The sequence below is a fragment of the Psychrobacter sp. 1Y1 genome (genome assembly GCF_051847395.2).
Taxonomy (GTDB): domain Bacteria; phylum Pseudomonadota; class Gammaproteobacteria; order Pseudomonadales; family Moraxellaceae; genus Psychrobacter.
Map to the genome: position 1 here is coordinate 1 of NZ_JBPYDF020000001.1, position 57,671 is coordinate 57,671.

Annotated in this window: 56 protein-coding genes (1 of these 56 running past the window's edge); 25 read left to right on the forward strand and 31 right to left on the reverse strand. The window is 43.2% G+C overall.

The features are described from left to right. Positions 1-267 (forward strand): hypothetical protein (locus ACS8FA_RS13970; protein WP_522901980.1); only part of this gene is annotated, 267 nt, incomplete at its 5' end. A gap of 246 nt (positions 268-513) precedes the next feature. Here the strand turns inward: ACS8FA_RS13970 and ACS8FA_RS13975 are convergent. The 5 genes from ACS8FA_RS13975 to rpmI all read right to left on the reverse strand — a co-directional run bounded on the left by ACS8FA_RS13975 (position 514) and on the right by rpmI (position 5,685). Next, a complete protein-coding gene (locus ACS8FA_RS13975) occupies positions 514-813 on the reverse strand; it encodes an integration host factor subunit alpha (RefSeq protein WP_057761935.1) in 300 nt (99 codons plus the stop codon). A 215-nt stretch (positions 814-1,028) separates the two neighbouring features. Beyond that, the gene (pheT, locus tag ACS8FA_RS13980; protein WP_439264466.1) at positions 1,029-3,440 is read right to left on the reverse strand and encodes a phenylalanine--tRNA ligase subunit beta; all 2,412 of its coding nucleotides are present in this window, start codon (positions 3,438-3,440) and stop codon (positions 1,029-1,031) included. A 188-nt stretch (positions 3,441-3,628) separates the two neighbouring features. Continuing rightward, the gene (gene pheS, locus ACS8FA_RS13985) at positions 3,629-4,684 is read right to left on the reverse strand and encodes a phenylalanine--tRNA ligase subunit alpha (RefSeq protein WP_057761938.1); all 1,056 of its coding nucleotides are present in this window, start codon (positions 4,682-4,684) and stop codon (positions 3,629-3,631) included. Positions 4,685-5,011: 327 nt separating this feature from the next. Further along, a complete protein-coding gene (gene rplT, locus ACS8FA_RS13990) occupies positions 5,012-5,368 on the reverse strand; it encodes a 50S ribosomal protein L20 (RefSeq protein ID WP_011281252.1) in 357 nt (118 codons plus the stop codon). 119 nt (positions 5,369-5,487) lie between these two features. Further along, a complete protein-coding gene (gene rpmI, locus ACS8FA_RS13995; RefSeq protein WP_057761939.1) occupies positions 5,488-5,685 on the reverse strand; it encodes a 50S ribosomal protein L35 in 198 nt (65 codons plus the stop codon). A gap of 443 nt (positions 5,686-6,128) precedes the next feature. Between rpmI and ACS8FA_RS14000 the strand changes: the two genes are divergently transcribed. From ACS8FA_RS14000 to ACS8FA_RS14030, 7 genes are all read left to right on the forward strand, one after another. Beyond that, a complete protein-coding gene (locus ACS8FA_RS14000) occupies positions 6,129-6,572 on the forward strand; it encodes an acyl-CoA thioesterase (RefSeq protein ID WP_102093896.1) in 444 nt (147 codons plus the stop codon). Between the two features lie 195 nt (positions 6,573-6,767). Then, positions 6,768-7,625, forward strand: a complete 858-nt coding sequence (gene hisI / locus ACS8FA_RS14005) for a phosphoribosyl-AMP cyclohydrolase (protein ID WP_439264463.1) — start codon at positions 6,768-6,770, stop codon at positions 7,623-7,625. A gap of 205 nt (positions 7,626-7,830) precedes the next feature. Next, complete coding sequence (tatA, locus tag ACS8FA_RS14010) at positions 7,831-8,070, forward strand: Sec-independent protein translocase subunit TatA (RefSeq protein WP_439264461.1); 240 nt, start codon at positions 7,831-7,833, stop codon at positions 8,068-8,070. A gap of 26 nt (positions 8,071-8,096) precedes the next feature. Next, positions 8,097-8,792 (forward strand): Sec-independent protein translocase protein TatB, encoded by a 696-nt coding sequence (tatB, locus tag ACS8FA_RS14015; protein WP_439264459.1) that lies wholly within the window; start codon positions 8,097-8,099, stop codon positions 8,790-8,792. Between the two features lie 170 nt (positions 8,793-8,962). After that, the gene (gene tatC / locus ACS8FA_RS14020) at positions 8,963-9,700 is read left to right on the forward strand and encodes a twin-arginine translocase subunit TatC (RefSeq protein ID WP_439264517.1); all 738 of its coding nucleotides are present in this window, start codon (positions 8,963-8,965) and stop codon (positions 9,698-9,700) included. A 216-nt stretch (positions 9,701-9,916) separates the two neighbouring features. Continuing rightward, the gene (locus ACS8FA_RS14025; RefSeq protein ID WP_057761950.1) at positions 9,917-11,416 is read left to right on the forward strand and encodes a UvrD-helicase domain-containing protein; all 1,500 of its coding nucleotides are present in this window, start codon (positions 9,917-9,919) and stop codon (positions 11,414-11,416) included. Positions 11,417-11,489: 73 nt separating this feature from the next. Continuing rightward, positions 11,490-12,524, forward strand: a complete 1,035-nt coding sequence (locus ACS8FA_RS14030; protein WP_439264457.1) for a tRNA dihydrouridine synthase — start codon at positions 11,490-11,492, stop codon at positions 12,522-12,524. Positions 12,525-12,741: 217 nt separating this feature from the next. On the opposite strand, the gene ACS8FA_RS14035 is transcribed toward ACS8FA_RS14030, so the two are convergent. After that, positions 12,742-13,170 (reverse strand): MAPEG family protein, encoded by a 429-nt coding sequence (locus ACS8FA_RS14035; RefSeq protein ID WP_406947838.1) that lies wholly within the window; start codon positions 13,168-13,170, stop codon positions 12,742-12,744. A gap of 11 nt (positions 13,171-13,181) precedes the next feature. Next, positions 13,182-13,595 carry an OsmC family protein gene (locus ACS8FA_RS14040; RefSeq protein WP_114701777.1) on the reverse strand — a complete coding sequence of 138 codons (414 nt, stop codon included), beginning with the start codon at positions 13,593-13,595 and terminating at the stop codon, positions 13,182-13,184. 476 nt (positions 13,596-14,071) lie between these two features. Here ACS8FA_RS14040 and ACS8FA_RS14045 point away from each other — a divergent pair, with 476 nt between their 5' ends. Further along, positions 14,072-14,590 carry an RNA pyrophosphohydrolase gene (locus ACS8FA_RS14045; RefSeq protein WP_057761956.1) on the forward strand — a complete coding sequence of 173 codons (519 nt, stop codon included), beginning with the start codon at positions 14,072-14,074 and terminating at the stop codon, positions 14,588-14,590. Positions 14,591-14,687: 97 nt separating this feature from the next. On the opposite strand, the gene ACS8FA_RS14050 is transcribed toward ACS8FA_RS14045, so the two are convergent. From ACS8FA_RS14050 to ACS8FA_RS14060, 3 genes are all read right to left on the reverse strand, one after another. After that, on the reverse strand, positions 14,688-15,509 hold the full coding sequence (locus ACS8FA_RS14050; RefSeq protein WP_439264454.1) for an NRDE family protein: 822 nt from the start codon (positions 15,507-15,509) through the stop codon (positions 14,688-14,690). Between the two features lie 108 nt (positions 15,510-15,617). Beyond that, positions 15,618-17,081, reverse strand: coding sequence for a DUF4139 domain-containing protein (locus ACS8FA_RS14055; RefSeq protein ID WP_439264452.1), 1,464 nt, complete (start codon positions 17,079-17,081; stop codon positions 15,618-15,620). 12 nt (positions 17,082-17,093) lie between these two features. Beyond that, positions 17,094-17,270 (reverse strand): hypothetical protein, encoded by a 177-nt coding sequence (locus tag ACS8FA_RS14060; RefSeq protein ID WP_439264450.1) that lies wholly within the window; start codon positions 17,268-17,270, stop codon positions 17,094-17,096. Between the two features lie 412 nt (positions 17,271-17,682). On the opposite strand from ACS8FA_RS14060, the gene urtA reads away from it, so the two are divergent. From urtA to ACS8FA_RS14100, 8 genes are all read left to right on the forward strand, one after another. After that, entirely contained in the window at positions 17,683-19,035 is a 1,353-nt protein-coding gene (urtA, locus tag ACS8FA_RS14065) for an urea ABC transporter substrate-binding protein (protein ID WP_439264448.1), read from the forward strand. Between the two features lie 228 nt (positions 19,036-19,263). Then, entirely contained in the window at positions 19,264-21,084 is a 1,821-nt protein-coding gene (gene urtB, locus ACS8FA_RS14070; protein WP_439264446.1) for an urea ABC transporter permease subunit UrtB, read from the forward strand. A 10-nt stretch (positions 21,085-21,094) separates the two neighbouring features. Further along, on the forward strand, positions 21,095-22,165 hold the full coding sequence (gene urtC, locus ACS8FA_RS14075; RefSeq protein ID WP_439264444.1) for an urea ABC transporter permease subunit UrtC: 1,071 nt from the start codon (positions 21,095-21,097) through the stop codon (positions 22,163-22,165). Between the two features lie 44 nt (positions 22,166-22,209). Continuing rightward, positions 22,210-23,019 carry an urea ABC transporter ATP-binding protein UrtD gene (gene urtD / locus ACS8FA_RS14080; protein ID WP_339343442.1) on the forward strand — a complete coding sequence of 270 codons (810 nt, stop codon included), beginning with the start codon at positions 22,210-22,212 and terminating at the stop codon, positions 23,017-23,019. A gap of 78 nt (positions 23,020-23,097) precedes the next feature. Beyond that, entirely contained in the window at positions 23,098-23,796 is a 699-nt protein-coding gene (urtE, locus tag ACS8FA_RS14085) for an urea ABC transporter ATP-binding subunit UrtE (RefSeq protein ID WP_057761967.1), read from the forward strand. Positions 23,797-24,100: 304 nt separating this feature from the next. After that, positions 24,101-24,985 (forward strand): prolipoprotein diacylglyceryl transferase, encoded by an 885-nt coding sequence (lgt, locus tag ACS8FA_RS14090; RefSeq protein WP_439264442.1) that lies wholly within the window; start codon positions 24,101-24,103, stop codon positions 24,983-24,985. Positions 24,986-25,133: 148 nt separating this feature from the next. Further along, positions 25,134-26,003 (forward strand): thymidylate synthase, encoded by an 870-nt coding sequence (locus ACS8FA_RS14095; protein WP_057761971.1) that lies wholly within the window; start codon positions 25,134-25,136, stop codon positions 26,001-26,003. Between the two features lie 64 nt (positions 26,004-26,067). Then, the gene (locus tag ACS8FA_RS14100; RefSeq protein ID WP_439264439.1) at positions 26,068-26,640 is read left to right on the forward strand and encodes a dihydrofolate reductase; all 573 of its coding nucleotides are present in this window, start codon (positions 26,068-26,070) and stop codon (positions 26,638-26,640) included. Between the two features lie 128 nt (positions 26,641-26,768). Here the strand turns inward: ACS8FA_RS14100 and uvrC are convergent, their stop codons facing one another. Beyond that, positions 26,769-28,613 (reverse strand): excinuclease ABC subunit UvrC, encoded by a 1,845-nt coding sequence (gene uvrC / locus ACS8FA_RS14105; protein WP_439264437.1) that lies wholly within the window; start codon positions 28,611-28,613, stop codon positions 26,769-26,771. 154 nt (positions 28,614-28,767) lie between these two features. Beyond that, positions 28,768-30,291, reverse strand: a complete 1,524-nt coding sequence (locus ACS8FA_RS14110) for a DUF3360 family protein (RefSeq protein ID WP_165598203.1) — start codon at positions 30,289-30,291, stop codon at positions 28,768-28,770. 512 nt (positions 30,292-30,803) lie between these two features. Between ACS8FA_RS14110 and ACS8FA_RS14115 the strand changes: the two genes are divergently transcribed. Next, complete coding sequence (locus ACS8FA_RS14115; RefSeq protein ID WP_439264435.1) at positions 30,804-31,364, forward strand: DUF4442 domain-containing protein; 561 nt, start codon at positions 30,804-30,806, stop codon at positions 31,362-31,364. A gap of 224 nt (positions 31,365-31,588) precedes the next feature. On the opposite strand, the gene rplS is transcribed toward ACS8FA_RS14115, so the two are convergent. The 4 genes from rplS to rpsP form a co-directional block, all read right to left on the reverse strand. Beyond that, positions 31,589-32,008: a 50S ribosomal protein L19 gene (rplS, locus tag ACS8FA_RS14120; protein ID WP_101205948.1), complete on the reverse strand. Its 420-nt coding sequence runs from the start codon at positions 32,006-32,008 to the stop codon at positions 31,589-31,591. A gap of 205 nt (positions 32,009-32,213) precedes the next feature. Then, positions 32,214-32,978 carry a tRNA (guanosine(37)-N1)-methyltransferase TrmD gene (trmD, locus tag ACS8FA_RS14125; protein WP_102092093.1) on the reverse strand — a complete coding sequence of 255 codons (765 nt, stop codon included), beginning with the start codon at positions 32,976-32,978 and terminating at the stop codon, positions 32,214-32,216. 77 nt (positions 32,979-33,055) lie between these two features. After that, positions 33,056-33,589: a ribosome maturation factor RimM gene (gene rimM, locus ACS8FA_RS14130; protein WP_101205950.1), complete on the reverse strand. Its 534-nt coding sequence runs from the start codon at positions 33,587-33,589 to the stop codon at positions 33,056-33,058. A 164-nt stretch (positions 33,590-33,753) separates the two neighbouring features. After that, the gene (gene rpsP / locus ACS8FA_RS14135; RefSeq protein WP_021812802.1) at positions 33,754-34,023 is read right to left on the reverse strand and encodes a 30S ribosomal protein S16; all 270 of its coding nucleotides are present in this window, start codon (positions 34,021-34,023) and stop codon (positions 33,754-33,756) included. A gap of 426 nt (positions 34,024-34,449) precedes the next feature. Between rpsP and ACS8FA_RS14140 the strand changes: the two genes are divergently transcribed. After that, positions 34,450-35,925, forward strand: coding sequence for an ATP-binding protein (locus ACS8FA_RS14140; protein ID WP_439264431.1), 1,476 nt, complete (start codon positions 34,450-34,452; stop codon positions 35,923-35,925). A gap of 38 nt (positions 35,926-35,963) precedes the next feature. On the opposite strand, the gene ACS8FA_RS14145 is transcribed toward ACS8FA_RS14140, so the two are convergent. The 13 genes from ACS8FA_RS14145 to ACS8FA_RS14205 form a co-directional block, all read right to left on the reverse strand. Continuing rightward, positions 35,964-36,143, reverse strand: coding sequence for a hypothetical protein (locus tag ACS8FA_RS14145; protein WP_439264429.1), 180 nt, complete (start codon positions 36,141-36,143; stop codon positions 35,964-35,966). A gap of 191 nt (positions 36,144-36,334) precedes the next feature. After that, complete coding sequence (locus ACS8FA_RS14150; protein WP_102092095.1) at positions 36,335-38,032, reverse strand: ATP-binding protein; 1,698 nt, start codon at positions 38,030-38,032, stop codon at positions 36,335-36,337. A gap of 329 nt (positions 38,033-38,361) precedes the next feature. Then, positions 38,362-39,078, reverse strand: coding sequence for a response regulator (locus tag ACS8FA_RS14155; protein ID WP_057761994.1), 717 nt, complete (start codon positions 39,076-39,078; stop codon positions 38,362-38,364). Positions 39,079-39,678: 600 nt separating this feature from the next. Further along, on the reverse strand, positions 39,679-40,095 hold the full coding sequence (locus ACS8FA_RS14160) for a F0F1 ATP synthase subunit epsilon (protein WP_057761996.1): 417 nt from the start codon (positions 40,093-40,095) through the stop codon (positions 39,679-39,681). Between the two features lie 114 nt (positions 40,096-40,209). Further along, entirely contained in the window at positions 40,210-41,643 is a 1,434-nt protein-coding gene (gene atpD / locus ACS8FA_RS14165; RefSeq protein ID WP_057761998.1) for a F0F1 ATP synthase subunit beta, read from the reverse strand. Between the two features lie 38 nt (positions 41,644-41,681). Further along, positions 41,682-42,563: a F0F1 ATP synthase subunit gamma gene (atpG, locus tag ACS8FA_RS14170; RefSeq protein ID WP_058023506.1), complete on the reverse strand. Its 882-nt coding sequence runs from the start codon at positions 42,561-42,563 to the stop codon at positions 41,682-41,684. A 209-nt stretch (positions 42,564-42,772) separates the two neighbouring features. Then, positions 42,773-44,317 carry a F0F1 ATP synthase subunit alpha gene (gene atpA / locus ACS8FA_RS14175; protein ID WP_058023505.1) on the reverse strand — a complete coding sequence of 515 codons (1,545 nt, stop codon included), beginning with the start codon at positions 44,315-44,317 and terminating at the stop codon, positions 42,773-42,775. A gap of 93 nt (positions 44,318-44,410) precedes the next feature. Beyond that, positions 44,411-45,034: a F0F1 ATP synthase subunit delta gene (locus ACS8FA_RS14180; RefSeq protein WP_439264426.1), complete on the reverse strand. Its 624-nt coding sequence runs from the start codon at positions 45,032-45,034 to the stop codon at positions 44,411-44,413. 13 nt (positions 45,035-45,047) lie between these two features. Next, positions 45,048-45,518 carry a F0F1 ATP synthase subunit B gene (locus ACS8FA_RS14185; protein WP_101205956.1) on the reverse strand — a complete coding sequence of 157 codons (471 nt, stop codon included), beginning with the start codon at positions 45,516-45,518 and terminating at the stop codon, positions 45,048-45,050. Between the two features lie 117 nt (positions 45,519-45,635). Further along, entirely contained in the window at positions 45,636-45,884 is a 249-nt protein-coding gene (gene atpE, locus ACS8FA_RS14190; protein WP_010197960.1) for a F0F1 ATP synthase subunit C, read from the reverse strand. A gap of 33 nt (positions 45,885-45,917) precedes the next feature. Next, entirely contained in the window at positions 45,918-46,784 is an 867-nt protein-coding gene (gene atpB / locus ACS8FA_RS14195) for a F0F1 ATP synthase subunit A (protein WP_101205957.1), read from the reverse strand. A 676-nt stretch (positions 46,785-47,460) separates the two neighbouring features. Continuing rightward, complete coding sequence (locus ACS8FA_RS14200) at positions 47,461-47,859, reverse strand: ATP synthase subunit I (protein WP_439264424.1); 399 nt, start codon at positions 47,857-47,859, stop codon at positions 47,461-47,463. A gap of 289 nt (positions 47,860-48,148) precedes the next feature. After that, on the reverse strand, positions 48,149-49,042 hold the full coding sequence (locus ACS8FA_RS14205) for a metal ABC transporter solute-binding protein, Zn/Mn family (protein WP_439264422.1): 894 nt from the start codon (positions 49,040-49,042) through the stop codon (positions 48,149-48,151). Positions 49,043-49,252: 210 nt separating this feature from the next. Here ACS8FA_RS14205 and ACS8FA_RS14210 point away from each other — a divergent pair, with 210 nt between their 5' ends. From ACS8FA_RS14210 to gluQRS, 6 genes are all read left to right on the forward strand, one after another. After that, positions 49,253-49,831, forward strand: coding sequence for a Fur family transcriptional regulator (locus tag ACS8FA_RS14210; protein ID WP_160022083.1), 579 nt, complete (start codon positions 49,253-49,255; stop codon positions 49,829-49,831). 78 nt (positions 49,832-49,909) lie between these two features. Further along, positions 49,910-50,707: a metal ABC transporter ATP-binding protein gene (locus ACS8FA_RS14215; protein ID WP_439264419.1), complete on the forward strand. Its 798-nt coding sequence runs from the start codon at positions 49,910-49,912 to the stop codon at positions 50,705-50,707. A gap of 113 nt (positions 50,708-50,820) precedes the next feature. Next, positions 50,821-51,624, forward strand: a complete 804-nt coding sequence (locus ACS8FA_RS14220; RefSeq protein ID WP_101205961.1) for a metal ABC transporter permease — start codon at positions 50,821-50,823, stop codon at positions 51,622-51,624. A gap of 309 nt (positions 51,625-51,933) precedes the next feature. After that, entirely contained in the window at positions 51,934-52,773 is an 840-nt protein-coding gene (locus tag ACS8FA_RS14225; protein WP_379543352.1) for a metallophosphoesterase, read from the forward strand. Positions 52,774-53,265: 492 nt separating this feature from the next. Further along, entirely contained in the window at positions 53,266-53,703 is a 438-nt protein-coding gene (gene dksA / locus ACS8FA_RS14230) for an RNA polymerase-binding protein DksA (RefSeq protein WP_057762021.1), read from the forward strand. Positions 53,704-53,945: 242 nt separating this feature from the next. Further along, complete coding sequence (gene gluQRS / locus ACS8FA_RS14235) at positions 53,946-54,941, forward strand: tRNA glutamyl-Q(34) synthetase GluQRS (protein ID WP_439264418.1); 996 nt, start codon at positions 53,946-53,948, stop codon at positions 54,939-54,941. 133 nt (positions 54,942-55,074) lie between these two features. Here the strand turns inward: gluQRS and ACS8FA_RS14240 are convergent, their stop codons facing one another. After that, the gene (locus tag ACS8FA_RS14240; protein ID WP_180958148.1) at positions 55,075-56,271 is read right to left on the reverse strand and encodes an FtsW/RodA/SpoVE family cell cycle protein; all 1,197 of its coding nucleotides are present in this window, start codon (positions 56,269-56,271) and stop codon (positions 55,075-55,077) included. Between the two features lie 277 nt (positions 56,272-56,548). Next, positions 56,549-57,671 carry the 3' portion of a UDP-N-acetylmuramoyl-L-alanine--D-glutamate ligase gene (gene murD, locus ACS8FA_RS14245; RefSeq protein WP_439264416.1) on the reverse strand. Its footprint extends 302 nt past the window's final position, so 1,123 of the gene's 1,425 nt are visible here — the last part of the coding sequence; its start codon lies beyond the right edge, outside the window — the gene reads right to left on this strand; its stop codon occupies positions 56,549-56,551.

Here is a 57,671-nt window from a genome sequence, read left to right on the forward strand (position 1 = left end):
GATTTATCTGACGCGCAAGAAGAAGTGCAAGACGCTTCTGAAGAGCTAAACGAAGCTGCTGCTGAAGGCGAAATGACTGCTGATGCTGACGCTGCTGTTGCTGGCGCTGAAGCTGACATCGCTGATGCACAAGCTGCAACTGCTACTGACGAAATGGACGCTGAAGTTCCTGTAGACGGCGACACCACTAGCGTAGACGTAGCTAGCGAAACTGATACTGCTGCTGTTGAAGCTTCTGACGAAGTAGTAGTTGAAGAAGCTCAGTAATTTATTGTTCATACAATAGATAAACTGTAGTAAAAAAAAGAGAGCCTATGCTCTCTTTTTTTATGTCTATCATTTATGATTTTAGTAGGTTTCTACTTTATAGATAACCCTAATATGCGATGCGTGCTGCAATATCGAAATATATAGATGTACGCAAAAATAACTAAGTGCAAATACGCACTAGCATTCTTATAAACTCACGATAAAACAGACACACTATCGTTCAGCGCAGTGCCAAACTAGGTATTAGCTATCAAACAAACGCTCGTCAACCTTCTGACGAAATTTTTGCCCTGTCTTAAAAGTAACCACACGGCGCGCGGATACTGCAACAGGCTCCCCTGTTTTCGGGTTACGGCCTGGACGGCTGTTTTTATCTTTAAGCTCAAAGTTGCCAAAGCCTGAAAGCTTGACCTCTTTGCCATCAATCAAACTCTCTGACAGCTCATCAAAAAAGTTCTCCACCAGACAGCGGCCTTCTTGGCGTGTTAGGTTTAGGTGACTCATCAAATGCTCAATCATGTCAGATTTGGTTAAGGTGCTCACAGTACGACTCCTATGCTATGTCGTGATGTCGAATATCATGGTTTAGCGGTATGAGGGTTAAGGCTAGCTATTATAAAGGTTTTTTGACCGTTTTTTAACAAAGTCTTCATTAAAATCCTTTATTAATAACCACTTAACTTATTCTATGAATAGCAATGCTCCGTAGCCTCATGGTAAAAAGACTACAGAGCATTGGGTATAATACTTACTAAATGTTAGCTGTCGCGCAGCTGTACAGAATGCTGGTCAGTTAGCGCTTGTACCACTTTATCTGTGGCAGTCTTGACGGCTTCGTCAGACAGCGTTTGCGTACTGTCTTGCCATATCAATGCAAACGCTAGTGAGCGCTGGCCTGCTGGTACTTTGTCACCTTGATAAACATCAAATAACCAAAGATCAGTCAATAGATTACCTGCCGCAGCTCGTACTGTTGTCTCTAGCGTCTGCAAACTGATGTCACTGTCTACCAAGATAGCAATATCGCGGCGTACTTGCGGGAACTTGCTTGGTGTTGTGATAGCATGCTGCTCACGTGCAATCGTCAATAGCGGTGCCAGTGACAATTGAGCGACCCATGTAGTAGGCAGATCTAATTGCTTAGCAGTATTTGGATGCAACTGACCCAACCAACCAATATATACATCATCAATATACAACTCAGCGCTTTGTCCTGGATGCAGGAAGCTCAGCGTGCTACGCTCATAGCGAATACGTGCGCTATCGATTTGTGCTGGTAATAACTGCTCAATGTCATGCTTTAGGTCATAAAAATCTAACGCACGGTTTTGATAAGCTTGCTCGCTCCATATATCACCAACTGCAACTAAAGCAATACTTGGCGTTTGTACTAAGTCACTAACACTTTGTCCAACAAAGCTAAGACCCGTTTCAAAGAAACGTACACGTGGCTGTTGACGATTCAAGTTATATTGCACGCAAGGTAATAGGCTCGATAGCAAGGTACGACGCATAACCGCCAAATCACTAGAGATAGGGTTTGCCAGTGCCAACACCTCCCCTAGCGCTTCGTCATCAAGCAATGCTTCTAGTTTTGCATCACTAAAGCTAAAGCTAATCGCTTCCATATAGCCGTTGTCGACTAATGATAGCTTCATCTCATGCGTCAAATCTGCAGTATCATCATAATCCATGCTGACTTGCAAATGTGGCAGGACGCTTGGAATATTGTCATAGCCATAGATACGAGCAATCTCTTCGATTAAGTCTTCTTTGATACTCATATCAAAACGGTAAGATGGCGGCTTGCAAACTAGTGAATCGCTCTGCTGCTCTACGTCAAAACCCAGTTGGGTCAAGATACGTACCATCTCAGTTGGTTCAATATCAATCCCAATGACATCACGAACTTTCGCGATTGGCAATGTAATCGGTGCACGTGCTGGCAAATGCTCAAGGTTTTCGGCCGTGACTATTTGACCTGCTTCCCCGCCAGTAATACTGGTGATTAAATCACAAGCTCGTGCCAACGCCAATGCTGGTAATTCAAAGTCGACGCCACGCTCAAAACGCTGTGATGCATCCGTATGTAGCCCGAAACGGCGTGCGCGCGCAGCGATAGCTAGCTGATTAAAGAAAGCACTTTCTACAACGATATTGGTCGTACTATCGGTGACACTGCTACGCTGACCACCCATAATACCAGCCAGTGCCAAGGCACCTTTATCATCAGCAATCACAAGCTCATCACCGGTCAAGGTAACGGTTTGCTCATTTAGCAAAGTAATGGTTTCATCAGGCTGTGCCAAACGTACCACGATATCACCTTCGATCGTGTCTGCGTCAAACGCATGTAGCGGTTGACCCAACTCCATCAACACATAGCTGGTCACATCGACCAAGAAGTTGTGTGAACGTAGTCCTGATTGTACCAGCGCATCTTGCATCCATTTTGGAGTATCGATGCTACGGTCAATATTGTGAATCGACTGCAACAGATAGCGAGGGCACGCTTCCTTTGCATCAACTGTCACAGCCGGCGTTGCAGCAGTGCCAGCAGTATTGGCAGAGATTTCTGGCATTTGTACAGATAAATCGTTGATGACAGATATTTCACGAGCGATACCACGTACGCTAAAGCAATCACCACGGTTTGGGGTGATTGAGATATCCAATATTTGATTATCTAAACCTAGATATTCACGAATATCTGTACCAACTGGTGCATCTTCAGGCAACTCAAGCAAGCCATCTATATCATCGACTAAATCAATTTCAGAAGCGCCACATAGCATGCCATTTGAGGCCACACCGCGTAGTTTGCTTTTTTTGATTTTAAAGCCCGCTTTACCATTACTGGCATCATCGCTTGGTAATATCGCGCCAACGGTAGCAACCGGTGCTTTCATACCGACGGTCACGTTAGGCGCGCCGCAGACAATTTGTAGCGGCTCAGCGTCACCGATATTTACTTGAGTAACACGTAATTTATCTGCATCAGGATGCTGCTCAATGCTGATGACTTCACCGACAACCACACCGCTAAAAGCACGGGCAACCGCATAGCGATCATCAATCTCAAGACCTGCCATAGTCAACTGTTCGGCTAACTGTTCGCTAGTATTTGTAGGGTTTACCCACTGACGTAGCCACTGTTCGCTAATTTTCATAAATATCTCGGATCAGAATTTTATAATAAAGATGTTGGAGTAAAGCTTGGCGAATTCACTTGCTATAGTCAATCTTATATAAATTAGATACAGCGTCAGGCTCGCTCAGTCTACGATTGGTAGCACTTTCACTCATTTTCCTTGGATCTAAATTATCTTGAACTAACTATATAGGTATAAAGAAAACTCTAGCCAAATTGCTTTAAGAAGCGCACGTCATTTTGGAAAAACAAGCGCAAGTCATCAATACCGTAATACAGCATCGCAAAGCGCTCGATACCCATACCAAAAGCAAAGCCAGTGTATTTATCGCTATCAATACCGCAATTGGTCAATACTTGTGGATGCACCATGCCGCAGCCCATTACTTCAAGCCACTTGCCATTGTCATCTAAGATATCCACTTCTGCAGACGGCTCAGTGAATGGGAAAAATGACGGACGGAAACGTACGGTCAGCTCTTTGGCAAAAAATGCTTCTAGAAACTCACTGATTAAACCTTTTAGCTCAGCAAAAGTGCTCGACTCAGTGACCATAAGGCCTTCTAGCTGATGGAACATCGGCGAATGTGTTTGATCTGAGTCGTTACGATAAACACGACCTGGGCAAATGATGCGAATCGGCGGCTCATTTTTTTCCATGGTACGAATCTGAACAGGGCTAGTATGCGTACGCAATAGATAATGCGCATCAAAATAAAAAGTATCATGCATCGCGCGTGCAGGATGGTGCGACGGGATATTTAACGCTTCAAAATTATAGTAGTCGCTCTCGACTTCAGGGCCAGTTGCGACATTGAAGCCCGCTTGAATAAAGTACTGTTGCATACGCTGAGTAATCATAGTTACTGGATGCAGATGACCTTTTTGACCACCGCGAGCAGGCAAAGTAATATCAATGCTCTCGCTTTCTAGCTTGGCATTGAGCGCTGCGACTTCTAGTTGCTGCTGTTGGTCTGTCAGTGCTTGCTGAATGCGGCTACGTACTTGATGCAACCAGCCGCCATAAGTTTTTTTATCGTCAGCATCGAGCTTGCCCATCTGCTTTGACCAGCCCGTTAGCGGACTCTTTTTACCAGTCAACTGCACACGCAAATCTTGCAGTGTACGCGCATCAGTTACTTGTAGGATTAGAGCTTCAGCAGCACTCGCAAATTCGGTAAGCTGAGCTTCGTTAAGCTCATTGAGCTCTGAAGACAAGGTCGGTAGCGCCGACAAGTCGTTGGTGGCAGCAGGGTTAGTCATAAGACGCATTATTCCTGATTTGAACGGACTATTAATTGTAGGGATTTGACCAAATATTGCAAACCATTTATCCAGCTATGTTTATATAAAAGATTAATATAAAGGCTGGTTATAAGAATGGCTTGAATATTTAGACGATGATAAGCGTATTTTTACTCAATAAAGTTCAATATAGAGCACGCTTAAAATAATTTAATATAAAAAAAGCCACCGACCAGCGGTAGCTTTTATTAATATCATACTATTAATCAATATTAGTCCTATCCATTTAGACAATTGCTTATAAATAATTATTTAAAAGCATCATACCTAAAGGACGGTTAATATTTAGGCCAATTCCGCTTTTGCTTTTTCGACCAATGCTGTGAAAGTCGCTGCATCATGCATAGCGATGTCTGCTAGAACGCGACGATCGATTGCGATGTTTGCTTTTTTCATGCCATTGATGAAGCGGCTATAGCTTAAGCCGTTTAAGCGTGCACCAGCATTGATACGTGCGATCCAAAGACGACGGAAAGTACGTTTCTTGTTGCGACGGTCACGATAAGCATATTGACCAGCTTTGGTCACTGCCTGTACCGCTACGCGGTAAACACGTGAACGGGCACCATAGTAGCCTTTTGCGCGCTTTAAGATTTTTTTGTGACGGCGATTTGCCTGTACACCACGTTTTACACGGGCCATAATTTACTCCAAGATTTTTTAATCACTGTTAAGCGAGTGATGATGCTGTCAAATAACAAACATCATTGTCAGATTGCAAAGTCAAATATTTTCAATCAAAGATAGATGACGGTAGGCTATTAAATGTATGGGCACATACGACGAACTGCTGCTTCGTCAGACTTGTGCACCAACTTAAGACCACGCAATTGGCGAATACGCTTAGCTGATTTCTTGGTCAAAATATGGCTTTTGAATGCTTGCTTACGCTTGAAGCCATTCGCTGTTTTTTTGAAGCGTTTAGCTGCGCCGCTTCTGGTTTTCATCTTAACTTTCATGATGATTTGCCTCTTTTTCTGTTTTAGAACCTGGTCGTCAAATAGTCATACTGAATAATCGTTATATAAATAACCACTAAACCTCTATTTGCCTCGAGGTGGGAGGCGCTATTTTAGCAGATAGTGCCTTGTTTTGCCAAGTAAAGTTTTGGCGAGGTTTTAGTAGACAATATAGACAAGTAATCAGCATCAGATAAGCGATAGCAGCTCTCCTAAAATCACCAATAAAACGGCTGATTTTTATCCAAATAGATTGAATGTCAGCCTAAGCTGTGCTTAAGTAGAGACTGAGCTATATCTTCATATAAATACTATTAAAACCCACTTATTCACCATGAATATTTAAGCTAGAATGCACAGTCATAACGACGATAACAATAACAGTGCTGCTACCTACGGCATGATAAATAGAACCATATTTGGCCATCACTCTAGGAGATAGTGTGTCAAAACAAGAGTTAGTATTCGACGACGACTTGTTTGTTTTTGAGACAGTGATGCGTGTACGTCATACGGAAGCCGACGCAGGACAGCATATGACGGTAGAATCTCTGACAGCGCTATTGTCCGAAGCACGGCTAAGGTTTCTATACGCTAAAGGGGTCAAAGAAATCAACGCAGACCATCAAGGCTTGATTATTGATAAATTGCAGCTAGATATTGTAAGCCGTATCCGCGTACGAGAAGAGCTGTTATTTGAAGTTGGTGTTGAGCCAATATATGATAATGGCGGTAATATAATCCTAAAGGTCACGCGGATGCACACGGGCGAAATAGTAGCAAAAGCGCGCCAGCATTTTAGAGGTTACGACTTTAACCTCAATAAAGTGACTAAGCTTGATAATACGATTAAAGAAGCGTTGTATCCGCATTTATTTAGACTGTAGAATCGCTTATTATCAATAGTATGCTGTTCATTTAGATTTAGCATAATTGCACTCTATAGCACATTTAGCTGACATCATATTGCTAGCTGTCAGCATATTGCAGAGCATTTCAGATAATCTCCCCGCTTTAATCATAAGTAGTATAATTGCTTATCACTCTTTTTCACTTTCTACCTATAAGACGACAAATACATTATGACTTTACCTGCTTGGCTGACTGCCGTAACTTTTAATGATGATGGTTTGATTCCTGCAATTGCTCAAGATCATCAGACAGGTCGTATTTTGATGATGGCGTGGATGAATGCAGAAGCATTGCAGCTAACCGCGCAAACCCAAACAGCGGTTTATTTTTCACGCTCACGTGCCAAGCTGTGGCATAAAGGTGAGTCATCAGGTCATACGCAAACTGTGCATGATATTCGTCTAGACTGTGATGCAGATGTGATTGTACTTAGTGTCACTCAGGCTGGCGGCATTGCTTGCCATACGGGACGTGAATCTTGCTTTTATCAGCGGTTGGATTTATCAGGTCAAACGCCTGTATGGCAAACTGTCGATAAAGTATTAAAAGACCCTGCAGATATTTATCATTCTCATGACTCTACTAGCGAAACTCTTGAAATTGAAAACACTGGTTCGAATACTGACTCTGATACTATCCAAGCACAAGCTGATACTGCTCAAGCACAAGTCGATAAAGCCTCTGTATTGCAGCAGCTCGATAGCGTATTAGCAGAGCGCAAACAAGCCGATGCCAACAGCTCTTATGTGGCCAGTCTGTATGCCAAAGGATTAAATAAAATATTAGAAAAAGTCGGTGAAGAGAGTACAGAAAGTATCATCGCTGCCAAAGATTTTGCTAACTGCGATGAGAGTACAGACAAAGCAAGCTACGATGAAGCTCGTCATGAGCTAATCTATGAAGTCGCCGATGTTTGGTTCCATACCTTAGTCGGACTGGCCTGGTTTGATATAGAGTCGGACGCCGTATTAAACGAGCTAGGCAGACGTTTTGGGTTATCAGGTATCGATGAAAAAGCCGCTAGATAAGCCTAAATAAAAAATAAACGTCTATTTTATTGGATTATTGTTGCTTTCACCTATTTGTAATAAGTGCAGGTTATAATATAGCTCTGTTTTATCTCGCATTATATGTCGATGCTTTTTGTTTGCTAGATAGACCTTTTTGCAAACTAACAGCAGGCATATAAAGACTAAAATCCAAGTCACAAAACCAGGTCACAAGGATACCATTATGGGTAGTTTTTCTATTACACATTGGCTGATACTATTGGTCGTTGTCGTTGTCGTGTTTGGCACCTCAAAACTCAGAAATGCTGGTAAAGATTTGGGCGGTGCTGTCAAAGGTTTTAAAGAAGCTGTTAAAGATGAAAATACAGAGCATGCCAAAAAACACGCGGTTCTTGACCACGATGCAACGGCAAACACTGAAGAGCGCTCAACCACCAAGGTTGATGATAAGCATAACGTATAGCATCTAAACAGTGACATCGGACCATTATGTTTGATATCGGGTTTTCTGAACTACTTCTCTTTGGCGTTATCGCCCTAATCGTACTGGGCCCAGAAAAACTGCCGCAGGCAGCGCGCACGGCTGGGCAATGGTATGCCAAAATTCGCCGTACAGTCTCAACATTGCAGTCTGAAATAGAGGCTGAGCTTGACTTGGCTGAGACACGTCAGCAAATGCAGAAAGAGCTCGCCAAAATTCGCCAGACTGAAGCCGAAATGAGGCGTGAAATGGCTGAAATGCGCGGCAATATGAAAGCTTTTGAAAGCTCACATAGTCCTGATTCGATAGCTTCTGAAGCATCTACAAATGCTGAAAACAGCAAGGATGACGAAGCTCATGAAAGTAACCGCATACAAAAGCAGCAACCAGCCACACCAAAAGCCTTCGACTATGCTTATGCCACTGACGAGCAGCCAGATACATTAGAAAACGGTCAATTATCGAAGCGCGGTCACAACGGTGACGATGTAGATAATGCAAAGGTGAGTGATAATGCCAAGGCAGCGCCAGTTGTTCAGACCATCACTACCCGTCCATGGGAAAACATGTGGTTTCGACTGGGCGCTTATGACAAAGCACGTCGGCTCCCAATGCCGCCATATGTGCCAAACTATAAAGCGGATGCCCTACTCAACAGTCCTGCCAACATGCAGACTTCTGACCATAAGCAGGAGACTGATTGATGTCATTATTCAAGCGCAAAAAAAGTCGTCAAGAGAAAATCGCCGTTACTGACCCAAATGTCATTGATCAAGAAGCTATTGATCAAAAAACCCTCAATAAAGGTGCTGAAGCAACGACCAATACCACTCAAGATAAAAAATCAGAGGATATTTTAAGCCCTTTGGCTGATATGCCTATTACCGAGCATTTGATTGAGCTGCGTCGGCATTTGATCAAAATATGTGTGGCAGTACTGATAATATTTTTAGGCTTGGTCGGTTATTCGCGCGAGCTATATAACTTGTTGTCTGACCCATTGATTGCACAGTTACCTGCCAACTCGACCATGATTGCCACGGATATTACGTCAAATTTTATGGCGCCGATACGTCTGACCGTATTCGTAGCCGCGTTTTTGGCGATGCCCTATATCCTTTATCAAATTTGGTCATTTGTAGCGCCCGGCTTGTACAAGAAAGAAAAGAAAATTGCTATTCCAGTACTGCTATCCTCTATATTTTTGTTTTATGCTGGCGTGGCTTTTTCTTACTTTATTGTGCTCAAAGGGGTCTTAAAGTTCTTTATCATGTTTGCCCCGCAAAACGTACTACCCATGACGGATATCGATAGCTACCTCAGTTTTTCCTTGAAATTATTTATGGTATTCGGCTTAACCTTTGAGATTCCAGTTGTTACTTTGCTATTGATATTGGCAGGTATTGTCTCCATTCAGAGCTTAGAAGAGAAACGTCGTTATATCATTGTGGGCTGTTTTGCTGTGGCTGCCGTTGTCACGCCGCCAGATGGCGTATCGATGCTCATGCTAGCGATTCCGATGTGGTTGTTGTTTGAGCTTGGTTTGTTTTTGGCGAAGATTTTAATCAAAGAAGAGCCCAGTCCTACTCTCGTGTCGACAGACAAAGAATAAAACACTTATCAGTCTAATCCAGACTGAAATAAAGTTATTGATTACATATAGCTATGCGTTAAACTACCATTACACCGTTTTATTCTTGCCTCATTAGTAAGCTGATTGCTTATTATCACGTTTTAGCATCACCATCATCTATAAGCCATTGTTTACCCAGTGGCTTTTTTTGCCCCTTTTGTTTTTAATCAATTTTTGTATTTAGGTAGCTTTATTATGTCCGCATCTATGCCAGCTTATATGAGCGATCCCACTGACGAGCAGCTGAGCGCGCTGAATATGGCGATGGATCACAAGTCGTTTAAAGTGGTCGCTTATGCGGGTGCCGGTAAGACAACGACGCTCAAGCTAATCGGTGAGCGCTTACGTGGCCGCGGACTGTATCTGGCCTTTAACAAAGCGATTGCCAATGATGCTCGTTCAAAGTTTCCGCCGCATGTAGAATGCCGTACTTTTCATTCATTAGCTTATCGTCATGTCGCTCGTGATATTACCGCCAAGCTATCTTTGCCACGATTTTCACCCAAGCGCCTCGGTGATGATTTGGGACTACAGCCTGTACAAGTACGTCGGCAGATGGATGGGGTTAATAAATACATCACACTGACGCCAGCACGACTATCGCGTTTCGTCAGCGATGCAGTAAGTAATTTTTGTAGCACGCATGCCAGCTACCCTGCGCCAAGGCACATACTTTTCCCAAGCTGGCTCGATGACTCAGATGCAGAGCAGCTACGTGAGATGCTCTACCCTGCTGTTGAGCAGCGCTGGTTACAGTCGATTGATGCGCGTCATCCTGCTGGTATTGGCCATGATATTTATCTCAAGCTTTGGGCACTATCTAAGCCCAGTATTCCAGCGGACTTTATCTTATTTGATGAAGCACAGGATGCCGACCCATTGATGATGGGTATCTTGACTCAGCAGTCGAGACAAGTCATCTATGTGGGCGATGCTCATCAGCAGATTTATGAATGGCGCGGCGCGGTCAATGCCATGAAAAAACTGCCATTACCGCAGACATTATTGACGCAGTCTTTTCGCTTTGGTGAGCCGATTGCAGAAGTGGCCAATACCTTATTAAAAGCACTACAAGAGGACGTACCGCTAAAAGGCAATCCGAATAAACAGTCCTCTACCGATAAGGGCATGGTACACAGTAAGAAAGATGCTATTTTGTGCCGTACCAATGCTGCTGCCATGTCACAACTATTGACAGGATTAAAGCACGGGCATCGCGTGGCACTACAAGCGGATACCGATCGTATGCTCAAATTCTGCCAAGCAGCCGAAAACTTAAAAAATGGCAAATCGGCTTATGGTGTACCTGAGCTAGCGTATTTTTATAACTGGGGTGATGTGCAAGAGTACGCCGAAACCAATGAGGGTAGCGATCTCAAAACACTGGTCAAACTGGTCGATGACCACGGTACCAATGTCTTGAGCCAAGCGGTCAATAGTCTGACTAGCATTGAAAACGCTGACTATGTCATCTCCACCGCTCATAAAGCCAAAGGGCTAGAATGGGGCAAAGTACAACTAGATGATGATTTTTACTACGATGTGACCACCAACGCGGTCAAAATAAGCCCAGAAGAGTTGCGTTTGCTCTACGTTGCTTGCACGCGCGCGCAAAGCAATTTGGATATTCATAATATTAAAGACTTAATATCAGGATTACAGACGGGCAAAAAAGTGATTTTTGGTAATACTTAATTACCCTACACCTCGGTCAGCCTCAAGTTTTATTCAATCTTTTATAACGACTCTTTAGCAGTGAATCACTAGCATGAATAATAGCCAGCAACTTCAAACACGTCAAAATACTATTAATCAGTTATTTGCAGCTCCCGTGCGTTTGCTCGCACCTATGGAAGGCTTAACCGATCCATTAATGCGCCAAATCTTAACGCAAATTGCGACAGATTTGGGTCGTCCTTATGATTGGTCAGTGAGTGAGTTTATTCGTATCACTCAGCATGTCTTGCCTGCGCACGTGTTTTATAAATATGTGCCTGAGCTACATCATGATGCTAAAACGGCCTCTGGTACACCTATTCATGTACAGATTTTGGGTAGCGAAGCGCAGCTTATGGCAGAAAACGCCGCGTACGCTTGTGAGCTCGGTGCACCTGCGATTGATATCAATTTTGGCTGTCCAGCAAAAACGGTCAACAGCCATCGTGGTGGTTCTGTACTACTGGATGAACCTGAAACAATGTATCAGATTATCAGTGCCGTACGGCACGCTGTTCCCGTTCATATACCAGTATCAGCTAAGATTCGTCTGGGCTATACCGATACTAGCCGAATGGATGATATTCGCGGCGCAATTAACGATAGCGGCGCCGACTGGCTGACCATTCATGCACGCACTAAAACCCAAGGCTATAAGCCACCTGCCTATTGGAACAAAATCCAGAGCTTTAATGCGCTCAATATTCCTGTCATTGCTAATGGAGAAATTTGGAACTTTGAGCATGCGCAAAACTGTATGACGCAAGCAGGTACGCCGCACTTAATGTTAGGTCGCGGCGCAGTAACGCGTCCTGATTTAGTGGCACAGGTTGATAGTGATACTGAAAACAGTACTGACAGCGGAGAGAATACGGCTACATTGTTATGGCAAGATTTGATTGCCCATCAGATCAAGTTTTTAGAAGGGGAAGCAAAGAACGATGTGGTGTTAGTCGGACGCTATAAGCAATGGCTAGGTATGCTTACCAAAGGCTACGTTGAGGCGCAGACAGTATGGGAAGGTATTAAACGAGAGAAAAATAAAGCGGTTATTATTAGCGCCCTACAAGCAAGCGTACGAGATTAATCACCTGCTTGTATTTGAGCGTTTTGGCAGTTAGGAGTATTTTTACTAGGGTGTGTCCTCATTTCAAAAATGGAGATAAAAATGAGATAAATTGCCGTCAAACGAGAAAAATAGCGTAGATAATATCGAGATACTAGCAAGCGATTTGACGCTGTTTGGCAAAATTGAGCCATTTTTAATCCGTTTAGATAACTGTCGTTTGAATTGAGGACATGCCCTAGACGCTGACTCGTATCGCTAAATAAAATAGCATTAGACAGCAGGCCATTGATAATACCCAAAGGATAGAGCGGAACATTGCCAAATTAGTAATATATGCCACACAAAAACCAATTCGTATCATCACATACAGCCAAGCCAATACGTTGATAATCGATTGCGGTACAAAGAAAAGCATAGCTACCAATACTGCTGCCAAGAATACTGGCAAGGTTTCATAGCTGTTTTGTTGTGCTGCATTAGCACGTGCTGCCATGCCTGTCGCATTTTGAAAAAATTCGCGAGGATGTGCATTATTTCTGATTCTAAAGCCACCAGATACTTTTGCAACGATTGACACCGCCCATGGCAATAGACTTGCTACCACCATGGCTAAAATGGCAGACGCCACTTTATCAGTTACCAACTCAAAGAATGCACTTATCATTATATAAGTCCCTAGCCTGCAACCACTTCGAAGTCATGGGTGATATTGACCCCACCTGCTACTAACATACGGCTGGCAGAACAGTATTTTTCTGCTGATAACTGGATGGCTTTTTCGACTTGTTTTTCTTTGACATCTTGACCAGTGACAATGAAATGCATATGAATATCAGTATAGACCGCTGGTACAGTTTCAGCGCGCTGGGCGGTTAGCTCACAACGTACATCCGTCACTGCTTGGCGTGATTTTTGTAAAATCTCTACGACATCATAACTGGCGCAACCACCTAGTCCTAGCAAAATCAGCTCCATCGGGCTTGAGCCTTTTTCTTTATCAGCATCAATTTGTACATTATGTCCTGATGGTGACACACCCATAAAGGCTTTGTTCTCTTGCCATATGACGCTTGCTTTTGATTCTGACATTGTAGATGTTCCTTATTTTAAATGGCGTATTGCCTATTATTATTGTGTAGATGATATATTGCCCAGCTAGTGTAGCATAAGCCAAAGCAAGATTTTATAGGCTCATTGTTTTGCTGCTAGCTCACCAGTGAAACCTGTGCTTTTATCACTTTATACATATCGAAATAGTGGACTTCGATAGTTTACTGAATAATTGTATATCTATACGCCTATTACTACTCTTCAACACTTGCCTAAAAACTCCGTATAAAAAACCTACAAAAGTTTGCTTGTAAATAGTTGATTTTAAAAGGTAAAACTCGTGAAACATTTTATAGCAAAATACTGTTACACATTTTGCTTGTTTCTTGGTTTAATAACGGTAATGAATCTTGTTTTGAGCGGATATCGATAACAATCACCTTATAATAATTACGATTGCTGTCACGGTTTCAAGTCAAAACAAGCTATTTTTAAACAAATTAAAAGGTTTAGTCATGATAGATGCAGACGGCTTTCGCGCCAACGTCGGCATCATCTTGGCAAATACACAAGGGCAGGTTCTGTGGGCAAAACGTATTGGTCACAACGCTTGGCAATTTCCGCAGGGTGGTATCGACCGCGGGGAAACGCCGATGGATGCAATGTATCGCGAGCTCTGGGAAGAGGTCGGCTTACATCCGCGTCACGTAGACTTATTGGCAGTCACGCAAGACTGGTTGCGCTATCGTTTGCCAAAACGTTATGTACGTCATGGTCAGCATCCCTTATGTATTGGGCAAAAACAAAAATGGTTTTTGCTACGCTTAGATGAGCCAAATACCCAACATATCCGCTTTGACGAAGGGAAACCTGAATTTGACCATTGGCAATGGGTCAGCTACTGGTATCCACTCGGACAAGTGATTCACTTTAAACGAGGCGTTTATCGTCGTGCCTTGCAAGAATTGGTACGCGAACTCCCGCTAAAGCAAGAGCTGATCATTCCTGAGCAAAATAATCATTTGCTTATGTAATGAGTTACTTAATAGTACGATGCAAAACACCCACGATAGTAGCTAGAATGTTAGCAATTACCGTGGGTGTTTTTTTATTATCTACTAACAGTCATTGTTAGTGACTATCAAACTCTCGACTAACAATGTCAGCCGTGTAGTTCGCTCCCTTATCTCTCTCTTTGCGCAACGTTAAAATGCTTTGAGTGCGGGTACCATAAGTAGGTTTGCTAGTTTCAGTATCGCCAAAAGCGACGGGTTCAATATAAACAGACGATAGCATTTGCTCCACTTCAAATGCCACGCCAGTAACAGGCAATTTATCTTCTGGTGCTTTGGTACTATCTGACAAAACGTTAAAAGCCGCCGCTTGCCAGTACGCAGGTGAGCTATCCTCTGCAATCAATGGCAGCACTTCTTGACGTAGTCGCCCGCGCAACCGCTCTGTCTTAAACCAGCTGGCCTCTGGTTGACCATTAGAGATAACATGTAGACCTGCATATAATGGCGTGGGTGCATGACCGCGATTATTGACGATTACAGCTTGCGCAGCGTCACCAATGATCAGATTAAAACCCGCATAATCCTGCAAATCAATCTGCCGTGCAAAATCCATCGGACTTAAAGTCCCCGTTAGAAACTCGGTAACCAATGCACCACGTGAGCGCTCATCACTGCTTGCTTGCACTCCATCACGAAAATTCAACACCGCAGCCCAACGACCATTTTGTTCATAATACTCTGGACTCTGCGCTGGCGACGCTTGCTGATGAATGCCTAACCACGTGCCACCGCTTTGCTTATCGCGTCCAGCATAAATAGGTTGGTCAGACCACTGGTGAAGCGGCTCAGTTGGGCGCTGCAAAAACTCATCACGGTTAGACAGTAGTACTAGCGGTAACTCATCAAATAATTGCCAAGCAATAGCGACAATACACATAGCTTTCCTTTTATAATAATTTTCGTTATGCGAGTAATTTTTAATAAAGGCAAAAATATTATTTCAGACTTTACCTATTAATAAGGTAGCACTTACAGGCAGTAATTATTAATTGCCAGTCAGCAATTTATTGGCAGGATAAATAATCTGGGAGGTTGAACGTATTACTTGTGATTGTTTACTTGGTAAGTCAAACTCCCACGCCACCATACCTTGATTGTCATTCCAATCTCGCTCAGTCACAGGCGGCGTATGCGTCACCGCAACTTTTAAACTATCGTCACGACTGATAGGCTCACTGCCCAGTACTTGCAAGCGTACGCTACGATTGTGCTGATTGGTAAACTGATATGCTTTGGTGGTCGTCAGTGTTTGCGTACGGTTTAGCACACCTTTTTCACCTTGCTTATCTTCATTGGTCAGCTCTTTTACGAGCATATTTGAGTCACGACCAAATCCAATCCCCTGCTCTTTTAGCACTTGATAATTATAACGCGATTGACCTACATAGTTGTCATCACGGTACAGCTGTAGCGAACCATCGACCCAGTCTGGCGTCAAAAACGGCGCTGACGCATACCAGTAGGCAGCAGTCTCAACACTTGGCGTACTACGAATCCAGAGCTTACTGTTACCTGCCTGCTCGCCAATCACTGTGCGTACGCGTCTCCCGTCACTTGGAATACTAACCAACTGCGGTAAACGATACTCAATAATGCCATTTTTATTTTGGCTACTGACCGTAAAATTAGGTAGCGGTGCCATAGCTGCCCCTGCTCCTTTGTTATAAGTAGGCTCTTCCATCATAACAGGAGACGCATCCATCATAAGTAGCTCACGTCTTACTCGAGTATCTTCGCTCTCTTCATACAATGACAGACGATGCACATACGGCAATTGCCCCGTCGTACTTTGGTTAGGATTAACGGTACTAAGTATCAGTGGTACGTTTGTCCAGTTCTCGCCAGTTTGCTGAGCGATAATCGCAGAAGCTGTGATACTTAACTGCTCACTGTTTGTGTTTAGGCGAGCTTGATACGCAGGCTCCCAACCTGCACCTTGCACTTGATAATGCAACTTAATACTACTTGGCGAGCGACTTGCCGTACGTATACTCACCTGTGTCACCTTGTTAAAGGTCGATGTCGCGCTGCCTGACATAAGCTGATTAAGTGCATCTTGAGCACGCGCTTGTCGCTGTTGAATCTCTAAAATTCTTTGGTTAATACTGGTCGCTTGAGTTTCTATATCGCGGGCATTATTGGCAATCGTACTATCTGTATTGACTTGCGTGGCTTTGGTCAAATTCTGCAAGTAGGCCTTTGCTAACCGTGCTGCTTCTAATTCAGCATTGATATTGGCTAGGGTATTTTGTTGGGTCTGTACTTTGGCGTCACCTTGATATTGGCACTGGGCTGCCTGCTCACCTGTCAACTCTTCAATACTAACTTCCCCAACGCTAACATTACTCGTCGCTTGTACACTTAGACTTTCTTTATCTATATAAGGTGACAAGCACGAAAACACCACCATTTGCTCACCTCTATCTTTGATTGGCAATGCGCGCGTCACGCTCGCCAGCCCCTAATAAATGGTCACTTGCTCGACACTACTGGTGGCCGCTTGCGCCGAAGACAATCCCAAAATAGCACTACTACTAAGTACAAATGGCAGGATAGCAAATCTAGTCATTTGGTTAAGTGGCGGTAATACGCTGCCATGGTCTGTTGAGACAGACGAATCCGTTAATTGTGCGTTCATACATCATTCCTTAGCAATAAAATCCATCATGGCAGCCACGCATTGGCTCAACGCGCAAAATAGTAACTATCTTAGAGATATTACCGTAGCCGTTTTACAGGTCTTTGGCAATAAATGCTTTTGGTAGACAGCATTTTTAGTAAACAGCGCCTTTAGCGATAAATCTCTTCATATGATAGCTATTCAATTTTAAAAATTTGGTTTTTGATATTGCACCATTTTTTTGTTCATTTCCCCTTTATGGTGCAATTTATTTACCATCCTGCACTAAATTAATGAATATATTAATCAGAACTTAATTATTGCTCAATTATTACTCGATTATTGGCTTTTTTAACTTGGCACGGAACTTGAACTCTTAATAGGTGTTCAGAAACATTATTTTACCTTTTGTATGTATTAGGAGATGTCCATGTTTTCGTTACCAATTTTAGCCAATACTCAAGTAGCAGACCCTCAATCACACGGAAAAATAAAATCACGTTTTTCGTTACTAGCGGTGGCCGTTGTTGGCAGCTTAAGCCTTATAGGTTGTCAAAAACCTGCCGAAACTGCAGCATCAACAGAGACAACCACTGAAACCAGCACAGAAACAACCACCGAGCCTGCTGCTGATGGCGACACTATCAAAGTCGGCATACTACATTCGCTGTCTGGCACCATGGCCATCTCTGAAACCTCTCTAAAAGATACTGCATTGATGACGATTGATGAAATCAATGCCAATGGCGGTGTGCTCGGTAAGCAACTCGAACCAGTCGTCGTCGACCCTGCTTCTGATTGGCCATTATTCGCTGAAAAAGCCCGTCAGCTACTCACTCAAGATAAAGTAGATGTCATCTTTGGTGGTTGGACCTCGGTATCACGCAAATCAGTACTGCCAGTGGTTGAAGAGTTAAACGGATTGATGTTCTATCCAGTGCAGTACGAAGGACAAGAGCAATCAGAAAATATCTTTTACACGGGTGCGGCGCCAAATCAACAAGCTATTCCAGCAGTAGAGTACTTGATGAGTGAAGAAGGCGGCGGTGCAGAGCGCTTTGTATTGTTAGGTACTGATTACGTTTATCCACGCACCACCAACCAGATTTTAAAGGCGTTTTTGAAATCAAAAGGCGTGGCTGATGCAGACATCATGGAAGAGTACACACCATTTGGTTTCAGCAATTATCAAACCATCGTATCTAACGTTAAAAAGTTCTCAACGGGCAAAAAGACCGCGGTTATCTCGACCATCAATGGCGACTCAAACGTTCCGTTCTATCGTGAACTAGCGAACCAAGGTATCAAAGCGTCAGATATTCCAGTCATGGCATTCTCAGTTGGTGAAGAAGAGCTACGCGGTATCGATACCAGTCTGTTACAAGGGCATTTGGCGGCGTGGAACTACTTTATGTCGATCAAAAACCCAACCAACAGTGCCTTCACCAAACGCTATAAGCAGTATGCATTGGACCAAAAACTACCAAATGCTGAAAAAGTCGTGACCAATGATCCAATGGAAGCTACTTATGTCGGTATCAACATGTGGAAGCAAGCTGTCGAAAAAGCAGGTACGACTGATGTCGACAAAGTGCGTATCAGCATGGCGGGACAAACGTTCGATGCACCTTCTGGCTATACATTAAAAATGGATGAAGAAAACCATCACCTATGGAAGCCTGTCATGATTGGTCAAATTCGTGCCGACGGACAGTTTGATACGATTTTCAAAACGCCAGAAGTTATCCAAGCCCAGCCATGGAGCGAGTACATTCCTAAATAACTCGTTCTACAAATAAAGCGGTACTGAAAAGCACGTGGATAGTAATTGAATAGTAAGCGGATGGATAAACGACACCAATAACCGTCCTAACGCCTACTCTCCACATTTATTTTCAACACTTATTCTTAACTTTTAAATAACGTCAAACCTTACCAACTCTTCTATCGCTTAGTACGCTAGGCAGTAGTGGCTAAGGGTTTGTTGTCTGTGAAAAACAGGGAGCCGCACATGCAGCACCATACTTTATGCCCCTTTGCAGGGCAAATATCATCTAAGAATGGTAATGATCAGCAAGCATCAACGAGCGGGTTAATGAGGCACGCTGCGATTTTTTCAATATCTATACCTATGCGGCTACTTGCTCTGACTGCATTATTTATAACGATTTTTACCACTTCTGCATATGCTGACCATGATGGCCCAGCACATAATCATGATACGAATACTACTCATAGTGAGCCATCACAGGTCACACCTGTCAACGCAACCACTTCTACTCAAGCCAGTACCTCAACAGCAACCTCTATAAACTCAGGCGATGCCATTCAACAATTTGTAGCTGGCGATTTTAGTAAGCGCCAAACCATGTTAAGTGACTGGCCTGGATCGGTTGAGAGTCTAGATAGCTTGGTTGAGTTCATTGCCAATGATGAGCTATATCAAGGTAACGGTGGGCAAACTTATTTGCTTAATAAAGATGATCAGCTATTTACCTATCCTAATAAAGAAGAGACAGCTGACTGGCCTAGTGATTTATCACAAATCACCTTGACCAATGCGCTACGCTCGGCGCTCATCTTTGGACAGGCTAAGGTAAAGCTAGCATCTGATAAGCCAGCACAGCGCCTACAAGCTGTGGACATTTTGGCCAACAACATTGATCAAGTAGATCCAGCCATTATTACAACAGCAGCGGAAAATGAAGACAATACTAAAGTCAAAAAGGCACTAACTGCGTTACAAGCTCGTATTGATTTCAAAAACGGCGACCTACCCACTCAGATTGCAGCTGTGCACCTACTCGCTGATAGTGATAACCCACAAGTTTTGGTCGATATTGAATCTGCTCTCGCGGCTGATGGCTTAGATGCCTCGCTTAAAGCGGCGCTTATCGATGCTGAATCCAGTGTGTCACGGCGTATTGAAATAAGCACATGGACGGGTCATATTTTCACCGGTATGAGTACCGCCAGTATTTTACTGCTAGCGGCTCTTGGCCTTGCCATTACCTTTGGCTTACTTGGCGTGATTAATATGGCGCATGGTGAGCTGATTATGATTGGGGCTTATACCACTTATATGGTGCAAAACTTCTTTCAAGCTTATATGCCAGATATGGCAGGTTGGTATTTGCTTGCTGCTATTCCGGCTGCTTTTTTAGTCAGCGCTGTCATCGGCATGATTATTGAGCGCATTGTCATTCGCCCACTATATGGTCGTGAGCTAGAGACATTGCTGGCAACATTTGGGGTGAGCTTAATATTGATGCAACTGGTGCGGATGATTTTTGGTGCGCAGAACGTTGAAGTTAGTAACGTGGCATGGCTTAGCGGCGCATATCAAGTGTCATCCAGCCTTGTACTACCTTATAACCGTATCGCCATTATTGGTTTTACCGTCATTGTCGTGGCGCTACTGGTGTACTTACTCAACAAAACCCGCTTTGGATTGTTTATACGAGCCGTCACCCAAAACCGCCAAATGGCACGTGCTGTCGGTATCCCTTCTGCACGTATCGATATGATGGCATTTGGTTTGGGCTCTGGTCTGGCTGGTATGGCTGGCTGTGCCCTTGCTCAAGTAGGTAACGTAGGTCCTGATCTGGGTCAAACGTATATCATTGATACGTTTTTGGTCGTCGTCGTTGGTGGGGTCGGCCAAGTATGGGGCGCTGTACTAGCCGCCTTGGGACTTGGTGTGAGCGGTACGGTACTTGAGATTGGTATAGGTGCGGTATTGGCAAAGATTGTGTTGTTGGTTCTTGTGATTCTGTTTATTCAGAAACGGCCACAAGGTTTATTTGCACTCAAAGGCCGCTTTGTCGAATAAGGAGACTCCTATGATACTGACCAAATTACTGTCTGATACGCCGCGTAGTGCTGTTTTAATTGGCTTATGTTTTGCCATACTACTCATACTGCCTTGGCTACATCTTATGCCAGAGACCTCAGCCTTTCACCTTTCAGCCTACTGGATTACCTTGATTGGCAAAATCATGGCGCTAGCGATGGTGGCTTTGGCACTAGATCTCGTATGGGGCTATGCTGGCATCTTAAGCTTAGGGCATGGCTTGTATTTTGCGTTAGGTGGTTATGCGTTTGGCATGTACCTAACACGTGAGACAGCAGGCGATGCGCTTCCTGATTTTATGCGCTTTTTGAGCTGGACTGAAATACCATGGTATTGGGCTGGCACGCAGCATTTTTGGTGGGCAGTCGCACTGGTTGTATTAGTGCCTGGCTTGGTTGCTTTTCTCTTTGGTTTCTTTGCCTTTCGCTCAAAAATTAAAGGCGTTTATTTTTCTATCATTACTCAAGCCATGGTCTATGCAGCAGCCTTGCTATTCTTCCGTAATGAGACAGGCTTCGGTGGTAACAATGGCTTTACTGGTTTTACTACCCTTCTCGGCTATGACATTACTGCTGCCTCTACCCGCTCAATGCTGTGCTTTGTCACAGCCTTAGCATTGTTAATCTCTTATATGGGTTTACGTCATTTAATGAATCAGCCGTATGGTCGAGTCCTCGGTGCCATTCGTGACAGCGAGAACCGCCTGCAGTATCTAGGCTACCGTACGTTGTGGTACAAGTTATCCGCTTGGGTATTATCCGCTGTCATAGCTGGTATCGCGGGGGCACTATACGTGCCGCAGGTAGGTATTATCAATCCGAGTGAGATGAACCCAGTGAACTCAATTGAGATAGCCGTCTGGGTAGCGACTGGTGGTAGAGGAAGCTTAATTGGCGCGATTTTAGGAACTGGTGTGGTCAATGCTGTGAAAACCTACTTTACCGTCGCCTACCCTGAGTTTTGGCTACTGATATTAGGCGGACTATTCGTCGTCGTGACGTTGTTTTTACCCAATGGCATTATGGGCTTGTTCGATCGATTCAAAAAGGAGAAACAATAATGCTAAATGATAAATCACCATCGACCGAACAATCGACTAAGGCGCTGTCTGAATATGATCATACTGATGGACGTGACGGTCTCAGTCATCCCAAAAAATCTGGCGTCGACTTTAGCCATGGTATTGCTCTGTACTTAGAAGATGTGAGCGTTTGGTTTGATTCGTTTCGCGCACTCAATAATTTGTCGCTCTATATCGAAGAAGGCGAGCTACGCTGTATCATCGGCCCAAATGGCGCTGGTAAAACCACACTAATGGATGTCATTACGGGTAAAACCCGCCCTACGGAAGGCAGCGTGTTTTTTGGTCAGACTCATAACCTTGCCAGCTTATCTACCGAACAAATCGCTGAAGCAGGTATCGGCCGTAAGTTTCAAAAACCTACTGTCTTTGAAAATTTTACCGTAATGGATAATCTGTTACTTGCTGCGCCGAAAGACAAACGTGTGGTCAAGAGCTTATTCAACAAACTCAATGCCGATACTCGCGATACTCTCGACGCGACCCTACAACAAATTCGTCTGACAGACAAAATCAACAAGCCAGCTGGCTTGCTCTCACATGGGCAAAAACAATGGCTAGAGATTGGCATGCTTTTGATGCAAAGCCCCAAGCTAATTCTGCTTGATGAGCCTGTGGCCGGTATGACTGATGCAGAAACTGAACATACCGCTGAGCTGTGTCTACGTCTTAAAAAGAACCATACCTTAGTAGTAGTTGAGCATGACATGACCTTTATCGATGCTATCAGTGAAAAAGTCACAGTATTGGCACAAGGGGCGATTTTGGCCGAAGGTACGTTAGCGGAAGTGCAAGCCAATGAAGCAGTGATTGAGTCCTACTTAGGTCGATAGCTAAACGTATCATCTAGACGAGCCAAACGAACATTCCCTTTAAAATATTAGAAAAGTTTTAGAGTTTAGGAGACAGCCATGTTACAAGTGAACGATATCAACCAGTATTACGGCGGCAGTCATATTTTACGAGATGTCTCGTTTACAGCACCTGTAGGCGCATGCAGCGTGGTACTTGGACGTAATGGCGTGGGCAAAACTACGCTACTTAAGTGCCTGATGGGGATACTACCGATTAAATCAGGAGAGATTTTGCTCAATGATAAAGATATCAGCAAGATGTCTCCAGAGCAACGTGTCCGAGCAGGTTTGGCTTATGTACCACAAGGACGCGATATTTTTTCGACACTGACGGTAGAAGAGAACATATTAATTGGTATGGCAAAGTTTTCACGCAGTAAGGCCAAACACGTACCTAAGCATCTGTATGATATTTTTCCCGTACTCGATGAGATGAAACATCGTCGTGGCGGTGATTTGTCTGGTGGTCAGCAGCAGCAACTTGCCATTGCACGCGCCTTAGCCTCCGAACCGACTGTGTTAATTTTAGACGAGCCAACTGAAGGTATTCAGCCCTCTATCATTAAAGACATTGGCCGAGTCCTGCGTGACCTAGCAGATAAAGGTGACATGGCCATTGTACTGGTTGAGCAATTCTATGAGTTTGCCGAAGAGCTTGCTGACAATTACACGGTACTATCACGCGGCAAGGTAGTCTCACAAGGCGCAGGCGATACGATGGTCGAAAACAAAGTACAAGATCTGGTCGCCATCTAATTTCTTTTAATAATAGGTGTAATAATACAAATTGGTAGTGAACGCTCGATAATGCTAAAAATGGCACTTTTATCTCAAGCTGCTAGCTACCAAGATTACATATCATCACGAAAACACTCTCTAATTAAAGTCACTTTTTTACCTCACGTCTTATCTTTTTTGCCTCTTAGCCTATACATTCTGTACCATCTAAAAAACTCAAATCACTCATACACTATGATTGGCGTCATAGCAATTATGTATGCCCAGCGAACGAAATTTGCTATTATAGTCAGCATTTTATTATCAATATTATGATGCCCTTATGATGATTCATCCTCAGTACGATCCTGTAGCATTAGCAGTTGGACCTGTCGAAGTCCATTGGTATGGGCTGATGTATTTGTTGGCATTTGCCGCCGCCTACGGACTGGCATGGTATCGCAGTACCAAGTGTGAAGGCTGGACGACAGATATGGTCTCAGACCTAGTGTTCTTTGGCGCACTTGGTGTGATATTAGGTGGCCGTGTCGGCTATGTATTGTTTTATCAGTTCGGTGAGCTACTCCAAAACCCTGCTTATCTGTTCAAGGTCTGGGAAGGAGGCATGTCATTCCATGGCGGCCTGATTGGTGTCATGTTGGGTATGCTGTATTTTGCCCGCAAATATAAAAAGACACCTTTCCAAGTGCTCGATTTTGTTGTTCCCTGCGTACCAACTGGTTTATTGTTCGGACGTATTGGTAACTATATCAATGCCGAGCTATGGGGCCGCGTCTCTGACGGTGGCTATAACTGGTTGACCTACTTCCCGCAGGCCGCTAGTGTTGATATGCAGCAGCTACAAGCTAACCCTGCGCTACAAGACCTTATGACTGAAGTCAACGGTCAGTACCTGTTGCCTCGTCACCCGTCGCAACTGTATGAAGCCCTTGCAGAAGGTCTGCTGTTATTTCTATTCTTGTGGTGGTACTCATCAAAGCCCCGTCCTCGTATGGCAGTGACCGGTGTCTTTATGCTTGGTTATGGCTTTAGCCGTTTCATCATTGAGTTCTTCCGCCAGCCAGACATCGACCAAGGATTCATCTTGCTAGGTTGGATGACCAAAGGTCAGATACTAAGCGCCCCAATGATAATTATCGGTCTGTTCTTGATCGGTTATGCCTATAAACGCGGCATCTACGACTGGGGTAAGCAAGCTGCTTATTAAGCCTACCCTTTTGTGATAAAGGTTGATGACTTAAAATAGGATAAGCTGTCAAAACGCTTATCCTAGCAATACTTTCAATAATGACAGTGTATATATCGACTATTCATCTAGCCTGTATGTGCTGTCAGCAGTAACTAAAGAGCATTTTATGATCAATGGCATCCAAAGTAATAACGAGCAAGGCTATTTAGATTTGCTACGCCACGTTCTCGACAATGGCACCGAAAAAGGTGATCGTACTGGCACCGGTACGCTTAGCCATTTCGGCGCGCAGCTACGCTTTGACTTAGCAGACGGCTTTCCACTGCTAACGACCAAAAAAGTTCACTTTAAATCTATCGCTTATGAGCTATTATGGTTTTTAAGTGGCAGCACTCATGTCGATTATCTCCAACAGAATAACGTTCGTATCTGGAATGAGTGGGCGACAGCAGAACAGACCGCGCGCTTTAACAGACCTGCTGGCGATTTGGGTCCTATCTATGGGCATCAATGGCGTAACTATGGTGCGACCAAAAACGAAGATGCCAGTTATAACGCTGATGGCGTCGATCAAATCGCACAGGTCGTTGAACAGATAAAGACCAATCCGAATTCGCGCCGTTTGATTGTCTCTGGCTGGAATCCAGGTGAAGCAGAGCAAGTAGCCCTACCACCATGTCATACATTATTTCAGTTCTTTGTCGCAGACAATAAGCTGTCATGCCAGCTATATCAACGTTCGGCTGACTTATTCCTAGGCGTGCCTTTTAACATTGCGAGCTATGCGCTATTGACTCATATGATCGCGCAGGTGTGTGGTTTAGAAGTTGGAGAGTTTGTTTGGACAGGTGGTGATTGCCATATCTATCAAAACCACCGTGAGCAGGCTGAGTTACAGTTGACTCGCTCGCTATATAAACTGCCGACATTGTCTTTGAATCCTGAAGTAAAAGACATATTTGCATTTGAGTACGAAGACATTAGCGTCAATGACTATGAGTCGCACCCTGCTATCAAAGCCAAAGTTGCCGTATAGAGTTAGTCTGGTTAACTACGCTAAATAAGAGCAAAATTTAAGAATACAATAAAAAGGATATATTATGAGCTATGCCCATACCGAAGTTGCCCAAATCGCTGCTATTAGTAGCAATCGCTGTATTGGCAAAAACAATGAGCTACCGTGGCATATCTCAGCAGATTTGCAACATTTCAAAAGCATGACGACCAAAGAAAATGATAGCAAGATTCAAGGTATCGTGATCATGGGTCGTAAGACATTTGAGTCAATGGGTAGTAAACCATTACCTAAGCGTGTGAGCTTCATTGTCACGACACAGATGGATTATGCTGAGACAAATGGTCTCGCAGATAGTAGCAATGCTTATGTGGTACATAACTTAGATGATGCTCTGACACAAGCAGCTAGCCTTGCTCATGGCGCGCATCTTGATACGATTTGGGTGATTGGCGGCGAGCGAGTATTTAGTGACGCTCTGATGTACACCGACCGTATTGAGCTGACTCATGTAGATACTGATATTGCAGACGGCGATGCCTTTTACCCTGAGTTGCCAGAACGCTTTAAAGTAGCAAACGAATCTGAGCAGATGCACGATGAAAAAAGCGATTTAAGCTTTAAGTTTACCACTTATAAAGTAGAAACTGATAAGTAGTAAAAGCCTATTAAAAAGGGGCAGTCTTAGATAATTTTACTTATCCAAGACTGCCCCTTTTTTTAATCTCCACACAGTCGTATTTATAGACAACCAATAAAAACTGCTGCTTGATAATATCTAATCCATTACTCGTGCAATACTTTATAAACCGTCTTTGCGAGTACTGGTCCGATACCTTGTACGCCTGCCAACTCCTGCTGTGAAGCGCCTAACAGCTGCTGCATACCACCAAAGTGATTGAGCAAGTCACGACGACGTTTCTCACCCAGTCCCGGTATTACCTCTAGCACTGATGATGAGCGACGCTTATCGCGTTTTTTACGGTGAGCGGTAATCGCAAAACGATGCGCCTCATCGCGAATATGCATCAGCAAGTGCAATGCTTTGCTATCCATCGGTAGATCTAACGGCTCATGATTGATAAAGTGCAATACCTCAAGCCCAGCCTTGCGCCCTTCCCCTTTTGCCACACTAATGAGCAAGGTGTCACCAAGAATACCCAACTCAGTTAATACTTCTTTGGCAATACCAAGCTGACCTTTACCACCATCAACCAATAGCAAATCCGGCAATGGCTGCTTCTTATAACGTCTGGTCAGCACTTGCTTCATCGCTGCATAGTCATCGCCGCCTTGGATATCATGGATAGCATACTGACGGTAATCGCGACGGCGCGAGCCACCTTGGTCAAATACCACGCAGCTACCGATGGTCGCCTCACCCATCGTATGTGAAATATCAAAACATTCAATGCGATCAATCGTCCGATCGGTGACAGTCGCCAACACGTCTTTTAGCGCACCAAAGCGTGCATGCAGCTCTAAATAATCGCCAAGCTTGGTTTTTAGTGCATTACTAGTATTTAGTGTAGCTAAGTCCAGCCACTCTGAACGGTGCTCACGCACATTGGTCTTGATAACTACTTTATTACCGAAATGCGTTGCCAATGCTTCACTCACTGCCACCTGATCTGGTATCTGATGGCTTAATATGATTTCGGCTGGCAGATCATCGGTCACTTGGAAATAAAATGACGTAATGAAGGCCGATAAGTTATCTGCTAACGACTCACTACTATCCACATCTGGGAAATAATTTTTTCCACCCAACACACGCCCCCCACGTACTGTCAGCACGTTCACACAGGTCATGCCAGCCTGACTAGCAATCGCAATCACATCTGCCTCACCTTGTACTGTGTAGACTGCTTGCCTTGCTTGTACTTCGCGTAGCATGGACAGCTGATCGCGATAAAATACCGCCTTTTCAAAATCTAACGCTTCAGCTGACGCTTCCATCTTTTCAATCAGCGTACTATGGATGTCACTAGAGTCGCCTTTTAAAAAACGGATGGTATTGTTCACATCTTCTGCGTACTCTTCTGGCGATACCAAACCGACACAGGGCGCACGGCAACGTTTGATCTGATACTCAAGGCAAGGACGTTGACGCTGCTTAAAAAAGGTATTGGTACATTGACGCATTTGAAACATCTTTTGCATCAAGACCAACGTTTCTTTTGCCGCATGTGCAGAGGGAAACGGGCCAAAGAATCGACCTTTTTGATGATTGCCTTTGCCGCGACCGTAAGCCAAACGTGGATAAGGTTTATCGGCTGAGATAAATACATAAAGATAGGATTTATCATCACGCAGCAGCACATTATAAGGTGGACGATGCTCTTTGATTAGATTCTGTTCAAGCAACAGCGCTTCGGTCTCACTACGCGTAATGATAGTCTCAATATTATGAATCCGCGCCACTAGCGCCCGCGTCTTTGGATGATCAATCGTCTTGGCAACATAGCTATTTACTCGGCTTTTTAGCGACTTAGCTTTACCAACGTATAATATATCGCCGTTCTTACCCAGCATCTTATACACCCCTGGCAAGTTAGGCAGGCGTTTAATCAGATGCTTAAGACGGGCTTTTTTATCATCGACAGGACTCGATTCTGAGACATTAACCATAGAATTTATTGCTCTTAAAAACCTTAGTAATACTGCTAGTTATGGGGCGGGAGTCATTGTTTTACAAGCCAATTATTATCGCAGCGCTACCCATAAAAAAGCCAGCTTTCGCCGGCTTAGTTTGTTCTATTATCGTTTATCCAATCACATACTACTAATGACGGAAGTTAGCCATCAATGCTGGGATACCTGGCAGCATACCGACGATAGCCATGACGCCTGTCAGTACCACAAACATAATACCTGGTATAATCCAGCGGCTCATCTTAGTCAAATTAGCACTACGCTCTTTAGAGCCGATCAAGCCCAAGTTATCAAGCAACAACGTGAGCGACCAACCAAAGGCAGGATTCACCAATGCAGAGGCAAACACCACAATCGCAGCAGACTGCGTGGTTTTACCTTCACGCGTCATCTCCATACCAGCTTCTAGTAATGGAATAAACACCCCAACGATCAAGGCCACACACATCACTGGCTGCCAAATGGCCAAATCCATCGGATAGCCCCAAACTCCTGCGATAATACAGAATAGAGCCGTCAATAAAGCACCGGCAGGAATTGGACGTTTAGCAATCGCCGCAGGAACAATATACGTTCCCCAAGATGACGCAAAGTTGGCGCCACCCAATACAGAGCCGACTACCTGACGAAATGAAGCACTGGTCATGGTGTCATCAATATCCATAAGCACTTTTTCAGTACGCTTAGGATAGCTGATTTTTTGGAACACCTGATGGCCCAAGAAATCTGGCGACCACATTGCCACGGCCAAAATAGCAAACGGCAGTACTACAATGAAGCTTTCAATCGTCGGCAGACCTAACATCCAACCTGTGTTTTCGCCCCACCAATACATTGGATTCATGTTTGGTAGACCTGGTGCTGTTTTGAACGCAAAAGGTGCGCCCAATGCAAATGCAAGACCACCACCTAACACACAGCTTAGCGGAACCGCGAGCCAGCGTTTTTGCCAATGTTCAAGCAATGCATACAGCAGGATAGTCGCCAGAATAATAAAGAAAGCGATATGTGACATGCCAATCCCTTCTGCCCAAGCAAAGAGATTTTTGACCTGTGAGGTGGTTCCGATAAAGCCCAAGTAAATCAAGAGGCCACCGCACACACCCTTACTGGTCAAATTAGCCAGCAAACTCCCACCTTTACTAATCGCGAGGAGCAGACCAAAAGCTCCGATAAGCAAACCAAAAGCCATCGGGTGTCCACCAGCTGCTACCACAATAGGAATCAGAGGAATAAGTGGGCCGTGAGTACCTGCAAGGTTGGCCGTCGGCAGTAGAAAGCCCGAAAATAGAATGATAAAAAAGGAGACGATCAATAGCTCATAGCGCACGTTTTCTAAAACAAACGCATCACCTAAGCCGAGTGGACCTGCAAAGGTTGCTGCGATGGCGCCCACCATAACAACTTTACCAATGGTCGCGGCCATTGCTGGAATAGTATCTTCGTATTCAAAACGGTAATCACGGAATGGTAAATTAGGACGCCAACGTTTCGGCTGCATGATTTGTAATTCATGGTTTAAATAAGCATCACGACTGTCGAAACTAGAACTGGGCTTATGCAAATCTACATAACTGCCTTGTACTTGACTGTCGTGGTTTACGTTCGAGGTCGGCGGATTAGACCCTGAAGAGGGGGTCTGAGGGTTACTCATCACATTTCCTTGTGTCGATTACATCTTTGATTGACTACACACGCTCTGCTCTAATGTCATAGACCAAAGCGCCTATTACAAACTGCGAACTATTGTATGCCAAGACTTGATGAAATGCGAACCTAAAACCATTTAAAGATACTATGTATCTCATTATAATATATAAACTAAAGTTTCTATTTGAGACAAAATTAACCTTAATAGAAAACCATGAGTAAAAAATCTCTCTGTTATAGACTTTGAATTAGGATAAACGACCATTTTATTGATAATTGTTTACATCTAGGTAGATTTTTATCACATAGATGAATAGCAAAGATAGTTATAATAAATAACGATCGTTACTTGTAAGTGGGCATAAATATGTCATTTCGGTTACGCTTTAGAGCTAGCGGGCTGAGTACTTTTTAATTATGATAAATACTTTTTATCGATTTATTTCTCAGTGACATTGTTTAAAACCGCATTATTGATACAATCAAAAAATTAAAAAAAGGCAACAGGACAAGTTTATGAGCGTATTACCTACCAACCTTGAGGCCTTGAAACGTCGGGCCAAGCAAAGCATCATGCCATTGCTGACACCGCATTTATTAAAGCTGCGCCTTAATACTTATGCACCATACATTGGCGCAGGTATCAAAATCGATCATATCAGTCTCGATCAGGGTTTGTGCGTGGTAAGCATGGGACTAAATACTCTGAACAAAAATATCGTCGGTACTCAGTTCGGTGGTAGCTTATATTCGATGGTTGACCCTTTTTATATGCTCATGCTGATGCACCAACTGGGTAGCAATTACGTAGTGTGGGACAAAAGCTCACACATTGATTTTGTTGCGCCTGGCAATAGCAAAGTCACTGCGCGCATGAAAATACCTAGCTCTGAAATCATTACCATTCAAGAGCTAGCAAAAGAAGGCGAAGCGGTATTCCGTGAGTATAAAGTCGATATCGTTGATGAGCAGCAAAAGCTCATTGCGACCGTTACCAAGACTTTATACATTAGACTGCGCAAATACAGTAAGTCCAAAGAGCAAGTCAACCGCATCGATACATTTGATGCTCAATAAACTTTAGCTTATAACTGGCACTATCAGAGCTGATAAAACTCAAATTATTAATGCTATACATACAAAAACCCCAATCTAACTTTCGCATAGATTGGGGTTTCGTCTTTTTTGGTATGGCCCGCTTATTTATAAATAAACCTATGAATAAGGGCTTGTATCTACTATTACCTTGTCTTGAGCCAATCCTAAAATTATAGGACTAATTCAAAACGGCAAACTTGTGCTTAGATACCAGGTGCAGTATCAACTGCATCAGGTACGCCAGCGTCAGTCTTTTTCTGAGCTGGACGTGGCGCAAGTTTTTCGCGGATACGTGCTGATTTACCAGAACGCTCACGTAAGTAGTACAGTTTCGCACGGCGAACAGCACCGCGACGTTTCACTTCAATGCTATCGATGATTGGTGAATGCAATTGGAATGCACGCTCAACGCCAACGCCGCTTGAGATTTTACGTACAGTAAACGCTGAGTTTAAACCGCGATTACGCTTAGCAATTACAACGCCTTCAAAAGCCTGTAAACGCTCACGCTCACCTTCACGTACTTTTACTTGTACCACAACGGTATCGCCGGGTGCAAAGTTTGGGCGCTCAAGCAATTGAGCGTTTTCGATGACCTGAACCAATGGATGCTTGTTGCTCATGAGAGTTATCTCCTCACATTAGATAATAGAGGCTTAACGCATATCACCTGTTTGTAATAATTAATCGCATCTCTTTATAGTGAGACACAACGTAAATGGGTTATAACCAACGGCCACTATGTGATGACTCGTTTTATTATTGCTCAAAATTCTGTTTCTTAACTGTTTATCAAACTTGCTAACGATAAAGTCAGATTTTAAAAATCTACTTTTTATCTGCTTTGGCCAATGCTTTCAACCACTTCGCTTGCTCTACCGTTGGGGTAAACGCTTGCCATAAGTCTGGACGACGCGTTTGCGTACGACTGACTTGCTGACTAAAACGCCACTTAGCGATATTGGCATGATGACCTGAAAGTAATACCTCAGGAACTGCCATACCCGCAAACTCATGCGGCTTAGTATAGTGTGGACAGTCAAGCAAGCCATCGACAAAAGAGTCTTGCTCCGCTGACTTGTCATCACCCATGATATCGGGCAGACGACGTATCACACTATCCATCAGCACCATTGCTGGCAACTCGCCACCAGTCAACACGTAATCACCTAACGATACTTCCATATCGACATATTGTGATAGTAAACGCTCGTCAATACCTTCATAACGACCGCATAATAAAATCATGCCATCGTAATCAGTCATATTGACTACGCTACTCTCACTAAGCGTCTGTCCTTGCGGTGACATATAAATCACCGGACAGTGCTCACTATCGACACGGCAACCATGTTGACTGGCACGCAATCGTGCATCCTCAATGGCTTTCGATAATGGCTCAGCCATCATCACCATCCCAGGACCACCCCCATAAGGGCGCTCATCAATACGGCGATAATTATCGGTGGTATAATCACGTGGATTAATGCATTCAATCGTAACTTGCTCTTGAGTCACTGCTCGGCCCGTGATTCCAAATTCACGAATCGTGGCAAACATCTCAGGAAAAATACTAATTACGGCAAAATACATCTGATGTCTACTTGCGTTAAGGCTAAAACAATCGGTGTAAGTACTAACAACGTCTGACTAAAAAGCCAGAAACGCTATCAATAATCACTCGGCCATGCCACAAGCACTGTTTTTTCAGTCATATTGACTTCTATCACAGTCTGCTTATGCCATGGAATCAGGCGTTCTTCATTGTCTAAACTGTCTGAATTTGCCGTTACACGCATGATGTCATGGGCACCGGTTTCAAACATTTCAGTGATATTACCTAGATACTCATCCTGCTCGTTCATCACGCGCAGACTGACCAAATCCGACCAATAATATTCGTCTTCAGCTGTTTCAGGTAGGACGTTTTGTTCGACCCAAACGGTAACACCGTTCATAGTCTCAGCAACATTACGATCAGGAATCTGCTCAAATTGAGCCACAATTCCTGTTCCTTGCTCACGCCAAGCCTTCACAGTTAAAGGTTTCATGCCAGTGGCAGTTTTCATCCACCACGGCTTCATGTCGAATATTGCTGTACGGTCATCCGTATCACTGAATACCCAAAGCCAGCCTTTAATGCCGTAAGGCTTCTTAAGCTGACCAATTTTCATAAGGGCACTAGCGTTTGGAACAGATGACATAGCAGCTAACCTAACAATGATTAAAACAGCAATTGCAAAAACAATTGCGTCAAAAGCGATAAACAGTTAATGGCGCACCCTGGTCTGACCAGTTACGCTATGTATTCTAAAGTCTACTGAGTCATGTCATAGTTTTCTACGAACGTCTCAGCAACAACCAAAACTTAAGCAGTTGCTTCAGTTTGAGCTGCAGACTTGTTGTAAGCTTTTGCTAATGAAGCAACGCGATCTGAAGGTTGTGCACCTTTTGCGATCCACGCATTGTACGCTTCCATGTTTAGGCGTACTGCTTCTTCAGACTCTTTAGCGAGTGGGTTAAAAAAGCCGATGTTTTCAATATAGCGACCGTCACGCGCGCGGCGTTGATCAGCAACAACTACTTGATAAAATGGGCGTTTCTTGGCACCGCCCCGTGCTAAACGAATAACAACCATGTGAATTCTCTCTTTCGCAGGTATACCAAAAAGGGCATAATTATATCACAGTCTTTATTTATTGAAAACATAAACTGTGCATATTTAATTATTTATTAACAATAGCTTAAATGTCGACCTAAGTAAAATATAACTGATACTAATGGCTTATTTTTAAAGTTTTTCTTTAAGTTCTGTAGACTCCTATGGTTATTTCTAAAGGTTTTACAGTTATTAGATGGTCTCACCCTTAAGTTTAACTTTATACCTATTCCAATAACTATCTAGCTCGCTCGTCGATTGCATACTGTATCAGTACTATTTATTGATTATGCTATTCTATGATATACCGCCATAAATTAACGCACATACTCGCCTTAAGACGACTATGTTTAGAGAACTACAGGCTATATCACACTAACTTTTCTTTTACTCTGTTGGACACATATGATCTCTCCGAACCCAAAGCCGCGTCGTAAAGGTTGGCTGCCACGCTCTTATTCCAACACTTGGCTAACGACCTTGATGGTTGCCTTTATCGTGCTTATCAGTGTGAGCTTATCGATTTTGTTCTTTTGGCGCAGTCTGTATCTGCCAGAGTTAAAAAACCATGCGCGTTATTTAACGAGTGAATTACAGCTGATCAATAGCGTCAATAAAGACTGGCAAGGTCGTCCCGAAGTACGTCAATGGATTTACCAGCACTCTCATGTCGTCGTGGTAAACAATCCGAGCGACTTTCCAGAAGTCGCTGACAAGCCATTCGTGAGCTTTTTTACGGATGTATTACAACGTGAAATCGGTGCACAGCTCGGCCGCCCTGTAGAAGTTTATTTTAAATTTAAGCCAACACCCCAGCTATGGGTACAAGATAGCCGTGATAGCAGTTTTTGGATACGTGAGCCTGTGGTTTACTATTCACAATATAGCCCAACGTTATTGGTGCTGTTTTTGATTGGACTGCCTATCCTATCGTTACTCACGATTATTCTGTTAGCGCGTCAGTTGAATCGCCCGCTACGCTACCTACAACGTGCAGCTACTAACTATATTAGGCTTGGTCATGCAACCACACTGCCCACTCAGAAAGGCCCCACAGAGATACGTCAAGTTAACATGGCGTTTAACCGACTGTTTACGACATTGAATCAAGCGCAAAAAGAGCGAACTATTATGCTCGCGGGCATCTCACATGATTTGCGGACGCCGTTGACACGTATGCGTTTGACCGCAGAGATGCTACCAGATGACTTCTTTCGTGAAGGGCTAATCTACGATATTGAGGATATGGATGCTATTTTGGAGCAGTTCATCTCATTTATGAAAGATGGTTCTGATGAGCCAGTCAGTTTGACCAATCTAGACACTATATTTAACGAAATCATGGTGCAGTTTGCGCCCATGAAGTTTGTATATGAGTCAGAATGCGACAAGGTCGTTCCCGTACGTCCATTATCCATCAAGCGTCTGATTATCAACTTGGTCAACAATGCCAATCGTTATGGAAAGCCACCTATTTATTTATCGGCTACGGTTATACCGACATTTATCGAAACTATCGAAGACGAAGATACGGATGTGGTCAGCGAAAATGTAGTGAACAAAGAAGCTCAAGAACAGTTAGTGATTTGTGTACGAGATTGCGGTAATGGCGTCGCTGATGATCAATTAGAGCGGATTATGCAACCGTTTGAACGTGGAGAGACGGCACGGACTACTCAAGGTAGCGGACTAGGTCTTGCAATTGTTGATCGTATTGCACGATTACATCATGGTACTGTTGAAGCCATCAACCACCCTGAAGGTGGGCTACAAGTATGCGTACGTATTCCTCTACTCTCCAAAGTCGCTGGAGATACTACATTGGCGGCTGACGTAGAAGAGGCATCTGAAGTAGACAGTATAGCGCCAAACTCAAAATAGCGATAAGACTTTAATCTGAATAAGCAAAGAGGTCAACGCTAGTCTTTGCTACCAATAGCCGGCGGAATATACTCAGCACTGTTAGTGAAAGCTAGGAGCTGGGTAATTTCAGCCTGAGCTGTTTGTAGTGTTTGGGTCGTTGACGGCTGTTTTAAGAATAGATAATAGCCTAGCGTAATCGCATTCAACACTACCAAGCCACCAAATAAATATGGCATCCTATGCCCTCCTATGACATTGTCCAACTGTCTTAAAAATAGCGACGAGCGCGTCACCCAGCTATAAAGCTGTATCCTGTTATACCATTAAGATGACGCTGATTATCTTTAGCAAAATGACTAATAATTATGGCCTAGCCTGATAATTTAGTCTGATAGCTTGCTCTGATAGCTTAGCCCTATAACTTGACCTAATCTGACAACTTAGTATCGAAGTCGCGCTCGCTTTTCTCTTGCGTTAATTCATCAGCAGCAAGAATCTGCGTCAATGGTTTAATAGGCCACGTCATCACGAACCTTGCGCCGCCTAACTCACGACTCTCATCTACCTTCATACTACCATTAAACCAAAATGCAATGCGCGATACAATAGACAAGCCTAGGCCATAGCCACCTGACGCGCGTGTACGGCTGTCATCTAAGCGTGAGAATGGAATAAATACTTTTTCGCGATCTGCTTCAGGAATACCATGTCCATCATCTTCGACACTGACGAAGGCATTACCTTTTTTGACACCAGCACTAATGATAATGGTTGTTTCTGCATAGCGTAACGCATTACCTGCAAGGTTTTGAATCACACGGTGTAAGTAGCGTCTATCTGCCACTGCCGTTACTTTTGCATTTGGCAAACTGGTCACTATTTTGATAGGTTTACCTAGCGCATTGGTTTCGCGCTCGATCTGCTCTAACAGCTCTCTTAAGTTTACTGGTTCTAAATCTAACTTTGGTGACCCTTCCTCAAGCTTAGCATAGGTCAAGATCTCATCAATCAAACCATTAAGCGATTCAATATCTTCATCAATATAGTCACGCTGCATAAAACGTGAGTCTTCGTCATCCGTATCAGCAAGCATATCTACGGCAAATCGAATACGAGCCACTGGAGTACGAAGCTCATGTGAAACCGCTCGGGTAAGCTCGCGCTGTGATTCAATCAAACGCTTAATATGCGAGGTCATGGCATTAAAAGTCGCTGATAGACGCGCTATTTCATCTTGACCAATCACCTGTACTTGAATATCAAGGTTACCTTGGCTGACCTCATTCACACCTACCTGAATCAATTGCAGCTTACGCTCAAGCGGGAAGATGAGTGCATATACACCTAAGCTAATTAGGAACATACTGATAAGAATCATACTAATAATTAAGTTAAGCGGGAACCAGTTAAATAACGGTATAGGCCCAATTAAAATTGCCATATCATTAATTTCAGAGGGTACTATTACCCTAATAGCAGAGTTACTCGTACTACTGTTAGTATCTTGCAGTGATATGACGACTTCATCACGACGCAGACGAGCCATCTGATCTGAATCTAACTCAAGCGTATTAACTGCTTTAAACGCTAAAGGAAAAGAAAACTTTTTCTCCAATTCAGCCAAACGTGCGCGCTTGTCCGATAGTGTCATGTGATAAGACAAATCATCTAACAGAAATACCGCGATTGCCCGTACTTGCTGCTCAGTAACCTGTGAGATTCTCGCTGTTAAAACACTCTTGTTGTCCGGCAAACGATAATAAACATCTGCATATACAGGCTGGTTGAAATAACGTACAACGGTATTATCATTTTTAAAACGGCGTAACTCACTGGCGCTAAAATCTACTTCGTCAATAGGCAAGACTTTAAAAGTAGTACCAAACAAACTACTCGCATCTGATAACCAATATTCACGCTCTTCTTCGCTATTTTGGTGAGAGATTCCTTCACTCACCAAATGGAACGCCCCCATTGCCATATTTTCACGATAAGACTGCACACGCTCCTTATTAATGGTATCCATCAATAACTGCGCAAACAATGCCACACACAAGCAGACTATAAGTAGCCCAGCATAGATACGAACAAAAATACTGTGTTTTAAAGAAGAGACTAATGACATACGTGCCGTGACCAACTTAATAAATAGAGATTGCCAATATCATCAAACATATAGATAGTGCTATGTGTTTAATGATATCGAGCATGATCGAATAGGGATAGACTTTAACTTTGACTTTTAATGACCGCATTTTAATCCATATGCAGCAATCATCCAAAGACTTATATGTATGACATATATTTAGTTAGCGTCTATAATAATGAGTTAATTAAACCACATAACACTGCATTTAAGTTTAAAAATTAGAATTTAGCCACAAAAAAACCAGCATCGTTGCTGGTTTTTTCGAATAGTGATTAATAATTAATCAACCTATAGAAGCAACAATATTAGTTGCCTTCTTTTACGAATAGATAGCCTTTACTACGTACGGTCTTAATACGCTTTGGATTTTCTGGATCATCACCGATTTTTGGACGAATACGTGAGATACGTACGTCAATTGAACGATCTTGACCATCATACTCAATACCGCGTAGACGCTCAAAGATATCTTCACGTGACAAGATGCGACCTGCATTAGAAGCAAGTAACCATAGTAGATCATATTCAGCACTGGTGAAATCAACCAACTCATCACCTAGGTTAACTGAACGACCGCCGTTATCAATTACTAACTCGCCAAACTCCAGACGTTGTGGCACATCTTCTGATGGTGCATTTTCTGAGCGGCGCAGTAGCGCACGAATACGGGCAAGCAATACACGTGGCTGAGCAGGCTTGGCAACATAGTCATCAGCACCCATCTCAAGACCCAATACCTGATCCATGTCTTCAGTACGTGCAGTCAACATCAAAATTGGATTTTGATAATGCGGACGCACTTCACGGCATACGGTCAAACCATCGCTACCAGGTAGCATGACATCAAGTACAACCATATCTGGTTGCTCATTGACGATACGGCGAATAGCACGATTACCATCAGTTTCAATTGCCACTTCTAAACCATTTTTGACCAAGTAATCTTGAGTCAACATGGCCAGACGCTCATCATCTTCAACAATCAAGATTCGGGGGGTGTTGTCTTCTTCATTCGTTGTCATTGTTATATCCTCTAATACATCTAATTTAAAAGCAGTAAAAGTAAGAGCGGTAAAATTAATAGCACCGTATAGTGGCACAATTGATGTTCGTATAGCTGTTACAAACTTGGTAGCACAGTATACTATTAAATTATCAGCTTCCTGTACTATAGCTTATAGTCGGTAACAAAACCTATAAACTACCCCTATCAAAACTTTAGTTTGCGTCCAGAAATTACGCCAATTACTTCGTTAGTACATCGCAATTTGTATTATCTATCGTTTGCTAATTACCCAAACCATCGAGCCAACGTTATCGCGTACAGTTACTGCTCGTTGCTTATAATACGTTATGTCTAATATAACCATATATTACCGTTGTCGCCAGTGTCTTTTTAAGAAAATTCTAATGGAGGATGATTCATTGATAATAAAAGATTTTTCCTGAGAATAGATTGAACTGCCACAAATAATAGACAAGTCATAACCATGCGTATTTACCCCAAAACCGTTAATTTCATAATGAATAGACATAAAAAAACAGCCCATATAATGGACTGTCTTTTTATTATTACTTTTAGCGATAACTCTAAATGATTAGCTAGAGCTATCAGTAATAAATTACGCGCGGTTTTTGTACTTACGAATAGTCTGTAATTGTCCTACTGACTCTGCAAGTGAGGCCAAAGCCGCATTGGTTTGTAGCGTATCAGACTGGTTAACTAGCATTTGCTCAGCCTTTTTACGTGCTTCGACGATTTTGCTTTCGTCAAGATTGTGTGCACGCATAGCTGTATCAGCCAATACCGTAACCATCTTAGGCTGTACTTCTAGTACGCCACCTGAGACGTAAATTACTTCTTCTTCACCGTTTGGTGTTTGCACTCGCATTGCACCTGGCTTTAGCAAAGTAATAAGCGGTGTGTGACCTGGCAATACACCAATCTCGCCTTCGGTACCAGTAGCTATTAACATGCTAATTTCGCCTGAATACAACTCTTCACGAGCACTTACGACGCGACATTGTAACGTTGCCATACTTAATTCCTTACCATCAAAGCGCGATCAAAAAACAGTAAAACTGCGATGCGTTACTGAAGAGTAGATACAAGGTTTATATTATATCTACTCGTTAGCTTATGCTTATACAACTTACGCTGACTTAGACTTCATTTTTTCAGCTTTAGCGACTACTTCATCGATGCTACCAGCCATGTAGAACGCCTGCTCTGGTAGGTCATCATATTCACCAGCGATGATTGCTTTAAAGCTAGCAATGGTATCGCGTAGTGGTACGTATTTACCAGGTGCACCAGTGAAGACTTCAGCTACGTGGAATGGCTGAGACAAGAAGCGCTGAATCTTACGAGCACGATAAACAACCAGTTTATCTTCTTCTGATAACTCATCCATACCCAAGATAGCGATGATGTCTTTCAGCTCTTTATAACGCTGTAGAACTTCCTGAACACCACGAGCAACATTGTAATGATCTTCACCGATTACTTGTGGGTCTAGCTGACGTGATGTTGAATCCAATGGATCAACCGCAGGATAGATACCTTGTGATGCGATATCACGGCTTAGTACAACTGTTGCATCCAAGTGAGCAAACGTTGTAGCAGGTGATGGATCGGTCAAATCATCCGCAGGTACGTATACCGCCTGAACTGAAGTGATAGAGCCTGACTGGGTTGACGTAATACGTTCTTGTAGTAAACCCATCTCTTCAGCTAGTGTTGGCTGATAACCAACCGCTGATGGCATACGACCAAGTAGTGCTGATACTTCTGTACCCGCTAGTGTATAACGGTAGATGTTATCAACAAACAATAGGACGTCACGACCTTTGCCAGTAACAGGATCTTTGGTATCACGGAAGTATTCAGCCATGGTCAAACCAGACAACGCAACACGTAAACGGTTACCCGGTGGCTCATTCATCTGGCCATACACCATTGCTACTTTAGACTTACTGAAGTCTTCAGTGTTTACAACGCCAGCTTCTTGCATTTCGTGATAGAAATCGTTACCTTCACGAGTACGCTCACCAACACCAGCAAATACTGACAAACCTTCATGTTTTAGAGCGATGTTGTTGATCAGCTCCATCATGTTAACGGTTTTACCAACACCAGCACCGCCAAACAGACCAACTTTACCACCTTTAGCGAACGGGCAAAGTAGATCGATAACTTTGATACCAGTCTCTAGTAGCTCAGTGCTGTTTGACTGATCCGCGTAGCTTGGCGCTTCGCGGTGGATAGACCATTTTTCGTCAGCAACAACAGGACCTTCTTCATCGATAGGACGACCAAGAACATCCATGATGCGACCTAGCGTACCAGTACCTACAGGCACAGAGATAGGTGCGCCAGTATTAGTAACAGGTAGGTTACGCTTTAAACCTTCGGTTGAACCCATTGCAATAGTACGTACGATACCATCACCTAGTTGTTGCTGTACTTCTAGGGTGGTTTCGGTACCATCTACTTGCAAGGCATCAAAAATTTGAGGAACTTCATTACGGTTGAACTCAACGTCAAGAACCGCGCCAATAATCTGTACAATACGACCGCTACTCATTGCGTTCTCCTTGAACTTCTATATATAGGTGTAGTCAATTATGAAACAGCAGCAGCACCGCCAACGATTTCCGAGATTTCTCGGGTAATCGCCGCTTGACGCAGCTTGTTATAAACCAACTGTAAATCGTTAATAAGGTCACCAGCATTATCTGTTGCCGCTTTCATCGCGACCATACGTGAAGACTGCTCAGAGGCAATGTTTTCCATTACCGCTTGATAAACAATCGACTCGATATAGCGACCAAGCAATTCATCAATCAATGTCTTGATGTCAGGCTCGTAGATATAATCCCAGCTAAGTTCTGTCTGTAGACCACTGTCTTCATCACCAAATGACTGCTCTGGTAGAGGTACCAACTGATTAACCGTTGGCTTCTGAGTCATCGCATTGACGAATCGGTTGTAGACGACATAAATACGGTCAAGTTTACCGTTACTATAGTCCTCAAGCATGGCTTGAACCGGTGCATTTAATTGCTCAAACGTTGGTTTGTCACCATAATCGGTCACAGCCGATGTAACATTACCACCAAAGTTTTTGAAGAAGCTGACACCTTTGGCACCGATGACTGCAAACTCAGCTTGTACTGACTGATCTTGATAATCTTGGATACTTTTAGTTAAAGCTTTGAATAAGTTAATATTCAAACCACCCGCTAGGCCACGGTCAGAGGTGATGACAATATAGCCAACCTTATTGACTGGACGCGATACCATATACGGATGTTTATAGTCTGATGAGGCATGCACCAAATGCGAAATAACCCGGCGCATACTATCAGCATACGGGCGACCCACTTCCATGCGCTCTTGAGCACGGCGCATCTTGCTCGCTGCTACCATTTGCATGGCACGAGTGATTTTCTGGGTGCTTTTAATACTGGTGACTTTGGCACGTATCTCTTTTAAGCTTGCCATAATGATTCCAATATAAGAGGGTTAAAAAGCATTGGCGCATGCAACAATCGTTTGATATACAACATCACTTTTATAGAATAACATTTTATATCTTGTGGCATTACGCGATCTAATACCGATCATGGTTAAGACAGTGGCGCCAATATCTAGTCAGACAACGCGCCACTTTTCAAACGACAGTCATAACCACTTCGGCTTAACCCGTTAAATTAATAACTGTGATTTTGTTTAAAGGTCTCTAACGCTGACTTTAAACGACCTGCGATATCATCATTGTAGTTCGCAGTGTCATCAATCTCACGCATCAATTCACTTTGTTCATCATGCATATAGCGCAAGTACGCTTCTTCGAAAGAACCAATCTTTTCGACAGGTACGTCAGCTAAGAAACCTTCGTTTGATGCATAGATAACCGCCGCTTGCTCAGAGATTGACATTGGCTGATATTGCTTTTGCTTCATCAATTCAGTAACACGCTCACCATGATCAAGCTGTTCGCGAGTGGCGTCATCAAGATCTGAGGCAAACTGAGCGAATGCTGCCAATTCACGATACTGAGCCAGTGCGGTACGAATACCACCAGAGAGCTTTTTGATGATCTTAGTCTGAGCAGAACCACCAACACGCGATACCGAGATACCAGCGTTGACTGCTGGACGGATACCTGAGGCGAATAAGCTAGACTCTAGGAAGATCTGACCATCAGTGATCGAAATGACGTTGGTTGGTACGAATGCAGATACGTCACCAGCTTGTGTTTCGATGATTGGTAGTGCGGTTAAAGAACCAGTTTTACCTTTCACTTCACCGTTAGTGAACTTTTCTACGTAATCCGCGTTTACGCGTGATGCACGCTCAAGTAAACGTGAGTGTAAATAGAATACATCACCAGGATAGGCTTCACGACCTGGCGGACGACGTAGCAATAGTGAAATCTGACGATAAGCAACGGCTTGCTTTGATAAATCATCAAATACAATCAGTGCATCTTCACCGCGGTCACGGAAGTATTCGCCCATCGTACAACCTGAGTAAGGCGCGATATACTGTAGTGCTGCAGGTTCTGATGCTGAAGCTACCACAACAGTGGTGTATTCTAGTGCGCCAGTTTGCTCAAGCTTACGTACCACGTTAGCGATGGTCGAACGTTTCTGACCGATAGCCACGTATACACACTTAATGCCTGAAGCTTTCTGTGCGATGATCGCATCGATAGCCATTGCTGTTTTACCAGTCTGACGGTCACCAATGATAAGCTCACGCTGACCACGACCGATTGGGATCATAGTATCAACGGCTTTATAACCGGTCATCACTGGCTGATCTACTGACTGACGATCGATAACACCAGGGGCGATCTTTTCAACTTTGTCAGTCATCTTGGCATCGATAGGACCTTTGCCATCAATAGGATTACCCAAAGCGTCAACAACACGGCCTAGCAGCTCAGGACCTACGGGTACTTCAAGAATGCGACCAGTACAATAGGCTTTTTGACCTTCTTGTAATTTTAGGAAGTCACCTAGTACTACTGCACCAACAGAATCACGCTCTAAGTTAAGCGCCATTCCGTAGACTTCACCTTCAAACTCAATCATTTCGCCGTACATGGCATCTTCAAGACCATGAATCTGCACGATACCGTCAGATACTTTGACAATCGTGCCTTCATTCTTTGCAGTTGCACCCGCATCAAGGTCTTGAATACGCTGCTTAATCAGGTTACTGATTTCCGCTGGATTCAATTGTTGCATTGCCTTGTTTCCTTTAATTTATGATAACCCGCCCACTGACTCAAATGCTCTTACTGTCACGCAGACACTATATGACTGCGTCGATAAATGGCATTAGGCAGTTAGCTGTGTTTTTAACTGTTGTAACTTGCCGCGCATCGAATCATCAATGATTTTGTCACCGACTTTGATTGTAGCGCCTGCCAATAAACTTGGGTCCACTGATTCATGAATGACTATGCTTGCATTTAGTGATGTAGCAAGACGCGTTTGCAGCATTTGACGCTGTTCATCAGTCAATGGGTAGGCAGAGGTCACATATGCGTCAAGCTGCTTTAAGCTTATTGCCTTGTGACGGCGATAATGCTCATAAACTTCAGGAAGCAGCGCCAGACGCTCTTGTTCTGATAACTGTTTAACGAAGTTACTAAGTGCTACTGATACTTTTGGATAGCTTACGTTACTGTCAAGGCTAGTCCCTTGAGCTTCGCTTAATAACTGCTTAAAAGCAGAATCATTAGCGCTAGCTACTTGCGTATCATAAAGATCGACCAAAGCAGCTGACTTATGCTCAGCAGAAACAGCTGGATTGTCTAGCCAAGTACTGAACGACTTGTCATTGACAACAGTGCTAGCAACAAGTAAGAAGTTTTCCCACTCGTTGACTGCGCCGTTTTCGTTGGCATAGTCAAACGCGGCTTTAGCGTACGGTCGTGCTAAGGTTGATAAGTCAGCCATTATATCCTCACAATTACAGCTTCGCCGCCAGTTGGTCTAACATACTGGCATGTTTTTGCACATCGACTTTGTCTTGCAAAATCTTCTCTGCACCAAGTACAGCCAGTTCAGCAACTTGGGCACGTAATGATTCACGCGCTTGATTGATTTCTTGATCGATAGATGCTTGCGCTTGTTGACGAATGCGCTCGCCTTCCGCTTGGGCTTGCGATTTTGCATCTTCGACGAGCTGATTGGCACTCTTGTTCGCTTGCTCGATTAGAGCGGCAGCCTTGGTCTTTGCAAGATCAAGTTCCTGCTGGACATTTTGCTCCGCGGTCGCCAAATCTGCTTTTGCTTTTTCTGCGGCATTCAGACCTTCAGCAATTTTACGCTGACGCTCATTGATGGCACCGATAAGTGGTGGCCACACGAATTTCATGCAAAAAATCACAAATATTGCAAAAGCAATGGCTTGACCGACGAGGGTAAAATTGATATTCACGTGATCACCTCTTTGTTAATGAAAAATCAGTTTCATTGATCATGTTTGGTAGTCAAATCTTGACTATATTTGATAGAAAGTCTCCGAATACCAAACATTTACAACTGAGCTTTCGGATTAACCTGCTAGAGGGTTAGCGAACAACAATAGCATAGCAATACCAACACCGATCATCGGAATAGCATCAAGAAGACCTGCTACGATGAACATACGAGTTTGCAATTGTGAGCCAAGCTCTGGTTGACGCGCAACGCCTTCTAAGAATTTTCCACCTAGAATAGCAAAACCAATACCTGTGCCAAGTGCGCCAAGACCGATAAGTAGTGCTACTGCGATAACTGTGTAACCACCTAATACTGGATCCATTGATGTATCCTCATTTACCTATTGAATGTCTAATTAATGTTCAGTTGATGATGCAAGCGACATGTAAACTATCGTCAGCATCATGAATACGAACGCTTGAAGTGTAATAACTAAGATGTGGAAGATAGCCCACGGTACCGATAACGCCCATTGAATCCAAAACGGCATTAGAGCAATCAGTATGAAAATCAATTCCCCAGCATACATGTTGCCGAATAGACGCAAACCAAGTGATACAGGTTTGGCTATTAGAGTAACTGCTTCTAGGATGAAGTTGATGGGAATCAAAATCGCTTGTACGATTGGGTTCTTGGCGCCAAACGGATGTAGTGTTAACTCACCGATAAAGCCGCCCAAACCTTTTTCTTTAATGCTATAAAAGATAATCAGTGCAAAGACAGAGAACGACATGCCAAGCGTGATGTTAGGATCAGTCGTTGGAACAATCTTAAAGAAAACATGATGTGGATCATGGCCCATAGCGGCACCGATTTGCCCAGCAATACCTGGAATGAAATCAACAGGTATTAAATCCATCAAGTTCATCAAAAAGATCCAGACAAAAATGGTCAACGCCAGCGGCGCAATCAGTTTTGATGTACCACTGTATGAATCACGAACGTTGTTATCAACAAACTCAACGATCATCTCAACTGCTGCCTGAGTTTTTCCGGGCACGCCTGAAGTGACTTTTTTGGCAACCATCCAAAAGACGGCGCAAAATAAGATACCTAGACCAATCGACCATAGCATAGAATCAAGATGGATAGCGTTAAAGCCCATTGCCCCTGCTTCTTCAGCAGTATGAGCAACTTTCCAACCTTCGCCCGGCAGATAGCCATACGTCCAATTCGTTAAGTGGTGAGAGATATATTCTGATGATGTTTGCTCGGATGCCATAATGTAAGCTTCTTATTAATCAACGATTTAATCAACTACCAAAAATATGGTTGTCATCTGATGAGGTATAGTATTTATATCTATCTTGCTATTAAGCAAATAAATAAACCGTACTAAATCACTCATGTAACCAACAACATCCAACCCATAGTTCTATTACTAATATGCAGTATTTGATAGCGTGAGATAAATTTTAGCTATCAAAAAAGGGCTTATGATAACTCAGTAATAGCCCTTGCATTTTTATACGCAAAATTATTATATATGTGCTTGCCCACTGACCGTTTTTTACGATCGGCGCTTAATGTAGCGCTTATAAGCAAAATATTTAGCCGCCTATATTAATGCAGCGTTGTATTCGTGTAAAGTCAATTGTGATTTTTTTATCCACTGTATGAATAAGTTAGCCACCAGTTTCACTTGCTAATATAACCACTAACCATAATCAGATAACAGTACTCTAATTATCAGCGATACAGATAGTTGAATAACCCCTACCCTCTCACTGCATACTACGTCTAACATTGAGACTCATAGTGCGGTCTTTATAATCACTGGTGCTATCCTAAGACAGCGTTGTGCTTCGACTTTTCGAACTAGTCATAGAGAAGCTGGACGGCAGGGTGACTTGCCAGTACTATTAATAAACCATCTGTTTAGCGATCATTTATTAGCGCTAGCGTATATGCCACAACATCCAACTGTGACTAATTTGCATTACCATAAAACCGATAAACAGCGCTAGCGCAGATAGGGGTTGTACGGTAATAAAAATTAGTGCAAAACCAAACACGGTCAATAACCATTTTGACATTTGACCCCGATATAGCTGGCTAACGATGTGTTGGCGCGCGCGATATCCGGTGTACCAAAAAATAAAAAACGCAAATACTGCTTGAGTGATAAAACTTAGTAGCGCACCAATTGCAGCGCTTTTTGCTATCGTAAGTTCACTATGTAGCCAAATAGTATCTACTAACCAAGCAATGATAATAAGGATAAATAGTATCCATGCTTGTCGTTTAATATAGATGCCAATCTTGTCTTTTTGCGTGCGTTTGGCAGGCTTGGTCATCGGTATTCCTATAGCCCTTACAGCATTGGGACAATATATCATACTTATGATAATTTTATCCGTGAATGACTTACTCCACAGGCATTACCTTTCGGCCAAAATAAAACGCTACTTATTATAGGTAGAGCGTAACTATTAAGCAAGTAAAATATGACTTTTATCAGTCACCTAACGCATTTTGCTAAGATTATTATATTACGTAGTCTGTAATAAATGCTTAAAGCGAAGCTATACAACCAACTCAAACAATCCTAGCAAATTGCTGTTTTTGGCTACATTAAGAGATACATTACGAGATACATTGATATATCTGCTCGGCCATACTCTGCCAACCGCTGATAAAGTCATCGCTACTACTCATATCTTCAGGTTGTACCGTACTCTTCACTGGTTGCAATTTCGCAAGTAAGCCCTTTGCCGGCTCACTTGGACTAACCAAACACATTTGCTTGGCTGGGCGTTGCTCATTTAACCAACGGAGTTGGCTTGCTTTAGGTGATAGATGATGATCCACGCTAAGGCTACCGACGAGCATTAAGTGTAAGCTGTCTTCGATATATTGATACGCATCATGATAAGCCCAATAAGGTCGTATTTTTGAGGCACTTTGAATAGAGCTTTGCTCAAATGCAGTAACTTCTTTGTCTAGTTGCTGTGCAAATTTTTTCGCGTTGGCTTGATATAGGTCTTTATATTGCGGATTGGCATGGCTATGAATCACAGCCAATGCACGGGTAATGGCTTTGGCATTTTCAGGGTCTAACCAAATATGTGGATCTAGTGTACCCGCGATAGCGTCGCCCTTTACATCACGTAATGGATGACGATTGAATGCATCAAACTCAAATAAAGCAATGGCATTTGGGGCTGTTTTTAGACTTGCTGCTACATTGTTTTCTAGCGGCTCACCGAACCATACCACAAACTTGCTGTCTTTGATTGCTTTGATATCACCAGGGCTGATACTACCATGATGTCCCACCTCCCCCGCTTGCAATAGTCGATTGGCTGATGGCGCGCCTTCTGTTACTGCTTCACTCAACAAGAATAGCGGATAATTGCTAACACTGACCGTTGCAGCTTGTGCATTCAGTGTGAAAGACCCTATGACTATCAGTCCTGTCATTAGCAAGCGCTGTAATGTGATAAGCGAACGTACGGAGTAAGTAAAAACAGCGTTCATAGTAAGCTCTTTTATTGTTAGATAGCATTGTTGGATAACGAACGTACAAGTAATAGTGTCCTGCCCCACTCCTGTAAAAAGGGTAGATATACAAGACTACTATAAGACAATTCACTCAGTTCTTATTTTAGTATGTTATACTATAACAATAAAAAACGCTATCATAAAAAATGTCATGCGATTACCATGCTATTTTTAGGAGCTTGTACCATGTCTATTACTTCATCGATTTGCGAACATTTGCATGATGTGCAAGATCTGACTCCGCATGATGTTCATGAACGCTTAGCAGCAGCTAAAGAACATTGCCGTCTAAATGGCGCGCGCTTTACGCCTTTGCGTCAGCAGATATACCAATTGGTATTAGAGGCGGATCAGCCCGTTGGCGCTTATGACCTAATCACTCAGTTGCAGCAAATGCGATTATCTATACCTGATGGCAACGATATTCAAAAAGCAACGAGCTCACCCACACTATCAATAGACACTAAGACAACTAAAAAACGTGCGCCGAAAAATGTCGCGCCGCCAACGGTTTATCGCAGTTTAGAATTTTTGCTAAGTGAAGGGTTGATTCATCAATTAACCTCTATTAATGCTTATGTTCCTTGCTGTCATCCTCGTGCCCAGCATACAGCCGCCTTCTTAATCTGCGATCAGTGTCAACGCGTTCAAGAATGCAGCAGCCTGCCCGTTCAGGAAATGATGAGCTTTGCCGAGCAAGATGTGGGGTTTGTGGTTGAGCGTAGTGTCATTGAGCTTAGCGGTCGTTGCCAAGCTTGCCAGTAAAATTAAAACTACTGTGGTTCGTGTAAAAGTTTTAAGCATGATTCGTCGATTGTCTATTTACCTATGCGTTGTCATATTATGAATACCTCTACCCTACCTTCTAATCAGTCAAATACTGCTGTTACAAATGACAGTACTGTGAGTAATGCTGACAAATTATTGAGCTTAAAAAATATCAGTTACCATATTGGGCCTCAACGCCTGCTCTCTCACATAGATATTGACATTGCTGTTAACGAAACGGTCAGCCTTATCGGTCCCAATGGCGCTGGTAAGTCAACGCTAGTCAAACTTATCTTAGGTTTGATTGAATCAACTGATGGCTCTATGACAGCACATCAGCCGCTACAGCTTAGCTACGTACCGCAGCGATTTGCTGTGCCACCGATATTGCCATTGCGCGTTTGCGATTTGTTGGCGCAAGCAGATAAAAAACGCCTAACCTCTGAGCAGCGGCAGTTTATCTTTGATAACTTATCATTAACCCATCTACTATCACGGCAGATGTTGCATTTATCAGGTGGTGAGACGCAGCGCGTACTATTGGCCAGAGCGCTACTAGACAAACCCAACTTGCTTATTTTAGACGAGCCGATGCAGGGTCTCGATCCCGATACTGAAGTTTGGCTATACCAGTTTATTGACGAGCTGCCTGATTTCTTACGTTGCGCCATGCTGGTGGTGTCTCACGATTTGCATTGGGTCATGAAAGGCAGCCGCCGCGTCATTTGTTTGAATAAGCATATTTGCTGTGAAGGACAACCGAGCGAGCTGGCTATTAGTACTGAATTTCAAAAGCTATTTGGTCATCATTATGAACAACCATACGTGCATCAGCCCCATGCCTGTGAACACCATGCACCAAGCGAGTTATAGCGTTAATAATCAAGGCTCAAAATCGCCAAAATCCAGCTCATTAAAGCCAAAACTATCAAACATATAAATAATACGGCTTTACTCTTTTATAAAAAATTTTACGGACATTCATTATGACTGCTTGGTTAGCCATCATTGCGCCTGCTTGGATCGCTGGCAGTATATTAGCGTTATTATCAGCGCCGTTAGGTTGCTTGGTATTGTGGCGGCGTATGGCGTTTTTCGCTGATGCCTTAGCCCATGGCACGTTGTTAGGTGTGGCTTTGGCTGTTTGGTGGCAACTGCCAATGGGTATCGGCATTGCATTAGTCAGTGTCATGGTCGTGCTGGGACTGGTCTTGATTGATGATGAGCGTCTGCCAGTGGATGCTGTATTGGCAGTCGTATCAGTGTCGCTCTTGTGCCTAGGCCTGCTAGCCTTAACCCAATTGACTGACCAACAGGCCAATGTGCTCGGGTTTTTATTCGGCAATTTGCTAGATCTCGATTGGGCAGATTTGCCTTTGCTTGCTGGTAGCGTATTAGCTGGCTTGGGACTGCTTATCTATATTTGGCCTGCGCAAATCAAGCTTGCAACGCATGAAGCATTGGCACGTATTCAAGGTATCAACCCAACACGGCAACGACTGTTTTTTATGGGTGTACTGGCAGGGTTTTGTGCGATTGCTCTACAGGCAGTTGGCAGTCTATTAATCAGCGGATTATTAGTGCTACCTGCACTGACCGCACGTCTATGGTCGGCATCGCCAAAACAAATGGTGATTATAGCGTTGATAATCGCTCAACTGGGTGTGACACTTGGTGTGTGGGGCAGTATTTGGCTAGATATTCAAACGGGTCTTTCTATCGTCTTGATATTAGCGGCTTTATTTTTTACTGCACTCATTTTTTCAAAGTTAATAAAGATAAAACTTTAGTTAGCGTCGCTGTAAATACGTTATAATAAATAAAACATGACTGTTTTTCGCTATCTTTTTGTTCGACTTTATTTTATTAATATAATGAATACTTTAGTTCAATATTACTATAAGTTGGCTCTAACTTCGATATTACTAGTTGATAGTATAAATATCATTGATTCGAGTCAAAGTAAGCTCAAGGCAAACGCTGTGCTCTTTTATAGTAGATTGATAATAATTATAAATACCCAGTGAAAAATAGTAGCTCATTTATCCATACTCGCGCTAACAATACTTATTGTTGTGATCCGATAAGGGACTGAACCAATGCCAAACTATCCTGCCAATAAGTTAAGCACCTCTGACCAAACGATAAATATTTTACAGATTACTGATTTGCATTTATCGACGCCTGTCTTTGTTGATGAAAGTAACACCTATAGTGATGACGTAACTTGTCAGCGTAGTTTTGAAGCCGTGCTTCAGCAGGCGCTTAGTGAAGATATTCGCTGTGATTTGATTATTGTGACTGGTGACTTGGTCAATCGAGTAAAGTCCTCAATTTACGATCATATCTTTACTGTATTACAGGCGACCCAGATTCCTTTTGCTTGTATTGCTGGTAATCATGATGTAACGGATGAAAATGGTAAAGACTTGCCATTTTTTCAGCGAGAGCTTGTCGCTCAACCTGCTGACTCACGTTTGTTAAGTCGTCATGTCATTGAGACTGAATACTGGCAACTGTTGTTATTAGACTCATCCATTTCTGGTAAGGTCGCAGGCGAGATCACGCCCACTGATATCAACTGGTTATGTGAGAGACTCAGCACCTGTGATAAGCCCGCATTAATCGCCCTACACCATCATATTGTTCCAGTTGATTCTGACTGGATTGATACCCATATGGCAGAAAACACTGAGAGTTTTTGGCAGCATATGGCGCCATTTGAACAGCTACAAGTGGTGATCAGTGGACATACTCACCAAGAGCAAGTTCGACTGCGCCAAGGCGTCACGGTGTATAGCACGCCATCTACCTGCTATCAGTTCAAACCCTATGAAGATGATTTCTCTTATGATGAGCATGCATTACCAGGATATCGCTGGTTGCAATTAGCCAACAATGGAACAGTTGCAAGCTGGGTTGAAAGACTGGATACTTGATGCCCAGAATTATTGGGAATAGTATAACTCTTAGCCCTTTATACTTATAGCTTTCATCAATAATTCCTAATAAAAAATGCAATGATAAACAAATAAAATATGCATTCAATATAAAAAATCACTTCATTATTATTACAAACAATGATACAACTTATGAAATAAAGCAAGGGTGGCCAAATATCTAATATGAAGTCACTGCACGATAGCTAGGATGGCCCATTAACCACAAGCTCAGTTTTCACAATCAATGACCTACGGCATGCTTTAGACAGTATTATTCAAACCGAAGTTTATATAACAACTTATCTAACAATCGGTATATAACTGTCAGGATATAAAGTCTACGATATTATTTGATCAGCTGTGTTACTTGTATTACCAAGTGGTGAAACGTTTGATAAAAGGACAAATTGTAGCGTTTGTAGCATTAATAACGTCTTGTCTTTTGATACGTCGTTTTATTGAATTAATTTGAAAAAGTAGGATACCCATATGAGCACCCTGACCACGAATCCGAGTGAAGTTAAATTTACTCCTTATGTGCCGGCCAAAGACGAAGAGTATATGTCTGATGCGCAGTTGGAGCACTTTAAGGCTATTTTATTGGATTGGAAAAACCAACTGATTGGCGAAGCGGATCGTACCAAAAACTACATCCAAGATGAGTCAAGCGCCATGCCAGACATCAATGACCGTGCCACTCAAGAAGAAGAGTTTGCATTGGCATTACGTACTCGCGACCGTGAGCGCAAACTTATCCGCAAAATCGACAAATCTATGTTAGAAATCGAAAATGATGACTATGGATTTTGTGAGACTTGTGGTGTAGAGATTGGATTACGTCGCCTTGAAGCACGTCCAACCGCAACTCAATGTATCGACTGCAAAACCTTATCTGAAATCAAAGAACGTCAAAACCAAGGCGCTTAGATCAGATATTACAGATATAAATGTAAGCATAAGCGACCTTATAATAGGTCGCTTTTTGTATTTTAGACTGTCACTATTTTGCTGCATTACTAATTTTGCTCTGAAAAACACAATCGCTTGAATAATGACATGACTAACAAAACAATCTCATTTAATGAATATCTTTTGATACTTATATTTATTATTCTATCTTTATTACCTCTTATAGACAGCCATTTATTTTGAAAACAATGCCTACAGCCATGCCGACTCAAACGCCACCATCACAGCCCATTGGTCGCTTTGCTCCTTCACCAACGGGTGAGTTACATCTTGGCTCTCTAACCACCGCGCTTGCCAGCTTTTGCCATATCAAATCAATCGGTGGTAAGTGGCTTTTACGTATGGAAGATACCGATACTGAACGCTGTGATAGACAGTTCACTGAGCAAATTTTGATGGATCTTGAGGCACTTGGATTGCATTGGGATGGTGATGTTATTTATCAGTCTGAGCGCATTGATATCTATAACGATTATCTGTCATCATATCTGGAGCCGTTGACCTATGGCTGCCAATGCTCTCGTAAAGACTTAGAACAGTACTGGGCGCAAGAAGAGATAAATAAAAACCATAGTAGTGCCAGCTTAACCGCGGCGACCGATCAGACATTATTAGACGAACAAGTTTCATCAATTGGCCAAGTACAGCCAAATCGGCAGCGCTATCCACGTCGCTGTGTGGCAGCTGACCTTGATAGACAGCAGCATAAGCTACGTATTCAGCTACCAGACTATCGGATTGGCTTCAATGACGGTATTCAGGGACTACAATGGGATAATCCGCAACAGACGTTAGGCGATATGGTCGCTCGTCGTCAGGATGGCATGATTAACTATATACTGGCGGCCAGCCTCGATGATGGTCTACAGCAGGTTACTCATATCATGCGTGGCCTTGATATTCTACCTATGACGACCGCGCAAATCGGTATCATGCAAGCAGCCCGCCTACCCACTATTGACCAATGGTATCATCTGCCATTGATTAATAATGCCGATGGCCAAAAACTCTCTAAGCAAAATCTTGCTCAACCCATCGACACATCAGACCCGAGCCAACTTATTGCTGAAGCCCTATCGCTACTGCAGCAAGCAAAGGTCGATATTGATACCCCAGAAAACATGCTCAAACAAGCCATTGCTCAATGGGATAACTCCCCGTTACAAGGCAAGCAACAGTTAAACTTGTCCTACTGATAAGAGTTCAAAAGCTATAAATAGACAATAAAAAGCGCCACTATGAGTGACGCTTTTTATTGCAATAGTACTGCACACTATTTACCGAAACTCTGAAGTTACATTATGCCAAGCCCATGATATGCAAAGCCTATTAGTAATAACGGCATTGGCTTTTCTCGATTTCAGGGCTTTCTTTATATATCTTTAATAATAGCGCAACCATAACCAAGCTAATCAACATAGACGATCCACCATAACTAAAGAACGGCATAGTGAGACCTTTGGTTGGAATAGCACCCATATTCATCGCAGCGTTAATAATCGTCTGGGCAATAAATACCACGCCGATTCCGAAAGCGGTATAGCTCATACGCATTTGACGACGTTTTAGCGCATTGTAACTGATACGCATCGCACTACCGATGATCAACGCTTCAAGTATCAGTACCATACTGACACCGACAAACCCTAACTCTTCACCTGTAATGGCTAATAAAAAATCCGTATGTGCCTCAGGCAAATGCGACAGTTTCTGTACACTTTCGCCATAGCCGACACCCGTGAATTGCCCACGACCAAAGGCGATCAAACTACGTGCCAGCTGATAATCAGTATCTTGTACATCGTCAAATGGATCCATAAACGACATCACACGCACCAGTCGGTACTCTGCCGTAGTCACCATCAAGACTGCACCGCCAACAGCAGCAGCACCCAAGGCTAAGAAGTGCTTATAAGGTGCTCCAGCAATATAAAAAATCGCGAACAGCGTACCAATAATGACGACAAAAGAACCAAAATCTGGCTGCGACAATAGCAGTATGGTTATCAGCGCCACTACCAGCATAATTCGCAAGAAGCCATCTAAGCCATTACGAACTTCAAAAGATCTCCGCACCACAAAATCAGATACAAACACAATCATTACCAGTTTGGCCAACTCAGCTACCTGAAAGTTAAAGCCGCCTACTGTGAGCCAGCGTTTGGAGCCATTAATTGGCGTACTAAACAGTGTGGCAACAAGTAATAGCCCCGTAATGCCCAACAAAGCAAACTGGGTCTCAGTCTTATATAGGGTGCGTAAAGACACGCCATAATAAGGAATGACCGCAACGATTAAACCAATCGTCATATACAACAACTGGTTTTTGAAAAAATACAGCTCGGTCATACCACGGCTAAGCGCAAAAGGGATAGAAGCAGAAGCCACCATCAGCAGACTAAGCACCATCATACAGCCGACGCTTGATAATAAAATTGCGCGCGCTGACGGCATAGACAGAACACCATCTGAGCCAGAGGCTTGCTTGGTTTGGGGCGAGGAACGAAAAAAAGAAGAGAGCGCCATAATTTTATATACACTAACAAACGAAAAAACACGGCGTCTATGAAACGCCACCGTTTAAAAAATCATAAAATAAATCGTACTAGATAGATGATAGCAAGCCCTTAACCATCGGCAAATGCCTTAGCTAGCACCTATTTCAGCAATCAAGATTATATAGTTGACAGTAGCAGCAATCTATAAGCAAAACAATCATTTATCCAGAAAATACTGGCTGTTGCTAGAGAAGAGACATATGCTATGCCAATCTATATAGCTGCTTAATATATTCGACTACCTATCAAGCTTCTGATTGTGCGGTATCTAATTGATTGACCAGTTGGCTAAAGTGTTCACCGCGAGCTGCATAACCACTATATTGGTCAAAGCTGGCACAGGCAGGTGACAACAATACAGCCTGCACTTGCGATAAGCTACTGGTAGTGACTTGTTGGATGGTCGCAAAGGCATTCTTTAATGTCTGACACTGATGTAGTGCAACATCATCACTCAATTTCGCAGCTCTTAGGTGTTGTTCAATATGCTGACCATCCTCACCAATGAACAAGACTTGGCTCACATATTGATTGATAAAAGGCGTTAATTCACCAAACTGTTGCCCTTTGCCTTGCCCGCCTAAGATCAATAATAGCTTACCGTCTTTTGGCGCATAGACTGCGCCCAAGCCTTCGATAGCGGCCATGGTCGAACCAATATTGGTGCCTTTAGAATCATTGAAATAATCAATACCAGCAGCGTTAGCTACATATTGGCAGCGATGTTCAAGACCTGTGAACTGCTGCAAAGTGGTCAGCATACTCTCTAGCGGTAATCCTGCCAGTTCACCAAGTGCTAGAGCCGCTTGCGCATTCAGTAGATTATGACGACCTTTAATCAACAGTTTGTCTGCCGACAGTAATCGTTCTGTACCACGAGCAAGATAAGTTTGGCCTTCTGTGTCGGTAATCAGACCATACTGACCTTTATCAGGGGCATGAATACCCGTACTAATTCTCGGTAGGTTGTCTGCGACCAATGGACGAGTGAGTGCATCTTCGCGGTTAATCATCACCGACTTGGCACCTTGGAAGATACGGTGTTTGGCTTGATGATAGCCAAGCATGTCTCCATGACGATCTAAGTGATCAGGCGACATATTAAGCACAGTCGCTACTTTTGCGCCCAAATTGGTGACGGTTTCTAATTGGAAACTAGACAGCTCAAGTACCGCAAGTTCCATATCAGAATTATCTAGCAATGTTAAAGCTGGCACACCGATATTGCCACCGACGCCCACGTTAACGCCAGCATCCACTGCCATTTGACCAACTAGCGTAGTGACCGTACTTTTGGCGTTAGAACCTGTAATCGCTACGATGGGTGCGGTACACGCTTCACAGAACAGTTGAATATCGCTAACTACA

Coding starts and splice junctions, on each gene's coding strand:
- ACS8FA_RS14110 (WP_165598203.1), bottom strand. CDS start 30,291: ATGAGTAACCCTCAGACCCCCTCTTCAGGGTCTAATCCGCCGACCTCG.
- rpsP (WP_021812802.1), bottom strand. CDS start 34,023: ATGGTTGTTATTCGTTTAGCACGGGGCGGTGCCAAGAAACGCCCATTT.
- rimM (WP_101205950.1), bottom strand. CDS start 33,589: ATGTCATCTGTTCCAAACGCTAGTGCCCTTATGAAAATTGGTCAGCTT.
- urtC (WP_439264444.1), top strand. CDS start 21,095: ATGATACTGACCAAATTACTGTCTGATACGCCGCGTAGTGCTGTTTTA.
- ACS8FA_RS14050 (WP_439264454.1), bottom strand. CDS start 15,509: ATGTGTATTGTCGCTATTGCTTGGCAATTATTTGATGAGTTACCGCTA.
- ACS8FA_RS14140 (WP_439264431.1), top strand. CDS start 34,450: ATGATCTCTCCGAACCCAAAGCCGCGTCGTAAAGGTTGGCTGCCACGC.
- atpB (WP_101205957.1), bottom strand. CDS start 46,784: ATGGCATCCGAGCAAACATCATCAGAATATATCTCTCACCACTTAACG.
- rplS (WP_101205948.1), bottom strand. CDS start 32,008: ATGAGCAACAAGCATCCATTGGTTCAGGTCATCGAAAACGCTCAATTG.
- tatC (WP_439264517.1), top strand. CDS start 8,963: ATGCCTATTACCGAGCATTTGATTGAGCTGCGTCGGCATTTGATCAAA.
- dksA (WP_057762021.1), top strand. CDS start 53,266: ATGAGCACCCTGACCACGAATCCGAGTGAAGTTAAATTTACTCCTTAT.
- ACS8FA_RS14030 (WP_439264457.1), top strand. CDS start 11,490: ATGAATAATAGCCAGCAACTTCAAACACGTCAAAATACTATTAATCAG.
- tatA (WP_439264461.1), top strand. CDS start 7,831: ATGGGTAGTTTTTCTATTACACATTGGCTGATACTATTGGTCGTTGTC.
- urtA (WP_439264448.1), top strand. CDS start 17,683: ATGTTTTCGTTACCAATTTTAGCCAATACTCAAGTAGCAGACCCTCAA.
- ACS8FA_RS14220 (WP_101205961.1), top strand. CDS start 50,821: ATGACTGCTTGGTTAGCCATCATTGCGCCTGCTTGGATCGCTGGCAGT.
- ACS8FA_RS14205 (WP_439264422.1), bottom strand. CDS start 49,042: ATGAACGCTGTTTTTACTTACTCCGTACGTTCGCTTATCACATTACAG.
- ACS8FA_RS14180 (WP_439264426.1), bottom strand. CDS start 45,034: ATGGCTGACTTATCAACCTTAGCACGACCGTACGCTAAAGCCGCGTTT.
- ACS8FA_RS14095 (WP_057761971.1), top strand. CDS start 25,134: ATGATCAATGGCATCCAAAGTAATAACGAGCAAGGCTATTTAGATTTG.
- rpmI (WP_057761939.1), bottom strand. CDS start 5,685: ATGAAAGTTAAGATGAAAACCAGAAGCGGCGCAGCTAAACGCTTCAAA.
- ACS8FA_RS14215 (WP_439264419.1), top strand. CDS start 49,910: ATGAATACCTCTACCCTACCTTCTAATCAGTCAAATACTGCTGTTACA.
- ACS8FA_RS14200 (WP_439264424.1), bottom strand. CDS start 47,859: ATGACCAAGCCTGCCAAACGCACGCAAAAAGACAAGATTGGCATCTAT.
- ACS8FA_RS14155 (WP_057761994.1), bottom strand. CDS start 39,078: ATGACAACGAATGAAGAAGACAACACCCCCCGAATCTTGATTGTTGAA.
- atpG (WP_058023506.1), bottom strand. CDS start 42,563: ATGGCAAGCTTAAAAGAGATACGTGCCAAAGTCACCAGTATTAAAAGC.
- ACS8FA_RS14145 (WP_439264429.1), bottom strand. CDS start 36,143: ATGCCATATTTATTTGGTGGCTTGGTAGTGTTGAATGCGATTACGCTA.
- hisI (WP_439264463.1), top strand. CDS start 6,768: ATGACTTTACCTGCTTGGCTGACTGCCGTAACTTTTAATGATGATGGT.
- gluQRS (WP_439264418.1), top strand. CDS start 53,946: ATGCCGACTCAAACGCCACCATCACAGCCCATTGGTCGCTTTGCTCCT.
- ACS8FA_RS14150 (WP_102092095.1), bottom strand. CDS start 38,032: ATGTCATTAGTCTCTTCTTTAAAACACAGTATTTTTGTTCGTATCTAT.
- ACS8FA_RS14025 (WP_057761950.1), top strand. CDS start 9,917: ATGTCCGCATCTATGCCAGCTTATATGAGCGATCCCACTGACGAGCAG.
- ACS8FA_RS14100 (WP_439264439.1), top strand. CDS start 26,068: ATGAGCTATGCCCATACCGAAGTTGCCCAAATCGCTGCTATTAGTAGC.
- rplT (WP_011281252.1), bottom strand. CDS start 5,368: ATGGCCCGTGTAAAACGTGGTGTACAGGCAAATCGCCGTCACAAAAAA.
- ACS8FA_RS14225 (WP_379543352.1), top strand. CDS start 51,934: ATGCCAAACTATCCTGCCAATAAGTTAAGCACCTCTGACCAAACGATA.
- ACS8FA_RS14115 (WP_439264435.1), top strand. CDS start 30,804: ATGAGCGTATTACCTACCAACCTTGAGGCCTTGAAACGTCGGGCCAAG.
- ACS8FA_RS14160 (WP_057761996.1), bottom strand. CDS start 40,095: ATGGCAACGTTACAATGTCGCGTCGTAAGTGCTCGTGAAGAGTTGTAT.
- pheS (WP_057761938.1), bottom strand. CDS start 4,684: ATGACTAACCCTGCTGCCACCAACGACTTGTCGGCGCTACCGACCTTG.
- ACS8FA_RS14240 (WP_180958148.1), bottom strand. CDS start 56,271: ATGGCGCTCTCTTCTTTTTTTCGTTCCTCGCCCCAAACCAAGCAAGCC.
- ACS8FA_RS14060 (WP_439264450.1), bottom strand. CDS start 17,270: ATGAACGCACAATTAACGGATTCGTCTGTCTCAACAGACCATGGCAGC.
- atpE (WP_010197960.1), bottom strand. CDS start 45,884: ATGGATCCAGTATTAGGTGGTTACACAGTTATCGCAGTAGCACTACTT.
- lgt (WP_439264442.1), top strand. CDS start 24,101: ATGATGATTCATCCTCAGTACGATCCTGTAGCATTAGCAGTTGGACCT.
- ACS8FA_RS14040 (WP_114701777.1), bottom strand. CDS start 13,595: ATGTCAGAATCAAAAGCAAGCGTCATATGGCAAGAGAACAAAGCCTTT.
- trmD (WP_102092093.1), bottom strand. CDS start 32,978: ATGTATTTTGCCGTAATTAGTATTTTTCCTGAGATGTTTGCCACGATT.
- ACS8FA_RS14045 (WP_057761956.1), top strand. CDS start 14,072: ATGATAGATGCAGACGGCTTTCGCGCCAACGTCGGCATCATCTTGGCA.
- urtB (WP_439264446.1), top strand. CDS start 19,264: ATGCAGCACCATACTTTATGCCCCTTTGCAGGGCAAATATCATCTAAG.
- pheT (WP_439264466.1), bottom strand. CDS start 3,440: ATGAAAATTAGCGAACAGTGGCTACGTCAGTGGGTAAACCCTACAAAT.
- ACS8FA_RS14035 (WP_406947838.1), bottom strand. CDS start 13,170: ATGATAAGTGCATTCTTTGAGTTGGTAACTGATAAAGTGGCGTCTGCC.
- ACS8FA_RS14210 (WP_160022083.1), top strand. CDS start 49,253: ATGTCTATTACTTCATCGATTTGCGAACATTTGCATGATGTGCAAGAT.
- urtE (WP_057761967.1), top strand. CDS start 23,098: ATGTTACAAGTGAACGATATCAACCAGTATTACGGCGGCAGTCATATT.
- atpD (WP_057761998.1), bottom strand. CDS start 41,643: ATGAGTAGCGGTCGTATTGTACAGATTATTGGCGCGGTTCTTGACGTT.
- uvrC (WP_439264437.1), bottom strand. CDS start 28,613: ATGGTTAATGTCTCAGAATCGAGTCCTGTCGATGATAAAAAAGCCCGT.
- tatB (WP_439264459.1), top strand. CDS start 8,097: ATGTTTGATATCGGGTTTTCTGAACTACTTCTCTTTGGCGTTATCGCC.
- atpA (WP_058023505.1), bottom strand. CDS start 44,317: ATGCAACAATTGAATCCAGCGGAAATCAGTAACCTGATTAAGCAGCGT.